53 protein-coding genes, 1 tRNA gene, 1 rRNA gene and 1 pseudogene (1 of these 56 only partly in view) are annotated in these 56604 nt (G+C 60.2%); 38 read left to right on the top strand and 18 right to left on the bottom strand.

Annotation, left to right across the window (positions count from 1 at the left end):
• Both M2401_RS22590 and M2401_RS22585 read left to right on the top strand, forming a co-directional pair.
• A protein-coding gene (locus M2401_RS22590; protein WP_259106068.1) for a DUF3142 domain-containing protein crosses the window boundary here: on the top strand, window positions 1-629 show its 3' portion. The gene continues 580 nt to the left of window position 1, outside the view; the window shows 629 of its 1209 coding nt (coding positions 581-1209); its start codon lies beyond the left edge, outside the window; the stop codon is at window positions 627-629.
• Window positions 616-3084, top strand: coding sequence for a hypothetical protein (locus M2401_RS22585; RefSeq protein WP_259106067.1), 2469 nt, complete (start codon window positions 616-618; stop codon window positions 3082-3084). Before M2401_RS22590 ends, M2401_RS22585 begins: the two co-directional genes overlap by 14 nt.
• A gap of 236 nt (window positions 3085-3320) precedes the next feature.
• Here the strand turns inward: M2401_RS22585 and M2401_RS22580 are convergent.
• A tRNA-Ser gene (locus M2401_RS22580) sits at window positions 3321-3408 on the bottom strand.
• A 122-nt stretch (window positions 3409-3530) separates the two neighbouring features.
• Between M2401_RS22580 and M2401_RS22575 the strand changes: the two genes are divergently transcribed.
• From M2401_RS22575 to M2401_RS22545, 7 genes are all read left to right on the top strand, one after another.
• Entirely contained in the window at window positions 3531-4202 is a 672-nt protein-coding gene (locus M2401_RS22575) for a Bax inhibitor-1/YccA family protein (RefSeq protein WP_259106066.1), read from the top strand.
• 102 nt (window positions 4203-4304) lie between these two features.
• On the top strand, window positions 4305-4697 hold the full coding sequence (gene tusD / locus M2401_RS22570) for a sulfurtransferase complex subunit TusD (RefSeq protein WP_259106065.1): 393 nt from the start codon (window positions 4305-4307) through the stop codon (window positions 4695-4697).
• Between the two features lie 3 nt (window positions 4698-4700).
• Window positions 4701-5063, top strand: a complete 363-nt coding sequence (gene tusC / locus M2401_RS22565; RefSeq protein ID WP_259106064.1) for a sulfurtransferase complex subunit TusC — start codon at window positions 4701-4703, stop codon at window positions 5061-5063.
• A complete protein-coding gene (gene tusB / locus M2401_RS22560; protein WP_259106063.1) occupies window positions 5063-5362 on the top strand; it encodes a sulfurtransferase complex subunit TusB in 300 nt (99 codons plus the stop codon). Before tusC ends, tusB begins: the two co-directional genes overlap by 1 nt.
• A complete protein-coding gene (locus M2401_RS22555; protein WP_259106062.1) occupies window positions 5359-5694 on the top strand; it encodes a TusE/DsrC/DsvC family sulfur relay protein in 336 nt (111 codons plus the stop codon). Before tusB ends, M2401_RS22555 begins: the two co-directional genes overlap by 4 nt.
• Window positions 5691-6692: a glycosyl transferase family protein gene (locus tag M2401_RS22550; protein ID WP_259106061.1), complete on the top strand. Its 1002-nt coding sequence runs from the start codon at window positions 5691-5693 to the stop codon at window positions 6690-6692. The genes M2401_RS22555 and M2401_RS22550 overlap by 4 nt, the downstream gene beginning before the upstream one ends.
• A 94-nt stretch (window positions 6693-6786) precedes the next feature.
• Entirely contained in the window at window positions 6787-7782 is a 996-nt protein-coding gene (locus M2401_RS22545; RefSeq protein ID WP_259106060.1) for a glutathione S-transferase family protein, read from the top strand.
• A 115-nt stretch (window positions 7783-7897) separates the two neighbouring features.
• Here the strand turns inward: M2401_RS22545 and cysG are convergent, their stop codons facing one another.
• From cysG to ftsK, 6 genes are all read right to left on the bottom strand, one after another.
• Window positions 7898-9292, bottom strand: coding sequence for a siroheme synthase CysG (gene cysG / locus M2401_RS22540; protein WP_259106059.1), 1395 nt, complete (start codon window positions 9290-9292; stop codon window positions 7898-7900).
• Entirely contained in the window at window positions 9293-10573 is a 1281-nt protein-coding gene (serS, locus tag M2401_RS22535; protein WP_259106058.1) for a serine--tRNA ligase, read from the bottom strand.
• 16 nt (window positions 10574-10589) lie between these two features.
• Complete coding sequence (gene crcB, locus M2401_RS22530; protein ID WP_259106057.1) at window positions 10590-10964, bottom strand: fluoride efflux transporter CrcB; 375 nt, start codon at window positions 10962-10964, stop codon at window positions 10590-10592.
• Window positions 10965-12287, bottom strand: a complete 1323-nt coding sequence (locus M2401_RS22525; protein WP_259106056.1) for a replication-associated recombination protein A — start codon at window positions 12285-12287, stop codon at window positions 10965-10967.
• 19 nt (window positions 12288-12306) lie between these two features.
• A complete protein-coding gene (lolA, locus tag M2401_RS22520; RefSeq protein ID WP_259106055.1) occupies window positions 12307-12930 on the bottom strand; it encodes an outer membrane lipoprotein chaperone LolA in 624 nt (207 codons plus the stop codon).
• A 75-nt stretch (window positions 12931-13005) separates the two neighbouring features.
• Complete coding sequence (gene ftsK / locus M2401_RS22515) at window positions 13006-15408, bottom strand: DNA translocase FtsK (RefSeq protein WP_259106054.1); 2403 nt, start codon at window positions 15406-15408, stop codon at window positions 13006-13008.
• A 301-nt stretch (window positions 15409-15709) separates the two neighbouring features.
• On the opposite strand from ftsK, the gene aat reads away from it, so the two are divergent.
• From aat to infA, 3 genes are all read left to right on the top strand, one after another.
• On the top strand, window positions 15710-16402 hold the full coding sequence (gene aat, locus M2401_RS22510) for a leucyl/phenylalanyl-tRNA--protein transferase (protein WP_259106053.1): 693 nt from the start codon (window positions 15710-15712) through the stop codon (window positions 16400-16402).
• A 44-nt stretch (window positions 16403-16446) separates the two neighbouring features.
• The gene (locus tag M2401_RS22505) at window positions 16447-17154 is read left to right on the top strand and encodes an arginyltransferase (RefSeq protein ID WP_259106052.1); all 708 of its coding nucleotides are present in this window, start codon (window positions 16447-16449) and stop codon (window positions 17152-17154) included.
• A gap of 100 nt (window positions 17155-17254) precedes the next feature.
• Complete coding sequence (gene infA, locus M2401_RS22500; RefSeq protein WP_002553999.1) at window positions 17255-17473, top strand: translation initiation factor IF-1; 219 nt, start codon at window positions 17255-17257, stop codon at window positions 17471-17473.
• A gap of 197 nt (window positions 17474-17670) precedes the next feature.
• Here the strand turns inward: infA and clpA are convergent, their stop codons facing one another.
• Window positions 17671-19941, bottom strand: a complete 2271-nt coding sequence (clpA, locus tag M2401_RS22495; RefSeq protein WP_259106051.1) for an ATP-dependent Clp protease ATP-binding subunit ClpA — start codon at window positions 19939-19941, stop codon at window positions 17671-17673.
• A 30-nt stretch (window positions 19942-19971) separates the two neighbouring features.
• Window positions 19972-20334, bottom strand: a complete 363-nt coding sequence (gene clpS / locus M2401_RS22490) for an ATP-dependent Clp protease adapter ClpS (RefSeq protein ID WP_259106050.1) — start codon at window positions 20332-20334, stop codon at window positions 19972-19974.
• A gap of 221 nt (window positions 20335-20555) precedes the next feature.
• Here clpS and cspD point away from each other — a divergent pair, with 221 nt between their 5' ends.
• From cspD to nuoN, 23 genes are all read left to right on the top strand, one after another.
• Window positions 20556-20834, top strand: a complete 279-nt coding sequence (cspD, locus tag M2401_RS22485; RefSeq protein WP_259106278.1) for a cold shock domain-containing protein CspD — start codon at window positions 20556-20558, stop codon at window positions 20832-20834.
• A gap of 463 nt (window positions 20835-21297) precedes the next feature.
• Entirely contained in the window at window positions 21298-23526 is a 2229-nt protein-coding gene (locus tag M2401_RS22480; protein ID WP_259106049.1) for an NADP-dependent isocitrate dehydrogenase, read from the top strand.
• Window positions 23527-23736: 210 nt separating this feature from the next.
• Window positions 23737-24183 carry an NUDIX hydrolase gene (locus M2401_RS22475; protein WP_259106048.1) on the top strand — a complete coding sequence of 149 codons (447 nt, stop codon included), beginning with the start codon at window positions 23737-23739 and terminating at the stop codon, window positions 24181-24183.
• A gap of 60 nt (window positions 24184-24243) precedes the next feature.
• A complete protein-coding gene (gene mnmA / locus M2401_RS22470) occupies window positions 24244-25377 on the top strand; it encodes a tRNA 2-thiouridine(34) synthase MnmA (protein WP_259106047.1) in 1134 nt (377 codons plus the stop codon).
• Window positions 25377-25997 carry a high frequency lysogenization protein HflD gene (gene hflD, locus M2401_RS22465; RefSeq protein ID WP_259106046.1) on the top strand — a complete coding sequence of 207 codons (621 nt, stop codon included), beginning with the start codon at window positions 25377-25379 and terminating at the stop codon, window positions 25995-25997. Before mnmA ends, hflD begins: the two co-directional genes overlap by 1 nt.
• A gap of 130 nt (window positions 25998-26127) precedes the next feature.
• On the top strand, window positions 26128-27498 hold the full coding sequence (gene purB, locus M2401_RS22460; RefSeq protein ID WP_259106045.1) for an adenylosuccinate lyase: 1371 nt from the start codon (window positions 26128-26130) through the stop codon (window positions 27496-27498).
• An 84-nt stretch (window positions 27499-27582) separates the two neighbouring features.
• Window positions 27583-28752, top strand: a complete 1170-nt coding sequence (locus M2401_RS22455) for a cupin domain-containing protein (protein WP_259106044.1) — start codon at window positions 27583-27585, stop codon at window positions 28750-28752.
• On the top strand, window positions 28745-29170 hold the full coding sequence (locus M2401_RS22450) for a GNAT family N-acetyltransferase (protein ID WP_259106043.1): 426 nt from the start codon (window positions 28745-28747) through the stop codon (window positions 29168-29170). The genes M2401_RS22455 and M2401_RS22450 overlap by 8 nt, the downstream gene beginning before the upstream one ends.
• 175 nt (window positions 29171-29345) lie before the next feature.
• The gene (locus M2401_RS22445; RefSeq protein ID WP_259106042.1) at window positions 29346-30086 is read left to right on the top strand and encodes a secretin N-terminal domain-containing protein; all 741 of its coding nucleotides are present in this window, start codon (window positions 29346-29348) and stop codon (window positions 30084-30086) included.
• Between the two features lie 533 nt (window positions 30087-30619).
• Window positions 30620-31945: an isocitrate lyase gene (gene aceA / locus M2401_RS22440; protein ID WP_259106041.1), complete on the top strand. Its 1326-nt coding sequence runs from the start codon at window positions 30620-30622 to the stop codon at window positions 31943-31945.
• 448 nt (window positions 31946-32393) lie between these two features.
• The gene (locus M2401_RS22435; RefSeq protein WP_259106040.1) at window positions 32394-32807 is read left to right on the top strand and encodes an NADH-quinone oxidoreductase subunit A; all 414 of its coding nucleotides are present in this window, start codon (window positions 32394-32396) and stop codon (window positions 32805-32807) included.
• A gap of 10 nt (window positions 32808-32817) precedes the next feature.
• Window positions 32818-33492 carry an NADH-quinone oxidoreductase subunit B family protein gene (locus M2401_RS22430; protein WP_259106039.1) on the top strand — a complete coding sequence of 225 codons (675 nt, stop codon included), beginning with the start codon at window positions 32818-32820 and terminating at the stop codon, window positions 33490-33492.
• A 75-nt stretch (window positions 33493-33567) separates the two neighbouring features.
• Complete coding sequence (nuoC, locus tag M2401_RS22425; protein WP_259106038.1) at window positions 33568-35349, top strand: NADH-quinone oxidoreductase subunit C/D; 1782 nt, start codon at window positions 33568-33570, stop codon at window positions 35347-35349.
• Window positions 35350-35351: 2 nt separating this feature from the next.
• Window positions 35352-35849, top strand: coding sequence for an NADH-quinone oxidoreductase subunit NuoE (gene nuoE / locus M2401_RS22420; protein ID WP_259106037.1), 498 nt, complete (start codon window positions 35352-35354; stop codon window positions 35847-35849).
• A complete protein-coding gene (gene nuoF / locus M2401_RS22415; protein WP_259106036.1) occupies window positions 35846-37204 on the top strand; it encodes an NADH-quinone oxidoreductase subunit NuoF in 1359 nt (452 codons plus the stop codon). Before nuoE ends, nuoF begins: the two co-directional genes overlap by 4 nt.
• A 135-nt stretch (window positions 37205-37339) precedes the next feature.
• Window positions 37340-40054, top strand: a complete 2715-nt coding sequence (gene nuoG / locus M2401_RS22410; RefSeq protein ID WP_259106035.1) for an NADH-quinone oxidoreductase subunit NuoG — start codon at window positions 37340-37342, stop codon at window positions 40052-40054.
• On the top strand, window positions 40051-41058 hold the full coding sequence (gene nuoH / locus M2401_RS22405; RefSeq protein WP_259106034.1) for an NADH-quinone oxidoreductase subunit NuoH: 1008 nt from the start codon (window positions 40051-40053) through the stop codon (window positions 41056-41058). The genes nuoG and nuoH overlap by 4 nt, the downstream gene beginning before the upstream one ends.
• 10 nt (window positions 41059-41068) lie before the next feature.
• A complete protein-coding gene (nuoI, locus tag M2401_RS22400) occupies window positions 41069-41617 on the top strand; it encodes an NADH-quinone oxidoreductase subunit NuoI (RefSeq protein WP_259106033.1) in 549 nt (182 codons plus the stop codon).
• Window positions 41618-41626: 9 nt separating this feature from the next.
• Complete coding sequence (gene nuoJ, locus M2401_RS22395; protein WP_259106032.1) at window positions 41627-42127, top strand: NADH-quinone oxidoreductase subunit J; 501 nt, start codon at window positions 41627-41629, stop codon at window positions 42125-42127.
• Between the two features lie 3 nt (window positions 42128-42130).
• The gene (gene nuoK, locus M2401_RS22390) at window positions 42131-42439 is read left to right on the top strand and encodes an NADH-quinone oxidoreductase subunit NuoK (RefSeq protein WP_259106031.1); all 309 of its coding nucleotides are present in this window, start codon (window positions 42131-42133) and stop codon (window positions 42437-42439) included.
• On the top strand, window positions 42436-44289 hold the full coding sequence (gene nuoL, locus M2401_RS22385; protein WP_259106030.1) for an NADH-quinone oxidoreductase subunit L: 1854 nt from the start codon (window positions 42436-42438) through the stop codon (window positions 44287-44289). The genes nuoK and nuoL overlap by 4 nt, the downstream gene beginning before the upstream one ends.
• A gap of 39 nt (window positions 44290-44328) precedes the next feature.
• Window positions 44329-45861 carry an NADH-quinone oxidoreductase subunit M gene (gene nuoM, locus M2401_RS22380; protein ID WP_259106029.1) on the top strand — a complete coding sequence of 511 codons (1533 nt, stop codon included), beginning with the start codon at window positions 44329-44331 and terminating at the stop codon, window positions 45859-45861.
• A gap of 7 nt (window positions 45862-45868) precedes the next feature.
• On the top strand, window positions 45869-47326 hold the full coding sequence (gene nuoN, locus M2401_RS22375) for an NADH-quinone oxidoreductase subunit NuoN (RefSeq protein WP_259106028.1): 1458 nt from the start codon (window positions 45869-45871) through the stop codon (window positions 47324-47326).
• 59 nt (window positions 47327-47385) lie between these two features.
• Here nuoN and M2401_RS22370 read toward each other — a convergent pair whose 3' ends face one another.
• From M2401_RS22370 to M2401_RS22345, 7 genes and pseudogenes are all read right to left on the bottom strand, one after another.
• Window positions 47386-48450, bottom strand: a complete 1065-nt coding sequence (locus M2401_RS22370; RefSeq protein WP_259106027.1) for an AI-2E family transporter — start codon at window positions 48448-48450, stop codon at window positions 47386-47388.
• Window positions 48451-48678: 228 nt separating this feature from the next.
• Window positions 48679-49434, bottom strand: a complete 756-nt coding sequence (locus M2401_RS34690; protein ID WP_409033970.1) for a methyl-accepting chemotaxis protein — start codon at window positions 49432-49434, stop codon at window positions 48679-48681.
• Window positions 49435-49536: 102 nt separating this feature from the next.
• A pseudogene (locus M2401_RS34685) lies at window positions 49537-50319 on the bottom strand (cache domain-containing protein); the annotation flags it as partial.
• A 139-nt stretch (window positions 50320-50458) separates the two neighbouring features.
• Window positions 50459-51784 carry a sensor histidine kinase gene (locus M2401_RS22360; protein ID WP_259106025.1) on the bottom strand — a complete coding sequence of 442 codons (1326 nt, stop codon included), beginning with the start codon at window positions 51782-51784 and terminating at the stop codon, window positions 50459-50461.
• A complete protein-coding gene (locus tag M2401_RS22355; RefSeq protein WP_259106024.1) occupies window positions 51781-52449 on the bottom strand; it encodes a response regulator transcription factor in 669 nt (222 codons plus the stop codon). Before M2401_RS22355 ends, M2401_RS22360 begins: the two co-directional genes overlap by 4 nt.
• Entirely contained in the window at window positions 52449-52763 is a 315-nt protein-coding gene (locus tag M2401_RS22350) for a PepSY domain-containing protein (protein WP_259106023.1), read from the bottom strand. The genes M2401_RS22355 and M2401_RS22350 overlap by 1 nt, the downstream gene beginning before the upstream one ends.
• Complete coding sequence (locus tag M2401_RS22345) at window positions 52763-53071, bottom strand: PepSY domain-containing protein (RefSeq protein ID WP_259106022.1); 309 nt, start codon at window positions 53069-53071, stop codon at window positions 52763-52765. Before M2401_RS22345 ends, M2401_RS22350 begins: the two co-directional genes overlap by 1 nt.
• A 167-nt stretch (window positions 53072-53238) precedes the next feature.
• Here M2401_RS22345 and M2401_RS22340 point away from each other — a divergent pair, with 167 nt between their 5' ends.
• On the top strand, window positions 53239-54321 hold the full coding sequence (locus M2401_RS22340; RefSeq protein ID WP_259106021.1) for a patatin-like phospholipase family protein: 1083 nt from the start codon (window positions 53239-53241) through the stop codon (window positions 54319-54321).
• A 99-nt stretch (window positions 54322-54420) separates the two neighbouring features.
• Window positions 54421-54777, top strand: a complete 357-nt coding sequence (gene queD / locus M2401_RS22335) for a 6-carboxytetrahydropterin synthase QueD (protein ID WP_259106020.1) — start codon at window positions 54421-54423, stop codon at window positions 54775-54777.
• Window positions 54778-54833: 56 nt separating this feature from the next.
• On the opposite strand, the gene M2401_RS22330 is transcribed toward queD, so the two are convergent.
• Window positions 54834-55442, bottom strand: a complete 609-nt coding sequence (locus M2401_RS22330; protein ID WP_259106019.1) for a LysE family translocator — start codon at window positions 55440-55442, stop codon at window positions 54834-54836.
• Between the two features lie 112 nt (window positions 55443-55554).
• On the opposite strand from M2401_RS22330, the gene M2401_RS22325 reads away from it, so the two are divergent.
• Window positions 55555-56412 (top strand): LysR family transcriptional regulator, encoded by an 858-nt coding sequence (locus M2401_RS22325; RefSeq protein ID WP_259106018.1) that lies wholly within the window; start codon window positions 55555-55557, stop codon window positions 56410-56412.
• Window positions 56413-56518: 106 nt separating this feature from the next.
• Here the strand turns inward: M2401_RS22325 and rrf are convergent.
• Window positions 56519-56604, bottom strand: a 5S ribosomal RNA gene (gene rrf / locus M2401_RS22320); the annotation flags it as partial.

The raw sequence follows: 56604 nt of genomic DNA, 5'->3' as shown, positions 1-56604 counted from the left end.
GGGTCGGCTTGTTCGATCCACTGTTGGCCCAGACCTGGCTGGAGCAATTTTCCAGGCGCATGCACAAGCCCTGGCAAGTGGCGTTGCCGGCTTACGGCAGCCGCGTGGCCTGGGGCCGGGACGGGCAAGTGGTGAGCATCGAAAGTGAGCGGGCGACCCTGGTGAACGGCATGGAGTCCCACGAGCTCATGGCTGATCCGCAGGCTCTGCAGGATTTTGCCCGGCGCTTGAGCCGCAATCCGCCTGCCGGGCTGGCCGGCATCGTCTGGTTTCGCTTGCCCACCGCACAGGACGCCCGCGCGTGGAGCCCCGAGACCTGGCGTGCGGTCTTGACCCAGGCGCCTCTTAGCGTGCAGATCAGCGCACAACTGCGCAACACGGCGGACCCGCAGTTGTTCGATCTGGTATTGAGCAATACCGGGGTTGGCGATGGCTCCCCGCCGAGTGCCATCCGGATCATCGGCAACTGCGCGGCGGCGGACGGCATCAATGGCTATTTCATGCAGCGCGACAGCGCGGGTTTGTCGTTCCAGATCCGCCAGCCCGGGCTTCTCAAATCCGGTCGGCAACGCACTATTGGCTGGCTTCGTTGTGAACAAGGAAAGGAATCGCTGCATGTGGAATCGTAAAAAGGTTGCGCGGGTACTGGCTGTGACGTTGTCGACCGGAGCGGTCGCGGTCATGGCCTGCGGGCCGTTCTTTCCCTTGCAACTGCTGGATGATCGCGCAGCGACACTGGCGGCGACCCCGAGCAATTCCTTTGCCTACGAAGCCATGCATCTGCTGGCCGCGAGCGATACGCTCAAGGCCGTCGAGCGCCGGAGCAATGGCTACGATGAGGCACCGGCAGTCAACCCCGATGAGCCTGACAAGGCCTCGCTGCCCGCTGCGCAATGGCAGGCGTTGCAAGCCATGCGTCAGGCGCCATACGACGAACAGGCCTATGCCTTGGGCGCCGGACTGCCGCCAGCGTTGCGGCTATATACCACCGGTGCCGTAGACCTCAAGGCCGCACAAGCCTGTACGGCTGTCGATCAGGCCTGTGAGCGCAGCCCCGAGGCGCTGCAGGCACTGGCCATCGAGCGTTTTCAGGCGGTGTTGGCGCTACCTGCCGATCAAGGCGCACCCCGCGCGGTGTGGGCTGCCTATGCATTGGGCCGTCTGTATACCGAGCGCAGTGCCTCAGCCGATGCCGATCCGCAGGCCCAAGCGGCACGGGCCAGCGCGGTTACGGCTTTCAAGCAGGCGCGCAGCCTGGCGCTGACCGGAGCACCCGATCCATGGGCAATGGCGGTCGGCAGCTATGGCGAGCAGGCCCGCCTGTACCTGACAACGCCCGGACAAGCCTGCGATTATTCCGACTTCATGAACGCCACCGCTTGCGCCAGCGCCATCGCACCGGCCGATCTCAAGCAGGCGCTGGCGCTTTATGCCGAGCAGGCCGCGCGAGGTTCCGACAGCGCGGTGCAATCGCTGCGGATCATTGCGCAATGGCTACTGAGTAATACGGATCAAGCCGCCAGCGTTATCGATGATCCACTCAGCCAACGTTTGCTGGTGGCTTACAGCCTTGCCATGATGGGCGATATCGTCAACGACGATCCCTCCAGCGCCAACGATGTTTTCGCCAACTCCGAGAATACCGGGCGCCTGGGCTATGCCGATGCGGCGCAGAACTATAAGGGCGTGAGCGCCAATCCAGTGCTGCAACGACTGGTCGAGGCGATCAACCAGCATGGCGTGCAACCGGTAGCCGGCACCGATCGCCTGGCCGCATTGGCGTACCGGCTGGGTAATTACCCACTGGCGCAAAGCCTGGTCGACCGACAATCCGGCGCGCTGGCGGGCTGGGTGCGAGCGAAACTGGCGCTGCGCCGCGGCGACAACAACGCCGCTGCCCAGGCCTACGCCGAAGCGGCACGAGGGTTTCCGACGCTCGATGGCAGCGTCGAACACGATGGCGTGCAACGCTTGAGGGCTGAACAGGCCGTGCTGTCGCTGTCTCGCGGCGAATACACGCAGGCCTTGCAGCAGTTCTACGTGTCCGGGTATGCCGAGGACATGTATTACGTGGCCGAGCGAGTCCTGACGGTGGAGGAACTCAAGGCCTACATTGATGAGCACGTCCCGGCCTCCGCGATGCCGCCCAGGCCCGTCGATTTCGCCAGTTTCAATGCCGAGCAACTTCTGGCATGGCGCTCGCGGCAAGCGGAGTCGAGCTTCACCGAGGCCGATCGTCTGCGTTCGCTGCTGGCACGACGCATGATGCGTCAGGGCCAGTTCGAACAAGCGCTGGCGTATTTTCCGGATGACCAGGATCCACGCAATACCGATGTCGACTATGTCTACTCAGCCCAACAGACGTTGACAGTCAGCACACCACGGGCCTGGGCCAAACGTTATGGCGATGCGCGACACGATGCCGCGAACGCCTGGTTCGCGACCAATCGTGCCGAAGCCTGGTTCAGCGCTGCAAGGCTGGCGCGCCAGCATGGCATGGAGATCATGGGATACCAGCAAGGCCCGGACTTCGCCGAGATCGGCGGCATGTATACCTACGGGACCGGGCGAGGGTCATGGCGCTACACTCGGGAAGACAGCCCTGCCCTGCCCCGCGACACGCCGGAACAACGCGCAGCAGCCGATCTGCCCGGGCCACTGGTGACCGCAGACGAACGCCGCCGCTATGCGACCAGCGAAGCCAGCCCTGGGCAAACCTTCCATTACCGCTACGTGGCCGTCGCCCATGCCGAAAAGGCCGCCGACGAACTGCCCCCGCGCTCCCAGGCCTTCGCGGCAGTGTTGTGTCAGGCGACCGGCTTCGTGCAAAACGATCAACCGCGTGCCAGTCAGCTTTACCAGCGCTACGTCAAAGAGGGCGCGGCAGTACCTTTCGCCGAAGACTTCGGCCGCCAGTGCGCGGAACCGGATTTTGCCGCCGCCAAACGGTTCCCGTTCATACAGGCCTGGCGGACCAGCCGCTATTGGCTGCACCAGCACCTATACGTGCCGGTGATTGTTCTGTTGATTGCGGGTGGGCTGATCGTCGCTGTGCGGGTACGTAGCCGGCGGGTTGGATCTTGAATTACGCAAGGCTACGGAAGATTGGCCGGGCTGTTGGGGTACAGCGGACAGCAGGTAATGCAGACGGTTAGCGGCGCTTGGGATAGATTGTGAAACCGACCCGATGAAACATTTTTCACGCATAGTGGCGGAAACGATACATAAGATGCGGAAACGACCCTGATTTCTCGGGGTCTGATTCCTGAATCCCAGATACGACAAAGCCCTGAAAAATCAGGGCTTTGCGCTGTAGAAGATGGCGGAGACATAGAGATTCGAACTCTAGGACCTGTTACAGTCGGCAGTTTTCAAGACTGCTGCCTTAAACCACTCGGCCATATCTCCACTTTTGCTGCGGGCGCCATAATACCCGAATGAAACAAGCTGTCAAACTCTGCCGCTGGCGACTGGCGGCACCTCTGTTATGATCTTTGCAACTCAACATTTCAACCACCAGGAGTTTCGCCATGCGCGAACAGGATTACGCAGTTAATAACGGCGTGCAGGCCGATCAGCTAGAGGTTAGCCGCGTCCTGCGCAACACGTACAGCCTGCTGGCGCTGACCTTAGCGTTCAGCGGCGTCATGGCCTATGTTGCCCAGCAGATGCATGTGGGCTACCCGAACATTTTCGTGGTGCTGATCGGCTTCTACGGTCTGTTCTTCCTCACCAACAAATTGCGCGACTCGGGCTGGGGCCTGGTGTCGGCCTTTGCTCTGACCGGCTTCATGGGTTACCTGCTGGGCCCTATCCTCAATCGTTACCTGGGTATGCAGGGCGGTGCAGAGGTGGTCAGCTCGGCCTTCGCCATGACGGCGCTGGTATTCGGCGGTCTGTCGGCTTATGTGCTTATCAGCCGCAAGGACATGAGCTTCCTCAGCGGTTTCATCACCGTTGGTTTCTTCGTCCTGCTTGGCGCTACCCTGGCCAGCATGTTCTTCAACATCAGCGGCCTGCAACTGGCGATCAGCGCCGGCTTCGTGCTGTTCTCGTCAGCTGCGATCCTGTTCCAGACCAGCGCCATCATCCATGGCGGCGAGCGCAACTACATCATGGCGACCATCAGCCTGTATGTATCGATCTACAACCTGTTCATCAGCCTGTTGCAGATCTTCGGCATCATGAGCCGCGACGACTAAGCCCCGGCTTGGCGTCAACAAAAAGCCCGCATCGCGGGCTTTTTGCTGTCTCAAGGGCGTTAATTCTTTATCATAAGGCACGTTTCACACACAGAGTTGCCCATGAAGTTCGCCATCGCCCTTTTCTCTGCGGCCCATGCACCCTCTTCCCGCCGCGCCCTGCTATTCGCCCAGGCGGCGCTGGCGCAGGGTCACGAGATTGTCCGCCTGTTTTTTTATCAGGACGGCGTCCATAGCGCTTCGGCCAATGTTGTAACCCCGCAGGACGAACAAGATCTGTCTTTGCAGTGGCGTGAGTTCGTCGCGACCCATCACCTGGACGGCGTAGTCTGTATCGCGGCAGCGTTGCGCCGGGGTGTGTTGAATGACGAAGAGGCCCAGCGCTATCAGCGCCCCGCTGCCAATCTGTCGGCGCCCTGGGAGTTATCGGGCCTGGGCCAATTGCATGACGCGGTGCAAAGCGCTGACCGATTGATCTGCTTCGGAGGGCCTTGAGCAATGGCCAAGTCTTTGTTGATTATCAGCCGCCAGTCGCCCTGGTCCGGGCCGAGTGCCCGCGAAGTGCTGGATATCGTTCTGGCTGGCGGCGCCTTCGATTTGCCGATTGGCTTGCTGTTTCTGGACGACGGGGTTTTTCAGCTGTCGCCGGAGCAAAAATCCGCCGCCGTTCAGCAGAAGGATCTGACCGCCAATCTGCAGGCCCTGACAATGTTCGGGGTCGAAGAACTCTACGCCTGCGAGCAGAGCCTGAAAGAGCGCGCAATCGCGACGACCAACCTGGACGGGGAAGGCCTTCAGCGGCAGTCGTCCGGCGAGATTGCTGCGCTCATTGACCGTTACGACCAGGTGATCACAATCTGATGTCGACCTTACATGTTCTCTCCCACTCCCCTTTTAGCGACAGCCGCCTGAACAGTTGCCTGCGCCTGGTCGGGGAACACGACGCCATCCTGCTGTGCGGCGACGCGACTTACTCCCTGACACCTGCCAGCGCCCCCCTGCAAGCCCTGGAAGATCGACTCGGAGGCCTGAAGCTGTTTGCCCTCGAGGAAGATATGCAGGCCCGCAATATTCAGGCGCCCGCCTGGGCCAGCCAGGTTGATTACGCCGGCTTCGTCGATTTGACGATTCGCTTCGACAAGGTCAACAGTTGGCTATGAATGTCCTGACGCTTGATACCCGGCAGATTGCCCTGGACAAGGATGGCTTTCTGCAGGACCTGAACGACTGGTCCATGGACGTGGCGCAGGCCCTGGCCGTCAGGGAAGGTATCGACCTGAGCCCGGCACACATCGAAATACTGGAACTGTTGCGCGGGTTTTACGCCGAGTTCCAGCTATCCCCGGCGACCCGCCCGCTGATCAAGTACGCCGCCTTGAAACTGGGCGTCGAGAAAGGCAACAGCATGCACCTCAATCGCCTGTTCAACGGCACTCCCGCCAAACTCGCCGCCAAGCTGGCGGGCCTGCCCAAGCCGACCAATTGCATATGACCGAATACGCCCCGCTCGTTACCCAAACGCCCGCCGAACATCCTTTTGCGCAGTTCGTACGCATTCTCGGCAAGGGCAAGCAAGGCGCCCGTAATCTCACCCGCGAGGAAGCGCGTGAAGCCATGGGCATGTTGATCGAAGAAAAAGTCGAGGACACCCAACTCGGTGCCTTCCTGATGCTGCTGCGACACAAGGAAGAAAGCGCTGAAGAACTGGCGGGCTTTACCGAAGCCATCCGCGCGCGCCTGCATACCCCAGCCCTTGCAGTTGATATCGACTGGCCGACCTATGCAGGCAAAAAGCGCCATTTGCCCTGGTACTTGCTGGCGGCAAAATGCCTGGCCCAGAACGGTGTGAAGATTTTCATGCACGGCGGCGGCGCTCATACCGCCGGGCGCCTTTACAGCGAGCAACTGCTCGGTCTGCTCGGCATTCCTTTGTGCCGCAACTGGCAATCCGTCGAGTCGTCACTGGCGCAGCATAATCTGGCGTTCATGCCTTTGGGCGACTGGGCGCCGCAACTGCAACGGATGATCGACCTTCGTAACACTCTGGGTCTGCGTTCGCCGATTCACTCTCTGGCGCGCATCATCAATCCGCTGGGCGCACGCTGCGGCCTGCAGAGCATCTTTCACCCCGGCTATCAGGGCGTGCACCGCGATGCCAGCAGCCTGCTGGGCGATAACGCCATCGTGATCAAGGGTGACGGTGGCGAAATCGAGGTCAACCCTGACACCATCAGCCACCTCTATGGAACCAGCGCAGGACAGCCTTGGGATGAGGAGTGGCCTGCACTGTCGGAGCGTCGCCACGTCAAACCCGCCACCCTGGATCCGCAGCAACTGACTGCCCTATGGCGCGGTGACATCGAAGACAGCTACCCGCAACTGGCACTGATTTCGACTATCGCGCTGGCCTTGCGTGGCCTCGGTATGCCCCGTGATCAGGCCTTCGCACAGGCGCAGATTTATTGGGATAAACGCAACCTATCTATTTAATCGATCTTAACGCCGGACAATTTGCGCTATTCGTTCGAACCATTCTAATTAAACTGCTCTCCAATCCTTTATCCCTTATAGATTGGAGTCAGACATGGGCCTTCTCGTCGAAGGACGCTGGCATGACCAGTGGTACGAAAGCAGCAAAGATGGCGCATTCCAGCGGGAAAACGCCCAGCGTCGCAACTGGGTGACCGCTGACGGCAAACCCGGCCCAAGCGGCGAAGGTGGCTTTGTTGCCGAAGCCGGACGCTACCATCTGTATGTCTCGCTGGCGTGCCCATGGGCCCACCGCACCTTGATCATGCGCAAGCTCAAGGGTCTGGAAAGCCTGATCGACGTTTCAGTAGTCAGCTGGCTGATGCTGGAGAACGGCTGGACCTTCGATCAGGACAAAGGCTCGACCGGTGACAAACTCGACGGCCTGGAATTTCTCCACCAGCGCTACACCGCCGATGACGTCCACTACACCGGCCGCGTGACCGTGCCCGTGCTGTGGGACAAGAAGCTCAAGCGCATCGTCAGCAACGAGTCATCGGAAATCATCCGCATGTTCAACTCGGCCTTCAACGCACTGACGGGCAATCACCTGGACTTCTATCCTGCTGCTTTGCGGGTAGAGATCGACGAGTTGAACGATCGCATCTACCCGGCCGTGAATAACGGCGTATATCGCGCAGGCTTTGCTACCGCACAGGGCGCTTATGAGCAGGCCTACGATGGCTTGTTTGCCGAACTGGATGTACTGGAAGAACGCTTGAGCAAGAAACGCTACCTGACGGGCGAACACCTGACTGAAGCCGATATCCGCCTGTTCACCACGATCGTGCGCTTCGACGCGGTGTATTACGGCCACTTCAAGTGCAACCTGCGCCGGATCAGCGACTACCCGAACCTGCAAAGCTGGCTGCGCGAGCTGTACCAGTGGCCGGGCGTTGCGCAGACCGTGGACCTGGAACACATCAAGGGCCATTACTACGCCAGCCATCGCACCATTAACCCGACCGGTATCGTGCCCAAGGGCCCGGCCCTGAGTTTCGATGCGGATCATGATCGTGCGCGCCTGAACGGCAGTGGTGTCTGGGCCTGAAGATGATGTGGCTTTTGTGGGAACGGCTTTAGCCGGGAAGGCGCCCGCAGGGTCGATACCTGTATAGCGCCTGCCCTGCCATCCCCCGGCTAAAGCCGGTACTACATTTGCCGAGTTACATGCTGCCTTGCGCACCTTCGAACCAGGCCAGCTTCTCACGAAGCTGAACCACTTCACCGACAATGACCAAGGTCGGTGCATGCACCTCGTGATCGGCCACCAGTTGCGGCAGATTGGCCAAAGTCCCGGTAAATACCCGCTGATTCTGCGTAGTACCCTGCTGGATCAACGCCGCCGGCGTATCGGCTGCTCGACCATGCTTGATCAGGCCTTCGCAGATCAGCGGCAGGCCGACCAGGCCCATGTAGAACACCAAGGTCTGGGCCGGAGCCACCAGGTCTGCCCAAGGCAAGTCAGTGCTACCGTCCTTGAGATGGCCGGTGACAAAGCGTACCGACTGGGCATAGTCGCGATGGGTCAGGGGAATCCCGGCATAGGCCGCGCAACCGCTGGCTGCGGTGATACCCGGCACCACCTGGAACGGGATGCCATGGGCCGCCAGCTCTTCGATTTCCTCACCGCCACGGCCAAAGATAAACGGATCGCCGCCCTTAAGCCGCACCACCCGCTTGCCTTGCTTGGCCAGTGCCACCAGTTGCTGATTGATCTGCTCCTGAGGCAAGGCATGATCTGCGCGGCGCTTGCCGACATAGATACGCTCGGCATCCCGGCGGCACAGTTCGAGGATGGCGGGAGCCACCAGACGGTCATACAGCACCACATCAGCCTGTTGCATCAGGCGCAGGGCACGGAAGGTCAGCAGATCCGGATCACCGGGCCCCGCACCCACCAAATAGACTTCGCCGTTGCCTGGAGGCGCTTTGCCAGCAATTTTCGCCAGCAATAAACGCTCAGCTTCGGCGCCCTGCCCGGCCAGTTGCCGATCGGCGATCGGGCCCTGGAATACGTCTTCCCAGAATGCGCGGCGCTGCTGCACATCGGGAAACAGCCCCTTGACCTGATTACGAAAGCGCGCAGCCAGACCGGCCAGTTGGCCGTAAGTCGAAGGAATCCAGGTTTCCAGCTTGGCCCGGATCAACCGAGCCAGCACCGGTGCATCACCGCCACTGGAGACGGCAATCACCAACGGCGAGCGGTCGACAATGGCAGGGAAAATCACGCTGCAAAGAGCCGGGGCATCGACCACATTGACCGGCACGCAACGCTGACGGGCATCCTTGGATACCTGAGCGTTGAGCGGTTCGTCGTCAGTGGCGGCGATGACCAGCACGCAACCATCCAGATCACTTTCCAGATAGCCACGCGCCAGCACCTGGCCGCCACCGGTCGTGACCAGTTCAGCCAGTTGTGTTTCAACCTGGGGTGCAACCACCCGCAACAACGCGCCGGCATCGGCCAACAGGCGAGATTTGCGCAAGGCAATCTCGCCGCCGCCGACCACCAACACCCAGCTGCCACGCAGATTGTGGAACAGCGGCAGAAATTCCATTTAGCCGATGACCTCAAGGCCACCCATGTACGGCTTGAGCACTTCAGGGACGCGGATCGAGCCGTCAGCCTGCTGATAGTTTTCCAGTACCGCGACCAGCGTGCGACCAACGGCCAGACCGGAGCCGTTCAAGGTGTGCACCAGCTCTGGCTTGCCGGTTTCCGGGTTGCGCCAGCGGGCCTGCATGCGGCGGGCCTGGAAGTCGCCGCAGTTGGAGCACGACGAAATCTCGCGGTATTTGTCCTGGCTCGGGATCCACACTTCCAGGTCGTAGGTTTTTACGGCGCTGAAACCCATGTCGCCGGTGCACAGGGCCAGTACGCGATAAGGCAGTTCCAGCAGTTGCAGGACGCGCTCGGCGTTGGCGGTCAGGCCTTCGAGGGCTTCCATGGACTTTTCCGGCTCGACGATCTGGACCATCTCGACCTTGTCGAACTGGTGCTGGCGAATCATGCCGCGGGTATCGCGACCCGATGCGCCGGCTTCGCTACGAAAGCACGGCGTGTGGGCAACGAACTTCAATGGCATCTGCTTGGCGTCGACGATTTCACCAGCGACGATATTGGTCAGCGACACTTCGGCGGTCGGGATCAGGTACAGGTCCGCCTCGCCTTCGCGGGAGATCTTGAACAGATCTTCTTCGAATTTCGGCAACTGACCGGTGCCCTGCAGGGCCGGGGCCTGGACCAGATAAGGCGTGTAGGCCTCTTCATAGCCGTGCTCGGTGACGTGCAGGTTGATCATGAACTGCCCCAGGGCGCGATGCATACGGGCAATCGGGCCGCGCAACAGGGCGAAACGCGCGCCGGACAGCTTGGCAGCGGTTTCGAAGTCCAGCCAGCCGAACTTCTCGCCCAGGGCAACGTGGTCCTGTACAGCGAAATCGAAAGCGGCCGGGGTGCCCCAGCGGCGCACTTCGACGTTATCGTCTTCATCGGCACCGACCGGCACGGATTCATGGGGCAGGTTCGGCATGCTCAACAGCATGGCGTCCAGCTCGGCCTGGATAGCGTCCAGTTCGACCTTGCCACTGCTCAATTCGCTGCCCATGCGTTCGACATCCGCCATCAGCGGGGCGATGTCTTCACCGCGCTGCTTGGCCTGGCCGATGGATTTGGAACGGGCATTGCGCTCAGCCTGCAACTGCTCGGTGCGGGTCTGAACGGTTTTGCGCTGGTTTTCCAGCGCTTCAATGCGGGCCACATCCAGGGTGAAACCACGGGAAGTCAGGCGATCCGCTACGTCCTGAAGTTGAGTACGTAACAGTTTGGAATCGAGCATGGTGTTCTCTCGTCTATCAAAGTCTGGTCAAGGTCAGGCCGAGCCAGGTGGCCAGCAGCCCGCCGAATACACTGATGCCCGCATAGCCCAGGGCCAGTGGCACTTGCCCGCTTTCGAGCAGACGCAACGTATCCAGTGAAAAGGATGAAAAGGTCGTCAGACCGCCTACAAAGCCGACAATCAGGCCGGCCCGAATCTCAATGGGCACTTCCGGGCGCAGCAGGAACAAGCCGTACAGCACGCCGATGATCAGGCAACCGACCAGGTTGACCGCCAACGTCGCCCCGTAAAAATGCTTCGGCCAATTCGCCGTCACCCAAGTGCCAGCAGCAAAGCGCAATAATGTACCAGCGATACCGGCCAGGGACACCGCAAGAATGGTCTGAAACACCTACTTTCTCCGCTGACGAGGGCTGGCCCGGTCCAGGGCAGCCAAATGCTTGAGTTTTTCGCCTATTTTCAATTCAAGGCCACGGGGTACCGGCTGATAGTACTGGCGCGGCTCCAACTCTTCGGGGAAGTAGTCCTCACCCGCCGCATAGGCATCGGGCTCGTCGTGGGCATAACGGTATTCTTCGCCATAGCCCAATTGTTTCATCAGCTTGGTCGGGGCATTGCGCAGGTGCAGCGGCACTTCCAGCGAGCCATGCTCCGTGGCTTCGCGCATGGCGGCCTTGAAGCCCATGTAAACGGCATTGCTCTTCGGCGCGCAGGCAAGGTAGACGATGGCCTGAGCCACTGCCAGCTCGCCTTCCGGGCTGCCCAGGCGTTCCTGCACGTCCCAGGCCGACATGCACAGTGGCAGTGCCCGTGGGTCGGCATTGCCGATATCTTCACTGGCCATGCGCACCACGCGGCGCGCCAGATACAGCGGATCGCAGCCGCCATCGATCATCCGGGCGAACCAGTACAGCGCCGCATCGGGATTAGAGCCACGAATGGATTTGTGCAGCGCCGAGATCTGGTCGTAAAACGCCTCCCCGCCTTTATCGAAGCGACGCCGACCATCACCGAGCAGGCCCTGGAGCATCTCGGCGCCAATCACGCTGCCGTCATCGGCCAGGTCGGCGGCGTTTTCCAGCAGATTGAGCATACGACGGCCATCGCCATCAGCGGCGGACATCAACATGGCAAAGCCTTCGTCGTCGAGACTGAGGTTCTGCTTGCCCAGCCCGCGCTCTTCGGTCAATGCGCGCTGCACCAGCTTGCGCAGCGCCGTCTCGTCGAGGCTCTTGAGCACATAGACTCGTGCCCGGGAGAGCAGCGCGTTGTTCAATTCGAAAGAAGGGTTTTCTGTGGTCGCACCGATGAAGATGAGCGTGCCGTCTTCGACATAGGGTAGGAAAGCATCCTGCTGCGACTTGTTGAAACGGTGCACTTCATCAACAAACAGGATGGTCCGGCGCCCGTACTGCCCGGCCTGTTGTTTGGCGACCTCGACGGCCTGGCGGATTTCCTTGACCCCGGCCAGTACCGCCGAGACCGTTTCGAAATGCGCATCGGAGACCTTGGCCAGCAGCCGTGCCAGAGTGGTCTTGCCCACGCCCGGCGGGCCCCAGAAGATCATCGAGTGCAGCGCGCCCTGCTCCAAGGCCTCGCGCAACGGCTTGCCATGGGCGAGCAAGTGCTCCTGACCGACGTACTCGTCCAGATTAGTGGCACGCAGGCGCGCGGCCAGGGGCTGAGCTATCGGGTCGCTACGAAACAAGTCCATGGGCCGCGCTTGAAACCTCTTATTCCTGAATGACGTCAGCGCCCTTCGGGACCTGGAACTGGAATTTGTTCGCCGCTACGGTCTCGTTGGCCTTGACCCCGGTGAACAGGATATTGGTGCGCTGGCCGACACTATCGATCAACTGCATGTCGTTGATCAGGCCATTGCGAAAAGATAGGCGCAGGCTGTCGAACAGGGAGTCCTTGGTCTTGGGCTTGAGCACGAAATCGATTACGCCGCCGGCTTCCTTGGCGGTGATATCAAAACTCTGACCGATCTTCGACACATCACCGGACAGCAGCAGCGCCGGAGTCTGGGTCAAACGCTGATCGAGGTTCTTGATGGTGACCTGTTGCAAGTCCGGGTCCCACAGGGAAACCTTCTTGCCATCGGAGACCATCAGTTGCTCCTGCGGCGCATCGGTGTGCCAGTAGAACTGGCCAGGGCGCTGCAGGATCATGTCACCTGCGGTTTCCTGCAACTGCGTGCCGGAACCGTCCAGGCTCAGTTGCGAGAAACGGGCGCTCAGGGTCTTGGAATTTTCCAGCAACTGAGTCAGACGTGCCACGTCCTTGCTGTCGGCATGGGCCGGGACAACGGAAAAGGTCAGAGCAGTAGCCAGTAACAGGCGGATCAGACGCATGGGAGTCCTCTTGAATGCAGTAGGCTTGCGGCAGCGCGTCGGTACGCGTGCCGGGCAAATGGCGCAGCTGACGGGTCAGTCGCGCATCGGGCCCGGCGCAATCACTTCGCGCGAGCCGTTGGTGTTCATGGACGTCACGACGCCCGCCATTTCCATCGCTTCGATCATCCGCGCCGCACGGTTGTAACCGATCTTGAGCTTGCGCTGCACGGCAGAGATCGAAGCACGGCGGCTTTCCAGGACGAATTTGACGGCCTCGTCATACAGCGCATCACTCTCGCTGTCCTCGGCGCCTTCACCGCTGCCACCGTCGAAACCGCTACCCGGCTCCTCGACGCCAGCGAGAATGTCTTCGTTGTAGTCCGGCACACCCCGCAACTTCCAGGCCTCCACCACGCGATGGACCTCATCGTCGGAAACGAAGGCGCCATGCACACGGATCGGCAGGCTGGTGCCCGGTGGCATGTACAGCATGTCACCATGACCCAGCAGTTGCTCGGCACCGCCCTGATCGATGATGGTCCGGGAATCGATCTTGCTCGATACCTGGAACGCCATGCGCGTCGGGATGTTGGCCTTGATCAGACCCGTGATCACGTCCACGGACGGACGCTGGGTCGCCAGGATCAGGTGGATACCGGCGGCACGGGCCTTCTGGGCGATACGGGCGATCAGCTCTTCGACCTTCTTGCCGACGATCATCATCATGTCGGCGAATTCGTCGACCACTACCACAATGGTCGGCAGGGTCTTGAGCAGTGGCGCTTCGTCATGAATGCTTTCGCGGCGATAGGTCGGGTCGGAGATGGGCGCGCCCTCTTCCTCGGCGTCCTTGACCTTGCGGTTGAAGCCCGCGAGGTTGCGCACGCCCATGGCCGCCATCAGCTTGTAGCGGCGCTCCATCTCGGCGACGCTCCAGCGCAGGGCATTGGCCGCGTCTTTCATATCGGTCACTACCGGGCAGAGCAGATGCGGAATGCCTTCGTAGATCGACAATTCAAGCATTTTCGGGTCGATCATGATCAGGCGGGCGTCTTCCGGGCCCGACTTGAACAGGATCGACAGGATCATGGCGTTGACCCCCACCGACTTACCGGAACCGGTCGTACCGGCTACCAGCAGGTGAGGCATTTTCGCCAGGTCAACGATAATCGGCTTGCCGCCAATATCATGGCCCAGGGCCATGGTGACCGGTGACTTGGCGTCATCGTATTCCGGCGACGACAGCACTTCGGAAAAACGCACGATCTGCCGGTCCTCGTTGGGGATCTCGATACCCACGGTGGTCTTGCCCGGAATCACCTCAACCACCCGCACGCTGGTCACGGCCAGGGAACGTGCCAGGTCCTTGGCGAGGTTGGCGATACGGCTGACTTTCACGCCCGCGGCCGGCTGGATTTCGTAACGGGTAATGACCGGCCCCGGATGAATCGAGTCCACGGTCACTTCGACGCCGAATTCCTTGAGCTTGATTTCCAGCAGATGACCAACGGCCGCAAGGGATTCGGGGGAGTAATTGAGCTTTTTCTTCTCGGCCGGATCGAGGATCGAGATCGGTGGCAGCGTGCCTTCCACGGCGCTGTCGACGAACAACGACACCTGTTTTTCCTTCTGCACACGCTTGCTCGGCTCCGGCGGACGGACCGGTGCCGGGGCGATAACAGGCGGAACGTGCTTCTCGCGCTCAGTCATATGGGTGCTGAGGGACTGTTCACGCTCGATCAGGCGCTCCTTGGCCTTGACCTGCTCACGACGATCCGACGCAACCGGCGCCACCACGTCCTTGACCCGCACATCGACTTCGCGCAGTTGCGCCACCATCTGCTTGCGTTCGGTGCGAGCCATCCACCAGCGATTGGCGGCGCCCTGGAACAGCTCAAGCAGGTCGAGGGTGATCTTGCCGGTCAGATCCATGACCTTGAACCAGGACAAGTCAGTGAATACGGTGAGGCCGAACAGGAACAGGGCGATGAACAGCAAGGTGCTGCCCTGAATATTCAGCGCTTTCTGCGCCAGATCGCCAAGGACTTCGCCCAACACACCGCCAGCCGAACCAGGGAAGCCAGCCGAATAGTGGAAATGGATATGGGCCAGGGCGGCACCTGCCAGTATCAGGAACACCAGGCCGATCAGGCGCCAGGAGAACAACCAGCCGCTCCACTGCCAGGGTTCGTGACGCTGGCGAAACACCTGCCAGGCCTTGACCGCCAGCAACAACGGGAAGATGTAGGCGAAATAGCCCAGCACCATGAACAGAATATCGGCGCTGAAGGCCCCCGCGCGGCCAGCGGCGTTCTGCACTTGCACGGCACTGCTGGTGTGACTCCAGCCCGGATCGTTCGGGTCGTAGCTCAACAAAGCCATCATCAGATAGAGGCACAGCGCCCCGAAGGCAATCAGCGCACCTTCCTTGAGTCGGTAGTGCAACTGTTGCCGCCAGAGTGGAACAGGGCTGGGTGCTAAGGTGGACTTCTTCAAAACGCTTGTTTTCCTGCGCCGGGCGCGAACATCTGTAGTTGAACATTGATTTTGCAAATAGCTAGTCTGGCGTGCGCCGCGTATATCTTCAAGGGCCAGCCATAACGCTCAATTGGACCACGCATTGCCTTGCGTGACAAAGGCTTATGTCGTATTCCTGACCATCGACCCGAGCCAAGAACAGCCCGCAGTACAAAAGTGTAAACGGAGACTTCAAAATGGCGACGAACTGTGACCACACTTGGGCCCTGGAGTTGCACCCTGGGTGCCGCCCTCCCCTCCCCTGCCAAGCCCTGAATCTATGCTGACCTGGTTACAACGCAACACGTTCGACTTCCCGCCCCTGGCCAAGGCCTTGCGCGATCCCGATGGCCTGCTCGCCGCCGGCGGCGATTTATCGCCAGACCGCCTGGTCAGCGCCTATCGCCATGGCTGTTTTCCGTGGTTCATGGAGGGCCAGCCGATCCTCTGGTGGTCACCGGATCCGCGCACGGTGCTGTTTCCTGAAGAAATACACATTTCCCGCAGCCTGGCCAAGGTCATGCGCCAGGGCCGCTTCGAAGTCACATTCGATCGGGATTTCGCGGCTGTAATCCAGGGCTGCGCCGCCCCCAGGGATTACGTTGATGGCACCTGGATCACCGGAGCCATGCAAACGGCTTACCTTGAGCTGCATCGACGCGGTCACGCCCACAGCGTCGAAGTCTGGGAACAGGGTCAATTGGTCGGCGGACTCTACGGCCTGGCAATGGGCCAGTTGTTTTTCGGCGAGTCCATGTTCAGCCGCACCGACAACGCCTCCAAAGTCGGCTTCGCCACGCTGGTAGAGCGCCTGCGTGCCTGGGGCTTCGTGTTGATCGACTGCCAGATGCCCACCGAGCACCTGCATAGCTTCGGCGCCCGCGCGATTCCACGCAGAGACTTTGCCGACTTTTTGCACAAGCATCTGGATCAGGCAAATAACGCCGACTGGCTGCCTAGGCGAGTTGGGTAGGCTGGCTTACACTCTTAATCAGGGTTTTTTCTCAGGGGGCTGATATGACAGAGCTGGCGCGGCTGAAGTTTTATGCCACTCAACCCCATTCCTGCAGCTACCTGCCGGAAGAACAGGCGACCACGCTGTTCCTCGACCCCAGTCAGCCGATGGACGTGCAGGTGTATGCCGATCTTTCCGACATGGGCTTTCGCCGCAGCGGCGATCATCTGTACCGCCCCCATTGCCAGAACTGCAGCGCCTGCGTACCCGCGCGCATTCCGGTGGACATCTTCGTCCCGGACCGCCAGCAAAAACGCATCGTCAAGCGCAATGCCGATATCCAGGTGCACAGCACCAAGCCGCGCTTTACCGAAGAATATTTCGACCTCTACCAACGCTACATCGAACAGCGCCACGCCGACGGCGACATGTTTCCGCCCAGCCGCGATCAGTTTTCCACCTTTCTGGTGCGGGACCTGCCGTTTTCCCGCTTCTACGAGTTCCGCGCCGGCGAGCGCCTGCTAGCTGTAGCCGTCACCGACCTACTGCCCAACGGCCTTTCGGCGGTTTATACCTTCTACGAGCCGGATGAAGAAAAACGCAGCCTGGGCCGCTTCGCGATCCTCTGGCAGATCGCCGAAGCGACCCGCCTGCAGCTGCATGCGGTGTACCTGGGCTACTGGATAAAGAACTGCAAGAAGATGAACTACAAGACCCAATATCGACCAATTGAGCTGCTGACGAATCAGAGGTGGGTGACTCTTTATTGAAGCCCTTGGCTAAAAGCGCATTTTTCGGGCACAATGCACGCCGCTTTTGCCTGGCGCCACTTGCACCGGGCCACTCATCAGATTCCGAGGGCTTTACTGCATGTCGAAAGAAGACAGCTTCGAAATGGAAGGCACTGTCGTCGACACCCTGCCCAACACCATGTTTCGTGTGGAGTTGGAAAACGGGCACGTCGTAACCGCGCACATCTCCGGCAAGATGCGCAAGAACTACATCCGTATTTTGACCGGTGACAAGGTGCGTGTTGAACTGACGCCCTACGACTTGAGCAAAGGGCGCATCACTTACCGCGCACGCTAACTCAAGCTCGAATGAAAACGCCTGGCACCTGCCGGGCGTTTTTGTGTGCCTGAAATTTCGCAGGAACTGCCGAAGGCTGCGAAAGTGGCGCATCAGATGAACCCGTTCGCAGCCTTCGGCAGCCCGGCAGGTGCATATTTCTCCAACAAAAAGCCCCGCACCTCTTGCGAGATGCGGGGCTTTTATCGGCTTGAGACTCAGGCCATTTCAGCAGTGGTTTCGAACTCGAAGGTGATTTCGCCGTCCTTGATGTCGACGTGAACCACGCCGCCATGCTCGGACAGCTCGCCAAAGAGAATTTCCTCGGCCAGCGGACGCTTGATCTTGTCCTGGATCAGGCGAGCCATCGGCCGCGCACCCATCGCTGCATCGTAGCCACCCTGCGCCAGCCAGCTTCTGGCCGCGTCGGAAACTTCCAGCAGGACACGCTTGTCTTCCAGTTGCGCCTGCAGCTCGGTAAGGAACTTGTCCACCACACTCTTGATAACCTCATGGCTGAGGCGACCGAATTGGATGATGGTGTCCAGGCGGTTACGGAATTCCGGCGTGAAACTCTTCTTGATGACTTCCATGGCATCGGACGAGTGGTCCTGATGCGTGAAGCCAATCGAAGCCCGCGCAGCGGTTTCGGCACCGGCGTTGGTGGTCATGATCACGATCACGTTGCGGAAGTCCGCCTTGCGCCCGTTGTTATCGGTCAGGGTACCGTGGTCCATGACCTGCAACAGCAGGTTGAAGACTTCCGGGTGGGCCTTCTCGATTTCATCGAGCAGCAACACGCAATGCGGCTGCTTGGTGATCGCTTCGGTCAACAGACCGCCCTGGTCGAAACCAACGTAACCCGGTGGAGCACCGATCAGGCGCGAGACGGTATGCCGCTCCATGTACTCGGACATGTCAAAGCGCACCAGCTCGATCCCCAGGGCCTTGGCCAACTGGCGAGCAGCTTCGGTCTTGCCGACACCGGTAGGACCGGCGAACAGGAAGGAACCGACCGGTTTGTCAGGCGATTTCAGACCAGCGCGGGACAGTTTGATGGCCGTCGACAGCGAGTCGATGGCCGCATCCTGGCCGAATACCGTGAGCTTGAGATCGCGCTCCAGGTTACGCAGCAGCTCCTTGTCGGAACTGTTGACGTGTTTTGGCGGAATTCGCGCGATTTTGGCGACGATATCCTCGACCTGCGGCACTTCAATGCGTTTGACACGCTTGTCGGCCGGTTGCAGACGCTGATAGGCACCCGCCTCGTCGATGACGTCGATGGCCTTGTCGGGCATATGACGGTCGTTGATGTAGCGCGAAGCCAGTTCAGCAGCGGCACGCAGGGCCTCATCACTGTATTCGATACCGTGATGCTGCTCGAAGCGCCCTTTCAGGCCGCGCAGGATGCCAATGGTGTCATCCACCGAAGGCTCCGACACATCGACTTTCTGGAAACGCCGCGCCAGAGCCCGGTCCTTCTCGAAAATCCCGCGGAATTCCTGGAAGGTGGTCGAACCGATGCAACGGATATCCCCGGACGACAGCAATGGCTTGAGCAGGTTGGAGGCATCCATGACGCCGCCGGACGCTGCACCGGCACCAATGATGGTGTGGATTTCGTCGATGAACAGGATGGCATGGGGACGTTTTTTCAGTTCATTGAGCAGCGCCTTGAAGCGCTTCTCGAAATCACCGCGATACTTGGTCCCGGCCAGCAAGGCACCCAGGTCCAGCGAGTAGACGACGCTGCTGGCGAGCAGATCAGGCACCTGATTGTCGACGATGCGCTTGGCCAGGCCTTCGGCGATGGCGGTTTTACCCACGCCGGCCTCACCCACCAGCAACGGGTTGTTCTTGCGCCGACGCGCCAGGATCTGGGCGACACGCTCGACTTCAACCTCACGGCCGACCAACGGGTCGATACGACCCTGGCGCGCCAATTCGTTCAGGTTGCTGGCATAGGCATCCAGAGGATTGCCTGAGGAAGAAGACTCACCGCCCTCGTCGTCCTGCATATCTTGCTCACCTTCAGAATGATCGCCGTGCCCTGGAACCTTGGAGATGCCATGGGCGATATAGTTGACGACATCGATGCGGGCAACGCTCTGCTGCTTGAGCAGGAACACTGCCTGGCTTTCCTGCTCGCTGAAAATCGCGACCAGCACGTTGGCGCCGGTGACTTCACGCTTGCCGGAGCTTTGAACATGGAAAACCGCGCGCTGCAATACGCGCTGGAAGCCAAGGGTAGGTTGGGTTTCGCGATCCTCGTCATGCACGGGGATCAGGGGGGTGGTGGAGTCGATGAACTCTTGCAGATCATGTTTGAGTTTATCGAGGTTTGCGCCGCAGGCACGCAGAACAGTGGCGGCAGCCTCATTATCCAATAGAGCCAGCAGGAGATGTTCGACGGTCATGAACTCATGACGCTTCGAACGTGCCTCCTTGAAGGCCAGATTGAGGGTGACTTCGAGCTCACGGTTTAACATAGCTTCACCTCATACCCAAGTGGTCGGCGTTTAACCGTCCTTCTCGATCTCACAGAGTAGCGGATGCTGGCTTTCCCTGGCGTATTGGTTGACCTGCGTTGCCTTGGTCTCGGCGATGTCGCGGGTAAACAATCCGCAGACTGCCCGTCCCTCTGTATGGACGGCCAGCATGACCTTGGTCGCCAGCTCACGATTCAGGTTAAAAAACACCTCGAGCACTTCGACGACGAAATCCATCGGGGTGTAATCATCGTTAAATAAAACCACCTTGTACATTGGTGGCGCCTGCAATGCCGGCTTGGCGTCCTGTACCGCGATCCCGGCCGCGTCGTCCTCGTGGGGCTGCTGACCATCCTGATTGAATGTTAGTCGAATCTTGCTGATTGCATGCATGGAAAGAAAGGTTCGTAGGGGGGCGAATTGAATAATTAGTCGCAGTCTGACCGGTTTTCAAATGGACCGCCGCATGACCTTGACTATCGGCTAAACGGTGTTACAAACAATAGAACCCACATTGGGTAAAAAGGGTCCGCGTAGTCAACCAAAATTTTTTCGGTCAGGCGGAGTGAGGTGGATGATACTCCAGACGGAGTCCTTTGCAGAGGGATATGACTATGCTCAGTGGTAAGGTCAAGTGGTTCAATAATGCTAAAGGCTATGGCTTCATCGTCGAGGACGGCAAGGATGACGACCTGTTCGTCCATTACTCCGCCATCCAGATGGAAGGTTACAAAACCCTCAAGGCAGGCCAGCCGGTCAGCTTCGAGATCATTCAGGGGCCCAAGGGCTTGCACGCTGTGGATATAAGGGGCAAGGCTGCCGAAACCTCCGCTACGCCGCATGCAGGACTCTCAGCCACCGCTCAAAAACCCGAGCACGCCACAGCCGATTAGGACAACGGTCCTTAGCAGGATTGCTCAGAAACCGGTCCGTCATGCAGTTGGAACAGGCCGGTTGCGCAGTCTCGCCCTCGTTTCGCCCACTCCCCCTCCCCCCCAACCTTGCCCCAGGGCATCGTCGTGCCTGCGTTGTCGCGCCGCTCGTCTTGCCGACCTCGACCAACGGCGAATATCTCTCATTCGATAGTACGCATAGCATTAATGCTAGAGCGCAATCGTTTGATATACTCCGCGCCGTGACTTATGAGTCATAGGGGCTTAACAGTCTGGAACGAGACTTTCAGCCTTTAAGGTACGTAGCGCCAGACCCGGCGCACGCGCTCGCTCGACTGATGCACCCACCATCACCGCGAATAAAGCTCGACTTTCGGCTCAAAAGGGACTTGTGAGCACGCGCGCATACCCTGCGCAGATCGAGATTTTGTGCATGCTCAGCAAAACAGAGAGTTCATACCAAATGTCTAACCGCTCGAAGATCATCTATACCTTCACCGACGAAGCCCCTGCCCTCGCCACCTATTCGTTGCTGCCTATCATCGAGGCCTACACCGCTTCTTCCGATATCGCCGTCGAAACTCGCGATATCTCCCTGGCAGGCCGTGTTCTCGCAAGCTTCCCAGAGTCGCTTGGTGCCGATCAACAAGTGGCTGACCATCTGGCCGAGCTCGGCGAACTGGCCAACACGCCTGAAGCCAACATCATCAAGCTGCCGAACATCAGCGCCTCCGTTCCACAGCTGGTTGCCACCATCAAAGAACTGCAAGACAAGGGCTTCAAGATCCCGGATTACCCGGAAGCCCCGACCACCGACGCCGAGAAAGACACTCGCGCCCGCTACGACAAGGTCAAAGGCAGTGCCGTGAACCCGGTTCTGCGTGAAGGCAACTCCGATCGTCGCGCTCCGTTGTCGGTCAAGAACTACGCACGCAAGCACCCGCACAAGATGGGCGCCTGGGCCGCCGACTCGAAATCCCACGTTGCCTTCATGAGCAACGGCGACTTCTACGGCAGCGAAAAAGCCGCTCTGATCCCGGCCGCTGACAGCGTCAAGATCGAACTGGTCGCCCAGGACGGCACCACTTCCGTCCTGAAAGAAAAAACCGCCGTCAAGGCTGGCGAAATCATCGACAGCTCGGTGATGAGCGCCAAGGCACTGCGCAGCTTCGTGGCTGGCGAGATCGCCGACGCCAAGGCCAAGGGCGTACTGTTCTCGGTGCACTTGAAAGCCACCATGATGAAGATCTCCGATCCGATCATGTTCGGCCTGATCGTTGCCGAGTTCTACAACGACGCACTGACCAAGCACGCCGACATCCTGAAAGAAATCGGCTTCAACCTGAACAACGGTATCGGCGACCTGTACGACCGCATTGGTGCACTGCCAGCGGACAAGCAAGCCGAAATCAAGGCTGACATCGAAGCGGTCTACGCCGTGCGCCCTTCCCTGGCCATGGTCAACTCCGACAAGGGCATCACCAACCTGCACGTACCGAGCGACGTTATCGTCGACGCCTCGATGCCTGCGATGATCCGTGACTCCGGCAAAATGTGGGGCACCGACGGTCAACTGCACGATGCCAAGGCCGTGATCCCGGATCGCTGCTACGCCACCATCTACCAGGCCGTCATCGAAGACTGCAAGAAACACGGCGCCTTCGATCCAGTGACCATGGGCAGCGTACCGAACGTCGGCCTGATGGCCCAGAAAGCCGAAGAATACGGCTCCCACGACAAGACCTTCCAGATCAAGGCGCCAGGTGTGGTCCGCGTGACCGACGGCCAGGGCAAAGTCCTGATGGAACAGAACGTCGAAGCCGGTGATATCTGGCGCATGTGCCAGGTCAAGGACGCGCCGATCCAGGACTGGGTCAAGCTCGCCGTCAACCGCGCCCGCGCCAGCAACACCCCGGCCGTATTCTGGCTGGACCCGGCACGGGCCCATGACAGCGCCATGATCGCCAAAGTGCAGAAGTACCTGGCCGACCACGACACGTCGGGCCTGGACATCCAGATCATGTCCCCGGTCGACGCGATGAAGTTCACCCTGGACCGCACCCGTGCCGGCAAGGACACCATCTCGGTGACCGGTAACGTTCTGCGTGACTACCTGACCGACCTGTTCCCGATCATGGAACTGGGCACCAGCGCCAAGATGCTGTCCATCGTGCCGCTGATGAACGGCGGTGGCCTGTTCGAAACCGGCGCCGGCGGTTCGGCTCCGAAACACGTGCAGCAGTTCGTTGAAGAGAACTTCCTGCGCTGGGACTCCCTGGGCGAGTTCCTCGCACTGGCAGCCTCCCTGGAGCACCTGGGCAACGCCTACAACAATCCGAAAGCGCTGGTTCTGTCCAAGACCCTCGACCAGGCCACTGGCGAGTTCCTGGACCGCAACAAGTCGCCTTCGCGTAAAGTCGGCAACATCGACAACCGCGGCAGCCACTTCTACCTGGCCCTGTACTGGGCACAGGCACTGGCCGCACAGACTGACGATGCGGCCCTGCAAGCGCAATTCGCACCTCTGGCCAAGACCCTGACCGACAACGAAGCAACCATCGTTGCCGAGCTCAACGCCGTTCAAGGCAAGCCAGTGAATATCGGTGGCTACTACCACCCGAATGCCGAGCAGACCAGCAAGGCCATGCGTCCTAGCCCTACCCTCAACGCTGCAATCGCCGCGCTGAACTAAGCTAGCCCTGCATTTCAACAGCCCCGGCCTTGTGCCGGGGTTGTTGTTTCTGGCGTTATCAAAACCCCTCAATTCATGATCTGGAATGAGGTTTTAATGTAGGAGCTGCCGAAGGCTGCGAAGGCGCTATACCGCACAACGCCATTCGCAGCCTTCGGCAGCTCCTACAGACATCGCGATATATCTGAAAACCCACGGAGCATCCTCTATATGCAATGGCTTGCCCACGTCACCGTCGCCACCATCGTCGAAGATCAGGGCCGCTTCCTCTTCGTCGAAGAACTCAAGGGTGGCCGCGCCGTACTCAACCAGCCCGCCGGGCACCTGGAAGCCAACGAAACCCTGCAACAGGCCGCCATCCGCGAAACCCTGGAAGAAACCGGCTGGGACGTCGAACTGACCAGCCTGGTCGGCATATACCTCTACACCGCCCCCAGTAATGGCGTGACTTACCAGCGCATCTGCTTCGCTGCCAAACCACTGCGCCATCATCCCGAGCTGGCGCTGGACGAAGGCATCATCGGCCCGCTATGGCTGCGCCGCGATGAACTGGCTGGCGAACAACAGCGCTGGCGCAGCGAGCTGGTGATGCGCTGTGTCGAGGACTACCTGGGAGGCGAACGCTTCAGCCTTGCCCTGTTGCGCGACACGGCATGAGACTCAGGGACGCGAGCCTGCTAGAATCGCGTCTTTTTTGAAGCTGCCCGTTGAACTCCTATGTCTGATCCAGCCCTTTCCTCCCCAGAAAAGACGCGCGTCATCGTCGGCATGTCCGGCGGCGTAGACTCTTCCGTATCCGCCGTCCTGCTCATGGAGCAGGGTTATCAGGTGGAAGGCCTGTTCATGAAGAACTGGGAAGAAGACGATGGAACGGAATACTGCACCGCCCGCGAAGACCTCGCCGATGCCCAGGCAGTCTGCGACCGCATCGGCATCAAGCTGCACACCGCAAACTTCGCGGCAGAATACTGGGACAACGTCTTCGAGCACTTCCTCGAAGAGTACAAGGCCGGGCGCACGCCCAACCCGGACATCCTGTGTAACCGCGAAATCAAGTTCAAGGCGTTCCTCGACTACGCCATGAGCCTGGGTGCCGACCTGATCGCCACCGGCCACTACGTGCGCCGCCGTGACATTGACGGCCGCACCGAGCTGCTCAAGGGCCTGGACCCGAACAAGGATCAGAGCTACTTCCTGCATGCCGTCGGCGGCGAACAGATCGCCAAAACCCTGTTCCCGGTCGGTGAGTTGGAAAAGCCGGAAGTACGCGCCATCGCCGAGAAACACGGCCTGGCCACGGCGAAGAAGAAGGATTCCACCGGCATCTGCTTTATCGGCGAGCGCCGCTTCACCGACTTCCTGCGTCAGTACCTGCCGGCCCAGCCGGGCGAGATCAAGACCACCGAAGGCGAAGTCATCGGTCGTCACGCAGGCCTCATGTACCACACCATCGGCCAACGCCAGGGCCTCGGTATCGGCGGTCTCAAGGACGCCGGTGACGAGCCTTGGTACGTGCTGGTCAAGGACCTGGAACACAACGAACTGATCGTCGGCCAGGGCAATGACCATCCGTGGCTGTTCTCCCAGGCCCTGATCGCCTCGCAGATCTACTGGGTCAACCCGGTAGACCTGAGCAGCCCGCGCCGCCTGACCGCCAAGGTCCGCTATCGTCAGGGCGATCAGGCCTGCACGCTCGAACAGACCGCCGACGGCGGCTATCGCGCCGTGTTCGATGAGCCACAGCGCGCCGTGACCCCCGGGCAGTCCGTGGTGTTTTACGACGGTGAGATCTGCCTGGGCGGCGGCGTCATCGAAATTGCAGAGCCCTGGTACAGCAAGGACAAACGTTGATGACCCCGATTCAGGAGCAACTCACCGCCCTGGGGGCCGTGTTTCAAGCCGCCGTGCTGGTCGATCGCATCGCCAAGACAGGCCAGGTCAGCGAAGCTGCGCTCAACTGCATGCTCGGCACCCTGCTGGTCATGGACCCCAAGGACACCCTGGAAGTCTTCGGCGGTGATGACCTGAATCTGCGCGAGGGCTACCGCGCCCTGGCCAGCGCCCTGGAACGCGATCCGCAGACCCTGCAACGCGAGCCGCTGCGCTATGCCCTGTCGATGCTTGGTCTTGAACGTCAGCTGGCCAAGCGCGATGACATGCTGGACACCATCGGCAAGCGCCTGCCGCAGATCAAATCCCAGGTCGAGCACTTCGGTCCGACCCACGAAAATGTGATTGCCGCGACCGGCGCGCTGTACCAGGACACCCTGAGTACCCTGCGCCAGCGCATTCAGGTGCATGGCGACATGCGCAACCTGCAACAACCCAACAACGCCTCGAAGATCCGCGCCCTGCTCCTGGCCGGTATCCGCTGCGCCCGCCTCTGGCGACAAGTTGGCGGTCACCGCTGGCAACTGGTGGTCAGCCGACGCAAGTTGTTGAAAGAACTGTACCCGTTGATGCACGGCTGACTCCGTCTGCCATCGACACACTTGCTCCACTCGCTGGGCGATCTACGTTGGTCAGCCGGAACCGGTAAGACCCGAGATTTCATGTATGATACGCGCCCAATTTCGTTGACCGACTGTCCGAGAACACCCCATGCAGCTCTCTTCGCTCACTGCGGTTTCCCCTGTTGACGGCCGCTACGCCGGCAAAACCCAGGCCCTGCGCCCTATTTTCAGCGAATACGGTCTGATCCGTTTCCGCGTCATGGTTGAAGTGCGCTGGCTCCAGCGCCTGGCCGCACACCCGGCAATCACCGAAGTGCCGGCGTTCTCCGCCGAAGCCAATGCCATTCTCAACACCTTGGCCGAGGACTTTTCCCTGGTCCACGCCGAGCGCGTCAAAGAGATCGAACGCACCACCAACCACGACGTAAAAGCCGTGGAGTACCTGCTCAAGGAACAGGCTGCCAAGCTGCCTGAACTGAACAAGGTCAGTGAGTTCATCCACTTCGCCTGCACCAGCGAGGACATCAACAACCTGTCCCACGCCCTGATGCTGCGCGAAGGCCGTGACAACGTGCTGCTGCCACTGATGCGCGAAATCGCCGGCTCCATCCGCGAACTGGCCATCCGTTTCGCCAACGTGCCGATGCTGTCGCGCACCCACGGTCAGCCGGCATCGCCGACTACCCTGGGCAAGGAACTGGCCAACGTGGTCTATCGTCTTGAGCGCCAGATCGCTCAATTCGCTGCCGTGCCGCTGCTGGGCAAGATCAACGGCGCCGTGGGCAACTACAACGCTCACCTGTCGGCCTACCCGGATGTCAACTGGGAAGAGAACGCACGCGCCTTCATCGAAGACGAGCTGGGCCTGGGCTTCAACCCCTACACCACCCAGATCGAGCCGCATGACTACATCGCCGAGCTGTTCGATGCCATCGCCCGCTTCAACACCATCCTGATCGACTTCGATCGCGATATCTGGGGCTATATCTCCCTGGGCTATTTCAAACAGCGCACCATCGCGGGCGAAATCGGTTCCTCGACCATGCCGCACAAGGTCAACCCGATCGACTTCGAAAATTCCGAAGGCAACCTGGGTATCGCCAACGCGCTGCTCCAGCACCTGGCGAGCAAACTGCCGATCTCCCGCTGGCAGCGCGACCTGACCGACTCCACCGTACTGCGCAACCTGGGCGTGGGCTTTGCCCATAGCGTCATTGCCTACGAAGCCAGCCTCAAGGGCATCGGCAAGCTGGAACTGAACGAGCAGAAAATCGCCGCCGACCTGGACGCCTGCTGGGAAGTCCTGGCCGAGCCGATCCAGACGGTCATGCGCCGCTACAACATCGAGAACCCGTACGAGAAGCTCAAGGAATTGACCCGTGGCAAGGGCATCAGCCCCGAAGCGCTGCAGACTTTCATCGACGGTCTGGACATGCCTGCCGAGGCCCGCGCCGAGCTGAAAAAGCTCACGCCAGCCAACTACATCGGCAATGCCGTGGCCCAGGCCACGCGTATCTGACCGGCAACAAAACGCTCTAAGCGCCCGGCTGAGCCGGGCGTTTTTATTCCAGTCGTAAAAATTCGCTTTTTCAATAGGTTACACATGAATCCTGATATTCCTCTTCAGCTGCTTGGCGGCATCTCGGCGCGCGTCTTCCTGCGTGACTACTGGCAGAAAAAGCCCTTGCTGATCCGTCAGGCGATCCCGGATTTTCAGAGCCCGATCGACCCGGACGAGCTGGCCGGCCTGGCGCTGGAAGAAGAAGTCGAATCGCGTCTGGTGCTCGAGCACGGCGAACGCCCATGGGAAATGCGTCGCGGCCCGTTCGCTGAAGACGCTTTCAGCGAGCTGCCGGAGCGTGACTGGACCCTGCTGGTGCAATCCGTCGACCAGTTCGTCCCGGAAGTCGCCGAGTTGCTGGAAAACTTCCGCTTTCTGCCGAGCTGGCGCATTGATGACATCATGATCAGCTACGCCGCGCCGGGTGGCAGCGTCGGTCCGCACTTCGACAACTACGACGTGTTCCTGCTGCAGGGCCACGGCAAGCGTCACTGGAAGGTCGGCCAGATGTGCGACTCCCAGAGCCAACTGATCGAACACGCGGACCTGCGCATCCTCGCCGAATTCCAGGACAGTGAAGAGTGGACCCTGGAGCCCGGCGACATGCTCTACCTGCCGCCGCGCCTGGCGCACTGGGGCGTTGCCGTGGACGAATGCGTGACCTATTCGGTGGGCTTCCGCGCACCAAGCGCCGCAGAAGTGCTGACCCACTTCACCGACTTCCTCAGCCAGTTCCTGCCAGACGAAGACCGCTACAGCGATGCCGACGCACAGCCCGTCAGCGATCCGCACCAGATCCAGCACGATGCCCTGGACCGCCTCAAGGGCCTGCTGGCCGAGCACATGAGCGACGAGCGTCTGCTGCTGACCTGGTTCGGCCAGTTCATGACCGAGCCACGCTACCCGGAACTGGTCGCAGGTGCAGAGGATCTTCAGGAAGAAGACCTGCTCGGCAGCCTGGAACAGGGCGCAATCCTCATTCGTAACCCAAGCGCGCGCCTGGCCTGGTCTGAAGTGGATGACGATTTGCTACTATTCGCCAGCGGCCAGAGCCGTCTGCTGCCGGGTCACCTGCGTGAACTGCTCAAACTCATCTGCGCCGCCGATGCACTGCACAGTGAAAACCTCGAGCAGTGGCTGATCGACGAAGAAGGACGCAACCTGCTCTGCGAGCTGGTCAAACAAGGAAGCCTGGGATTTGCCGATGAATAGACTCCACGTAAGTGTTGCTGACTGGCACAAGGACAATGCGCCGATCCGCCGCATCCGCGAAGCAGTGTTCATCGCCGAGCAGTCGGTGCCGCCAGAACTGGAATGGGATGCCGAAGACGCCGACGCCATTCACTTCCTCGCCTTCGAGGGTGACTACCCGATCGGCACCGCTCGCCTGCTGCCGGACGGCGAGATCGGTCGGCTGTCGGTGCTCAAGGACTGGCGCGGCCTGAAAGTCGGCGAAGCGCTGCTGCAAGCGGTCATCAGCGAAGCCGAACGCCGCGGCCTGCAACAGCAGAAGCTCAGCGCCCAGGTTCAGGCCACCGGTTTCTACCAGCGCTTTGGCTTTACTGTGGTCAGCGACGAGTTCCTCGAAGCCGGCCTGCCCCATGTCGATATGGTGCGCAGCGGCAACTGATACACCCGCGTGACGCAATCTGAACGCCCTGTCATCTCACTTCAGCCTGACTATGCTGAAGTGCAGATGCCGGGGCGTTTTGCCATGCCCGATTCAATTTGCCTCCCTGCAGGCCGACAAACTGGCAAACTGGCAACAATCAGGCTCTAACGCGCCGTTTGCGGAGAAAAAGCACATGTCTTTACGCACCCTGTTCACCACCCTGCTGCTCACATGTAGCGTCTGCGCCATGGCCGCTACCGAAGTGTTGCCACTGAGCTATCGCACCAGTGATGACCTGCTGCCGGTGGCCAAATCCTTCATCGGCAAGGACGGCACCGTCAGCGCCTACGGCAACCAGCTGATCGTCAATGCCGAGCCCGGCAAGATCGACGAGCTGCGCGGCCTGCTCAAGCAATTGGACACCGCGCCCAAGCGCCTGCTAATCACTGTCGACACCAGTGATACCGCCAACCAGAACATCTCCGGCAACAATCAGGGCCGGGTGATCAGCTACGGCACCGCCAGCCGCGAAGGCGGCAGCCAGCAGGTCCAGGCCAGCGAAGGTACGCCTGCGCTGATCCAGGTCGGCCAGAGCGTGCCCCTGACCACCAGCCAGACCGATAGCTACGGCTACTCGCGCACCGATACTCAGTACCGCAACGTCACTCAGGGCTTCTACGTCACTGCCAGCATCACCGGCGACATCGTACACCTGAACATCAGCACCAACCGCGACCGCATGAGTCAGGAACAGGCTGATGCGATCAAGGTGCAAAGCACTGACAGCCAGGTCAGCGGCCGCCTGGGCGAATGGATCACGCTGGCGGGGGTCAGCAATCAATCCACTGCCGATCAGCAGGGCGTCGCCAAACGCTACGCCACCCAGGGTCGCGACGACATGACTCTACGCGTGAAGGTGGAAACTCTGGATTGAGCCAATGCCCGCCGGAGCGCCCCGGAAAATCGATACTTATCAGCCCTGAACTGACTGATTAGTCGCATTAGACCAAAGATGTAGTGCCTCTAAAAAAACACTACAAAATGTTTGACGGGTGAAAAATGCCGTTGCATGATGACCCCGCTCCCGCTAATCAGAGGCTCTGCAAAGCCTCCGGATCGCCACTCGAAGCACCCCACCGAGTCGATTCGTGTTAGTACGCCCACAAGGCAGTTTGACGAGGTTGCGACTGGAACGAAGTTGTCCCGAGGGACGGAAGCGCAGTACGCAGCCCGGCAAATCCGCAGTGTCAGCAACACGGCATCCACGAGCCAACTTGCCCACTACGGCCACCCCATGTCGCCCGGCCTTCTACCCCTCAGTGTCAACATTCGTAACCGTCGTCTTCCTCGCCCGAACAACGGCCTTGCAGCCAGCGTCTGGTCAGCGAGCATCCATTCCTGCGCCTTGAAGGTGCGGTTTGGCGGAGCAGGGACTTTCAACCAAGATATGCGACGAGGTTTATCTCCATGGCACTGACACGCGAACAACAAATAGCGGCTATCGAAAAAGACTGGGCCGAAAATCCGCGCTGGAAAAACGTGACCCGTACTTATTCCGCTGCTGACGTCGTCCGCCTGCGTGGCTCGGTTCAACCTGAACACACGTTTGCCAAGCTGGGCGCCGAAAAGCTCTGGAACCTGGTCACCCAAGGTGCCAAGCCGTCGTTTCGTCCCGACAAGGACTTCGTCAACTGCATGGGCGCCCTTACCGGTGGCCAGGCGGTACAACAGGTCAAGGCCGGTATCCAGGCCATCTACCTGTCCGGCTGGCAGGTTGCCGCCGACAACAACTCGGCCGAGTCGATGTACCCGGACCAGTCGCTGTACCCGGTGGATTCGGTTCCAACCGTAGTCAAGCGCATCAACAACTCGTTCCGTCGCGCCGACCAGATCCAGTGGAAAGCCGGCAAGAACCCGGGCGATGAAGGCTATATCGACTACTTCGCACCGATCGTGGCTGACGCCGAAGCCGGTTTCGGCGGCGTACTCAACGCCTACGAGCTGATGAAGAACATGATCGAAGCGGGCGCCGCCGGCGTGCACTTCGAAGACCAACTGGCCTCGGTGAAGAAATGCGGCCACATGGGCGGCAAGGTTCTGGTGCCGACCCAGGAAGCCGTACAGAAACTGGTGGCTGCGCGCCTGGCGGCTGACGTTGCCGGTGTACCGACCATTATTCTGGCCCGTACCGACGCCAACGCCGCCGACCTGTTGACCTCCGACTGCGACCCGTACGACCAACCGTTCGTAACCGGCACCCGCACCCCGGAAGGCTTCTACAAGGTACGCGCCGGTCTGGACCAGGCCATCTCCCGCGGCCTGGCCTACGCGCCGTACGCCGATCTGATCTGGTGCGAAACGGCTAAGCCGGACCTGGACGAAGCCCGTCGCTTCGCCGAAGCGATCAAAAAGGAATACCCGGACCAATTGCTGTCCTACAACTGCTCGCCTTCCTTCAACTGGAAAAAGAACCTGGACGACGCGACCATCGCCAAGTTCCAGCGCGAGCTGTCGGCCATGGGCTACAAGCATCAGTTCATCACGCTGGCAGGCATTCACAACATGTGGCACAGCATGTTCAACCTGGCGCACGACTACGCCCGCAACGACATGACCGCCTACGTGAAGCTGCAGGAGCAGGAATTCGCTGACGCCAACAAGGGTTACACCTTCGTGGCGCACCAGCAGGAAGTGGGCACCGGCTACTTCGACGACATGACCACCGTGATCCAGGGTGGCGCGTCTTCGGTGACCGCGCTGACCGGCTCCACCGAGGAAGAACAGTTCCACTGATCCCTCCCTCGCCGTACGCAAACAGGCCGCCCTCGAGGCGGTCTGTTTGTTTGCGCGACAGAAAGAATCGCGTTTTGCGGCGGCCTTCTCACTTCATTGTTAAAACTGTGCGACGGCTAATAAAGCGCGGTAGTCGGACAATATCGCGACTACACTATGGGAAGAACCTCTAAATGATATTAATTATCATTTAGAGTAGCGGTTAAATTTCGTTGCACCCGGCAAGAAACATAATTAACAAAATGCCACGTAATGCCCGCCCCACCTGCCCTGCAGCCCGGACCACCCAACCCTGACGATTAATTCATTCAATAATTTTGATGTAGTAAATTTACTTGCCAACTGTTTAGCCATAAAATCAATGGATTGATTACCTGCGACATATCGTCACTCAGCTATTCTCTTCACCAAGCCCAGAGACCTTTGCTCTCTGTTAAGGACTGCCAGTATGCAAGATTCAACAGGATTGATTGCCCACAACTGGGGCTTCGCCATTTTCCTCTTGGGTGTTGTCGGCCTTTGCGCCTTCATGCTCGGTCTCTCCAGCATCCTGGGCAGCAAAGCCTGGGGTCGCAGCAAAAACGAACCGTTCGAGTCCGGCATGCTGCCAACCGGCAGTGCGCGTCTGCGCCTTTCGGCAAAATTCTATCTGGTCGCGATGCTCTTCGTGATCTTCGACATCGAAGCCCTCTTTCTCTTTGCCTGGTCTGTGTCCGTCCGCGAAAGCGGCTGGACCGGATTCGTCGAAGCACTCGTTTTCATAGCAATTCTGTTGGCAGGTCTTGTCTACCTATGGCGCGTCGGGGCCCTTGACTGGGCTCCCGAAGGTCGTCGTACCCGGCAGGCGAAGCTAAAACAATGAGGCTTTGGCGATGCAATACAATCTCACCAGGATCGACCCGGATGCTCCTAACGATCAGTACCCGATCGGCCAACGGGAAACCGTTTCCGATCCGTTAGAAGATCAAGTCCACAAAAACATCTACATGGGCAAGCTCGAAGACGTGCTGAGTGGTGCTGTCAACTGGGGTCGCAAGAACTCCCTTTGGCCGTACAACTTCGGCCTTTCGTGCTGCTATGTGGAAATGACCACGGCCTTCACGGCGCCCCACGACATCGCCCGCTTCGGCGCGGAAGTCATCCGGGCATCACCGCGTCAGGCCGACTTCATGGTCATTGCAGGTACCTGCTTCATCAAGATGGCGCCGATCATCCAGCGTCTCTACGAGCAAATGCTCGAACCTAAATGGGTCATTTCCATGGGTTCGTGTGCCAACTCCGGTGGCATGTACGACATCTATTCCGTAGTCCAGGGCGTGGACAAGTTCCTCCCCGTGGATGTCTACGTGCCTGGCTGCCCGCCCCGCCCCGAAGCGTTTCTGCAAGGCTTGATGCTGCTGCAGGAATCCATCGGCCAGGAGCGTCGCCCTCTGTCCTGGGTCGTCGGTGAACAAGGCGTATATCGCGCCGAGATGCCGTCGCAAAAGGAACAGCGCCGCGAACAGCGTATTCAGGTCACCAACCTGCGCAGCCCCGACGAAGTCTGATCCAGCTCTCTCTTTTTATAAAAAAGACAAGAAACCGGGTTCATTCTGTACGTTGACCGATAGTGATCGAGACCTATGACTACAGGCACCGCTCTGTATATCCCGCCTTACAAGGCTGACGACCAAGACGTCGTCGTTGAACTGAACAATCGCTTTGGCGCCGAGGCGTTCACCGCCCAGGCCACCCGTACCGGCATGCCGGTGCTGTGGGTCGAGCGTGCCCGACTGTTCGAAGTGCTGTCGTTCCTGCGCCAGCTGCCCAAGCCCTACTCCATGCTTTACGACCTGCATGGTGTCGACGAGCGCCTGCGCACTAACCGTCGCGGCCTGCCTGGAGCCGATTTCACGGTGTTCTACCACCTGCTGTCGGTAGAGCGTAATAGTGACGTAATGATCAAGGTGGCCTTGTCCGAAGGCGACCTCAGCGTGCCTACCGTGACCAGCATCTGGCCCAACGCCAACTGGTACGAGCGCGAAGTGTGGGACATGTTCGGGATCGATTTCCCGGGCCACCCTCACCTGACCCGCATCATGATGCCGCCGACCTGGGAAGGTCACCCGCTGCGCAAGGACTTCCCGGCCCGCGCCACCGAGTTCGACCCGTACAGCCTGACCCTGGCCAAGCAGCAGCTTGAAGAAGAGGCCGCGCGCTTCCGTCCGGAAGACTGGGGCATGAAGCGTTCCGGCACCAACGAGGACTACATGTTCCTCAACCTGGGCCCGAACCACCCTTCGGCTCACGGTGCGTTCCGCATCATCCTGCAACTGGACGGTGAAGAAATCGTCGACTGCGTCCCGGACATCGGTTACCACCACCGTGGTGCCGAGAAAATGGCCGAGCGTCAGTCCTGGCACAGTTTCATCCCCTACACCGACCGTATCGACTACCTCGGCGGGGTGATGAACAACCTGCCGTACGTGCTTTCGGTCGAGAAGCTGGCCGGCATCAAGGTACCGGAGAAGGTCGACACCATCCGCATCATGATGGCCGAGTTCTTCCGTATCACCAGCCACCTGCTGTTCCTGGGTACCTATATCCAGGACGTCGGCGCCATGACCCCGGTGTTCTTCACCTTTACCGACCGTCAGCGCGCCTACACCGTGATCGAAGCCATTACCGGCTTCCGTCTGCACCCGGCCTGGTATCGCATCGGCGGCGTCGCCCACGACCTGCCGCGCGGCTGGGAAAAGCTGGTCAAGGACTTCATCGAGTGGATGCCCAAGCGTCTGGACGAATACCAGAAAGCCGCTTTGGACAACAGCATCCTCAAGGGCCGGACCATCGGTGTCGCCGCCTATAACACCAAGGAAGCGCTGGAATGGGGCGTCACCGGCGCCGGTCTGCGTTCCACCGGCTGCGACTTCGACCTGCGCAAGGCCCGTCCTTACTCGGGTTACGAGAATTTCGAATTCGAAGTACCGCTGGCTGCCAATGGCGACGCCTATGACCGCTGCATCGTCCGCGTGGAAGAGATGCGCCAGAGTCTCAAGATCATCGAGCAGTGCATGCGCAACATGCCGGCCGGTGCGTACAAGGCGGATCACCCGCTGACTACGCCGCCGCCCAAAGAGCGCACCCTGCAACACATCGAGACCCTGATCACGCACTTCCTGCAGGTTTCGTGGGGCCCGGTCATGCCGGCCAACGAATCCTTCCAGATGATTGAAGCGACCAAGGGCATCAACAGTTACTACCTGACGAGCGACGGCGGCACCATGAGCTACCGTACCCGGATCCGCACCCCAAGTTACCCGCACCTGCAACAGATCCCTTCGGTGATCAGAGGCAGTATGGTCGCGGACTTGATCGCGTACCTGGGTAGTATCGACTTCGTTATGGCTGACGTGGACCGCTAAGCATGAACAGCACGCTTATCCAGACAGACCGTTTCGCATTGAGCGAAACCGAGCGCTCGGCCATCGAGCACGAGATGCATCACTACGAAGACCCGCGCGCGGCGTCTATCGAAGCCCTGAAGATCGTTCAGGGTGAGCGCGGGTGGGTGCCGGACGGCGCCATCTACGCCATCAGCGAAGTCCTCGGCATCCCTGCCAGCGACGTGGAAGGGGTGGCGACGTTCTACAGCCAGATCTTCCGTCAGCCGGTGGGTCGCCACATCATTCGCGTCTGCAACAGCATGGTCTGCTACATCGCCGGCCACGAGAACGTGGTCACTGAAATCCAGCGCTCGCTGGGTATCGGCCTGGGCCAGACGACTGCCGACAACCGCTTCACCTTGCTGCCGGTGTGCTGCCTGGGCAACTGCGACAAGGCCCCGGCCGTGATGGTCGATGACGACACCTTCGGCGATGTACAGCCAGGTGGCGTCGCCAAGATGCTGGAGGCTTACCCATGACCATCACTTCTTTCGGTCCGGCCAACACCATCGCCCGTGCTGCGGAGACCCATCCGCTGACCTGGCGCCTGCGTGACGACGGCGAACCACTCTGGCTCGACGAATACCAGCAGAAGAACGGCTATGCCGCTGCGCGCAAGGCCTTCGCCGACATGTCGGCCGACGATATCGTCCAGGCCGTCAAGGACTCCGGGCTCAAGGGTCGTGGCGGTGCGGGCTTCCCCACCGGCGTCAAATGGGGCCTGATGCCCAAAGACGAATCCATGAACATCCGCTACCTGCTGTGCAACGCGGATGAGATGGAGCCCAACACCTGGAAAGACCGCATGCTGATGGAGCAACAGCCCCATCTGCTGATCGAAGGCATGCTGATCAGTGCTCGCGCATTGAAAGCCTACCGCGGCTATATCTTCCTGCGTGGTGAATACACCACCGCTGCGAAGAACCTGCGTCGTGCGGTGAAAGAAGCCGAAGCGGCCGGTCTGCTGGGCAAGAACATCCTGGGCAGCGGCTTCGATTTCGAACTGTTCGTCCACACCGGTGCCGGGCGCTACATCTGCGGTGAAGAAACCGCACTGATCAACTCCCTGGAAGGCCGTCGCGCCAACCCGCGCTCCAAGCCGCCCTTCCCTGCCGCCGTTGGCGTGTGGGGCAAGCCGACTTGCGTGAACAACGTCGAGACCCTGTGCAACGTGCCGGCCATCGTCGCCAACGGCAACGACTGGTACAAGTCCCTGGCCCGTCCGGGCAGCGAAGATATGGGCACCAAGCTCATGGGCTTCTCCGGCAAGGTCAAGAACCCCGGCCTGTGGGAGCTGCCTTTCGGTCTGCCGGCCCGCGAGCTGTTCGAGGACTATGCCGGCGGCATGCGTGACGGCTTCAAGCTCAAGTGCTGGCAGCCAGGCGGTGCCGGCACTGGCTTCCTGCTGCCTGAGCACCTGGATTGCCAGTTCTACGCCGGTGGCGTGGCCAAGGTCGGCACCCGGATGGGTACGGGCCTGGCCATGGCCGTCGACGACAGCGTCAACATGGTTTCCCTGCTGCGCAACATGGAAGAGTTCTTCGCCCAGGAGTCGTGCGGTTTCTGCACACCTTGCCGCGACGGCCTGCCATGGAGCGTGAAGATCCTGCGCGCCCTGGAAAAAGGCCAGGGCCAGCCGGGCGACATCGAGACCCTGCAAGGGCTGGTCGGTTTCCTCGGCCCGGGCCGCACCTTCTGTGCCCACGCACCGGGCGCAGTGGAGCCGCTGGGCGCCGCGATCAAGTACTTCAGGTCGGAGTTCGAAGCCGGTATCGCCCCCGTGAGCGACACCAGCCCGGCGGCCTTCCAACGTCCGATTGTGGTTGGCGCATAACAAGACAGAAAGGATCGGCAGCCAGCAGGCTGCCGATCTCGTACCCGATGACGCCTCACGGCTGTTTGATACGGGTAGCACCGAGATTCCATTAGCCACGCCCGCTGACACCGGGCCAACGAAGAACTTTGAACCATGGCTACTATCCACGTAGACGGCAAAGCGCTCGAAGTCGATGGTGCAGACAACCTGTTACAGGCCTGTCTGTCCCTCGGACTCGACATCCCTTATTTCTGCTGGCACCCCGCTCTTGGTAGCGTCGGCGCCTGTCGCCAGTGCGCGGTCAAGCAGTACAACGACGAGAACGACACCCGTGGTCGTATCGTCATGTCCTGCATGACCCCGGCCACTGACAACACCTGGATCTCCATCGATGACGATGAATCCAAGGCCTTCCGCGCCAGTGTTGTCGAATGGCTGATGACCAACCACCCGCACGACTGCCCGGTGTGCGAGGAAGGCGGCCACTGCCACCTGCAAGACATGACCGTGATGACCGGCCACAACGAGCGCCGTTATCGCTTCACCAAGCGTACTCACCAGAACCAGGAACTTGGCCCGTTCATCGCCCACGAGATGAACCGCTGCATCGCCTGCTATCGCTGCGTACGCTTCTATAAAGACTACGCCGGTGGCACTGACCTGGGCGTGTTCGGCGCTCACGACAACGTGTACTTCGGTCGCGTCGAAAGCGGCACCCTGGAGAGTGAGTTCTCCGGCAACCTCACCGAGGTCTGCCCGACCGGTGTGTTTACCGACAAGACTCACTCCGAGCGCTACAACCGTAAATGGGACATGCAGTTCTCGCCGAGCATCTGCCACGGCTGCTCCAGCGGCTGCAACATCAGCCCCGGTGAGCGCTACGGTGAAATCCGTCGCATCGAGAACCGTTTCAATGGTTCGGTCAACCAGTACTTCCTGTGCGACCGTGGCCGTTTCGGCTATGGCTACGTCAACCGCGAAGACCGCCCGCGCCAGCCGCTGCTGGCCAATGGCGAGAAGCTCAGCCTTGACGGTGCGCTGGACAAGGCCGCCGATCTGCTGCGCGGTCGCAACATCGTCGGTATCGGCTCGCCCCGTGCCAGCCTGGAAAGCAACTACGCCTTGCGTGAGCTGGTCGGTGCCGAGCACTTCTACTCGGGTATCGAAGCCGGTGAGCTGGAGCGTCTGCGCCTGATCCTCAAGGTGTTGAACGACAGCCCGCTGCCGGTCCCGACCCTGCGCGACATCGAAGATCACGACGCCGTTTTCGTCCTCGGCGAAGACCTGACCCAGACTGCCGCGCGCATGGCCCTGGGCCTGCGTCAGTTGGTGAAGAACAAGGCCGAAGACATGGCCGCTGCGATGAAAGTCCAGCCGTGGCTCGACGCTGCAGTGAAGAACATCGGTCAGCACGAGCTGAACCCGCTGTTCATCGCCAGCCTGGCTGAAACCCGTCTCGACGACATCGCCGAAGAGTGCGTACACGCAGCTCCCGACGACCTGGCGCGCATCGGTTTCGCCGTGGCTCACGCCATCGACGCCAGCGCACCGGCTGTCGAAGGCCTGGACAGCGAAGCCCTCGAACTGGCCCAGCGCATTGCCGCTGCCTTGCTCGCGGCCAAGCGTCCGTTGATCATCTCCGGCAGCTCACTGGGTTCGAACGCATTGATCGAAGCTGCGGCCAACATTGCCAAGGCGCTGAAACTGCGCGACAAGCAAGGCTCGCTGAGCCTGATCGTGCCGGAAGCCAACAGCATGGGTCTGGCGATGTTCGGCGGTGAGTCGGTAGACGCCGCCCTGCAAGCCGTGATCTCGGGCAAGGCCGACGCCATCGTCGTGCTGGAAAACGATCTGTACCGTCGTGTTGACGCCGCCACTGTCGATGCCGCCTTCGCCGCCGCGAAAGTGGTGATCGTTGCCGACCATCAGAAGACTCCAACCAGCGATAAGGCGCATCTGGTTCTGCCAGCGGCCAGCTTCGCCGAAGGCGACGGTACTCTGGTCAGCCAGGAAGGCCGCGCCCAGCGCTTCTTCCAGGTGTTCGACCCAACCTACCTGGACGCCAGCATCCTGGTTCACGAAGGCTGGCGCTGGCTGCATGCCCTGCGCGCTACCCTGCTGAACAAACCGGTGGACTGGACCCAGCTCGACCACGTCACCGCCGCCTGCGCCAGCAGCACCGCGCAACTGGCCGGGATCATCGATGCCGCGCCTTCCGCTGCGTTCCGCATCAAGGGTATGAAACTGGCGCGCGAACCGCTGCGTTACAGTGGCCGTACCGCCATGCGCGCCAATATCAGCGTGCATGAGCCGCGCACTTCGCAGGACAAGGACACCGCGTTCGCCTTCTCCATGGAAGGTTATTCGGGCTCCGCCGAACCGCGTCAGCAAGTGCCATTCGCCTGGTCGCCGGGCTGGAACTCGCCGCAAGCGTGGAACAAGTTCCAGGACGAAGTCGGTGGTCACCTGCGTGCCGGTGATCCGGGTACTCGCCTGATCGAAACCAAGGGTGACAATCTGTCCTGGTTCGCCAGCGTACCGGGCGCTTTCGCTCCGGCCCGTGGCACCTGGCAGGTCGTGCCGTTCTATCACCTGTTCGGCAGCGACGAGACTTCGTCCAAGGCCGCACCGGTGCAGGAACGCATTCCAGAAGCCTACGTGGCCCTGGCCAAGTCCGAAGCCGATCGCCTGGGTGTCAACGATGGCGCCCTGCTCAGCCTGAACGTTGCCGGCCAGACCCTGCGTCTGCCACTGCGCATCAACGAAGAGCTGGGTGCGGGCCTTGTGGCTCTGCCGGCCGGTCTGGCCGGTATCCCGCCTGCCGTATTCGGTAAAACCGTCGATGGCTTGCAGGAGGCAGCGCAATGACCTGGTTTACTCCTGTCGTAATCGATTCGATCATTGCGGTACTCAAGGCCATCGTCATCCTGCTCGCCGTGGTGATCTGCGGCGCGCTGCTCAGCTGGGTCGAGCGTCGCCTGCTCGCCCTCTGGCAGGACCGTTACGGCCCTAACCGGGTCGGTCCGTTCGGTGCGTTCCAGATCGCCGCCGACATGCTGAAGATGTTCTTCAAGGAAGACTGGACCCCACCGTTCGCCGACAAGGTGATTTTCACCCTGGCCCCGGTGGTCGCCATGAGCGCCCTGCTGATCGCCTTCAGTATCATCCCGGTCACCGAGACCTGGCTGGTGGCGGACCTAAACATCGGCCTGCTGTTCTTCTTCGCCATGGCCGGTCTGTCGGTTTACGCAGTGCTGTTCGCCGGTTGGTCGAGTAACAACAAGTTCGCCCTGCTCGGCAGCCTGCGGGCTTCGGCCCAGACCGTGTCGTACGAAGTGTTCATGGGCCTGTCGCTGATGGGCGTGGTGGTTCAGGTCGGTTCGTTCAACATGAGCGATATCGTCAAGTACCAGGCTGAACACCTGTGGTTCATCATTCCGCAGATCTTCGGTTTCCTGACCTTCTTCATCGCTGGCGTGGCCGTGACTCACCGTCACCCCTTCGACCAACCGGAAGCGGAACAGGAACTGGCTGACGGCTACCACATCGAATACGCCGGTATGAAATGGGGCATGTTCTTCGTCGGTGAATACATCGGCATCGTGTTGATCTCGGCCCTGCTGGTGACCCTGTTCTTCGGCGGCTGGCATGGCCCGTTCAATATCCTGCCGCAGCTGGCCTTCGTCTGGTTCGCCCTGAAGACCGCGTTCTTCATCATGCTGTTCATCCTGCTGCGCGCTTCCATCCCGCGCCCACGGTATGACCAGGTGATGGATTTCAGCTGGAAATTCTGCCTGCCGCTGACCCTGATCAATCTGCTGGTGACCGCCGCGATCGTGTTGTTGAACACGCCCGCCGGCGTTGCTCAGTGAGGACATAACCATGCTCAAGTACATATTCAATATCGTGCATGGCACCTACACCCAGTTTCGCAGCCTGGTGATGGTGTTCTCGCATGCCTTCCGCAAGCGCGACACCCTGCAGTATCCGGAAGAGCAGGTGTATCTGCCGCCGCGCTACCGTGGTCGTATCGTCCTGACCCGCGATCCTGACGGCGAAGAGCGTTGCGTTGCCTGCAACCTGTGCGCCGTGGCCTGCCCGGTCGGCTGTATCTCGCTGCAGAAAGCCGAGACCGACGACGGTCGCTGGTACCCAGAGTTCTTCCGCATCAACTTCTCGCGCTGCATCTTCTGCGGCCTCTGCGAAGAAGCCTGCCCGACCACCGCGATCCAGCTGACACCGGATTTCGAAATGGCCGAGTTCAAGCGTCAGGATCTGGTCTACGAGAAGGAAGATCTGTTGATCTCCGGCCCCGGCAAGAACCCCGACTACAACTTCTATCGCGTCGCCGGTATGGCCATCGCCGGTAAGCCTAAAGGCTCCGCGCAGAATGAAGCCGAACCGATCAACGTCAAGAGCTTGCTGCCTTAAGGAAGAAAGATGGAATTCGCTTTCTATTTCGCATCCGGTATCGCTGTTGTGTCCACCCTGCGGGTGATCACCAACAAGAACCCGGTGCACGCCCTGCTCTACCTGATCATCTCGCTGATTGCCGTGGCCATGACCTTTTTCAGCCTCGGCGCACCGTTTGCCGGTGTTCTGGAAGTGATCGCTTACGCTGGCGCCATCATGGTGCTGTTCGTGTTCGTGGTGATGATGCTCAACCTGGGTCCGGCTTCGGTCGAACAGGAACGCACCTGGCTCAAGCCGGGGATCTGGCTTGGCCCGATCCTGCTCTGCGGCCTGCTGCTGGCCGAGCTGATCTACGTGCTGTTCACCTACTCGAACGGTGCCGCCATCGGCCACACCACGGTTGACGCCAAGGCTGTCGGTATCAGTCTGTTCGGTCCTTACCTGCTGGTGGTGGAACTGGCCTCGATGCTGCTGCTGGCAGCCGTCGTGACCGCTTTCCACCTCGGCCGCAACGAGGCGAAGGAGTAACTCATGAATGCTATCCCTCTCGAACATGGCCTGGCGGTTGCCGGGATCCTGTTCTGCCTCGGCCTGGCGGGCCTGCTTGCGCGCCGTAACATTCTCTTCGTATTGATGAGCCTGGAAATCATGATGAACTCCGCCGCACTGGCGTTCATCGTGGCGGGCAGCCGTTGGGCGCAGCCGGATGGGCAGATCATGTTCATCCTGGTGATCAGCCTGGCAGCCGCAGAGGCCAGTATCGGCCTGGCGATCCTGCTGCAGTTGTATCGCCGCTTCCACACTCTCGATATCGATGCTGCCAGCGAGATGCGCGGATGAACCTTATCTTTCTGACTTTCGTATTCCCTCTGATCGGTTTCCTGCTGCTGTCGTTCTCGCGCGGGAAAATCTCCGAAAACCTCGCGGCCCTGATCGGCGTCGGCTCCATCGGCCTGTCGGCCATTGTTGCGGCCTGGGTGATCTGGCAGTTCAACGTTGCACCGCCCGAGGGTGGTCACTACACCCTGGTGCTGTGGCGCTGGATTTCGGTCGATGGCTTTGAACCGAACTTCGCCCTGTATCTGGATGGCCTGTCGATCACCATGCTGGGCGTGGTCGTTGGCGTCGGCTTCCTGATCCACCTGTTCGCGTCCTGGTACATGCGCGGTGAAGACGGCTACTCGCGTTTCTTCGCCTACACCAACCTGTTTATCGCCAGCATGCTGTTCCTGGTACTGGGCGATAACCTGTTGTTCCTGTACTTCGGTTGGGAAGGCGTGGGCCTGTGCTCGTACCTGTTGATCGGTTTCTACTTCAGCAACCGCGCCAACGGCAACGCTGCACTCAAGGCTTTCATCGTTACCCGCATCGGTGACGTGTTCATGGCCATCGGCCTGTTCATCCTGTTCCAGCAACTGGGCACGCTGAACGTCCAGGAACTGCTGGTCCGTGCGCCGCAGCACTTCCAGGTCGGTGACCCATGGATCGTGCTGGCGACTCTGATGCTGCTGGGCGGCGCTGTCGGTAAATCCGCGCAACTGCCACTGCAAACCTGGCTGGCGGATGCGATGGCCGGTCCTACCCCGGTTTCGGCACTGATCCACGCAGCAACCATGGTAACCGCCGGTGTCTACCTGATCGCCCGGACCCACGGCCTGTTCACCCTGGCCCCGGACATCCTGCACCTGGTGGGTATCGTCGGTGGCGTGACCCTGGTACTGGCCGGTTTCGCCGCGTTGGTGCAGACCGACATCAAGCGTATCCTTGCCTACTCGACCATGAGCCAGATCGGCTACATGTTCCTGGCCCTGGGCGTGGGTGCATGGGAAGGCGCGATCTTCCACCTGATGACCCACGCCTTCTTCAAGGCCCTGCTGTTCCTTGCTTCCGGTGCGGTGATCGTTGCCTGCCACCACGAGCAGAACATCTTCAAGATGGGCGGCCTGTGGAAGAAACTGCCACTGGCCTACGCCAGCTTCATCGTCGGTGGCGCTGCACTGGCCGCCCTGCCCCTGGTTACGGCCGGCTTCTATTCGAAGGACGAGATCCTCTGGGAAGCCTTCGCCAGCGGTCACAACGGTCTGCTGTATGCCGGTCTGGTCGGTGCGTTCATGACGTCGCTGTACACCTTCCGCCTGATCTTCATCACTTTCCACGGTGAAGCGAAGACCGAAGCCCACGCCGGCCACGGGATTTCCCATTGGTTGCCGCTGAGCGTGCTGATCGTGCTGTCGACTTTCATTGGCGCCCTGATTCACCCGCCACTGGCCGGGGTCCTGCCGGAAAGCGCCGGTCATGCCGGTGGCGAAGCCAAGCACAGTCTGGAAATCGCCTCGGGCGCCATCGCCCTGGCCGGTATCCTGCTGGCAGCCGTGTTGTTCCTGGGCAAGCGCCGCTTCGTCAGCGCCATTGCCAACAGCGGTCCGGGCCGTTTCCTCTCGGCCTGGTGGTTCGCGGCCTGGGGCTTCGATTGGATTTACGACAAGTTGTTCGTGAAGCCTTATCTGGCCATCAGCCACGTACTGCGCAGTGACCCGCTCGACCGCACCATTGGTTTGATCCCGCGTCTGGTCAAGGGTGGCAACTCCCTGATGGCCCGTAGCGAGACTGGCCAGCTGCGTTGGTATGCCGCCTCGATCGCCGCCGGTGCCGTTCTGGTACTGGGTGCCGTCGTTCTGGTTGCGGTCTGACATGAACCTTGCGAATTTGCGAAAGGAATTGAGCCCGTCATGATTCTGCCTTGGCTAATCCTGATCCCTTTTATCGGTGGCCTGCTGTGCTGGCAGGGTGAGCGCTTCGGCCACACCCTGCCGCGCTGGATCGCGCTGCTGACCATGTCCCTCGAACTGGCCCTGGGCCTGTGGCTGTGGGGTACCGGCAACTTCAGCTATGCGCCGACTCCTGGCGCGGATCCGACCTGGGTCGTTGAATTCCAGCATCAGTGGATTCAGCGCTTCGGTATCAGCGTGCACTTGGCGCTGGACGGCCTGTCGCTGCTGATGATCCTGCTGACCGGCCTGCTCGGCGTGCTGTCGGTGCTGTGTTCGTGGAAGGAGATCCAGCGTAACGTTGGTTTCTTCCACCTCAACCTGATGTGGATCCTGGGCGGCGTGGTCGGGGTATTCCTGGCCATCGACCTGTTCATGTTCTTCTTCTTCTGGGAAATGATGCTGGTGCCGATGTATTTCCTCATCGCGCTCTGGGGTCACAGCTCGGCAGACGGCAAGAAGACCCGGATCTACGCAGCAACCAAGTTCTTCATCTTCACCCAGGCCAGCGGCCTGATCATGTTGGTGGCGATCCTTGGCCTGGTGCTGGTCAACTTCAACCAGACCGGCACAATCTCCTTCGATTATGCCCACCTGCTGAAGACCAAGCTGTCCCACGGCACCGAATACATCCTGATGCTGGGCTTCTTCATTGCCTTCGCGGTCAAGCTGCCGGTAGTGCCGTTTCACTCCTGGCTGCCGGACGCTCACGCTCAGGCACCCACAGCGGGGTCGGTCGACCTGGCCGGTATCCTGCTGAAAACCGCTGCCTATGGTCTGTTGCGCTTCGCCCTGCCGATGTTCCCCAACGCATCGGCCGAGTTCGCGCCGATTGCCATGGTGCTCGGCCTGATCGGGATCTTCTACGGTGCCTTCCTGGCGTTCGCCCAGACTGACATCAAGCGCCTGATCGCGTTCTCCAGCGTCTCACACATGGGTTTCGTACTGATCGGCATCTACTCCGGCAGCCAGCAAGCGCTGCAAGGTGTGGTCGGGCAGATGATTGCCCACGGTCTGTCAGCTGCGGCGCTGTTTATCCTCAGCGGCCAGTTGTACGAGCGTCTGCATACCCGTGACATGCGTGAAATGGGTGGCCTGTGGTCGCGCATCGCTTACCTGCCGGCGATCAGCCTGTTCTTTGCAGCCGCCTCTCTGGGTCTGCCGGGCACCGGCAACTTCGTCGGTGAGTTCCTGATCCTGCTCGGCACCTTCGTCAGCTCGCCATGGATCACCTCCATTGCGACTTCCGGTCTGGTGTTCGGCTCCGTCTACTCGTTGATCATGATCCACCGCGCCTACTTCGGCCCGTCCAAGTCGGACGCGGTCCTCAAGGGCATGGATGGTCGTGAATTGATCATGGTGCTCGGCCTTGCCGTGTTGCTGGTCCTGCTCGGGGTTTACCCGCAGCCGGTCCTCGATACCTCGGCGGCTACCATGCATGGCGTGCAGCAATGGCTCGGCACTGCCTTCACTCAACTCGCTTCGGCCCGGTAAGAGCGCTATGGACCTGACGACTCAACACTTTATTGCGCTTGCGCCACTGCTGATTGTCAGCGCCACGATTGTCGTGGTGATGCTGGCAATCGCCTGGCGCCGCAATCACTCGCAAACGTTCCTGCTGACCGTAGCCGGGCTTAATCTGGCCCTGCTATCGGTCTACCCGGCGCTGAAAGTCGCCCCATTGGTAGTCACTCCACTGCTGCACATCGATAACTTCGCCTGCCTGTACATGGCGTTGATCCTGGCTTCGACCCTGGCCTGTGTGACCATGGCCCACGCCTACCTCGGCGACGGCAAGGTCGGCTACCCTGGCAACCGCGAAGAACTGTACCTGTTGATCCTGCTGGCAGCAGCGGGCGCCATGGTACTGGTCAGCGCGCAACACCTGGCAGGCCTGTTCATTGGTCTGGAGCTGTTGTCGGTGCCGGTCTACGGCCTGGTGGCCTACGCCTTCTTCAACAAGCGCTCCCTGGAAGGCGGCATCAAGTACATGGTGCTGTCGGCCGCAGGCTCGGCGTTCCTGTTGTTCGGTATGGCCCTGCTCTACGCCGAAGCCGGCAGCCTGAGCTTCGACGGTATCGGCAAGGCTCTGGCGGCCACTGGCCTGCCCGGCCCGATCTCCCAGGTCGGCCTGGCCATGATGGTCGTCGGCCTGGCGTTCAAACTGTCGTTGGTACCCTTCCACCTTTGGACTCCTGACGTCTACGAAGGCGCTCCGGCTCCAGTTGCAGCGTTCCTGGCGACTGCCAGCAAGGTGGCGGTATTCGCCGTGCTGGTGCGTCTGTTCCAGATCTCCCCGGTGGCCAACAGCGGCGTAATGCATAACGTGCTGGCGGTGATTGCGGTTGCTTCGATTCTGGTCGGTAACCTGCTGGCTCTGGTGCAGACTAACCTCAAGCGTCTGCTGGGTTACTCATCCATCGCCCACTTCGGCTACCTGATGATCGCCCTGGTTGCCAGCAATGGCATGGCCGTGGAAGCGATTGGCGTGTACCTGGTGACCTACGTACTGACCACTCTGGGCAGCTTCGGTGTCGTTACCATGATGTCGTCGCCGTACAGCGGTCGCGACGCTGACGCCATGTTCGAGTACCGCGGCCTGTTCTGGCGCCGTCCGTACCTGACTGCAGTCATGACCCTGATGATGCTGTCCCTGGCGGGTATCCCGCTGACGGCCGGCTTTATCGGCAAGTTCTACATGATCGCCACGGGCGTCGAGTCGCAGCTGTGGTGGCTGATCGGTTCGCTGATCATCGGTAGTGCCATCGGCGTGTTCTACTACCTGCGCGTGATGGTCACCATGTACCTGGTGGACAACAAGCTGCCGCGCCACGATGCCGCTTTCAACTGGGCACAGCGTACCGGTGGCGTGATGCTGCTGGCGATCGCGATCCTGACCTTCGTCATCGGTGTGTACCCACAACCGTTGCTGAATCTGGTCATGCACGCCGGCCTGTAAAGGTCAGCTGGCAAAGAAAAGCCCTGCACAAGCAGGGCTTTTTTTCGTCTGGGGGAAAGTCAGCCCGGCAAGCGCACCGTCTTCTTCGCGCTGCTGAACAGGCCCCAGGTGGACATGAACAACGCTGCCACCATCGGCCCGATGACAAAACCATTGAGACCGAACACAGCCATGCCGCCCAAAGTGGAGATGAGGATCAGGTAATCCGGCATCTGCGTGTCCTTGCCCACCAGAATGGGCCGCAGCACGTTATCCACCAGACCGATCACAAAGATCCCGAACAACGACAGCACCACGCCCTGCCAGATCATCCCGCTGAGCAGGAAGTACAAGGCCACCGGCGCCCAGACGATCCCCGCCCCTACCGCTGGCAACAGCGACAGAAAGCCCATGACCACCGCCCAGAGCAAGGCGCTGGGGATATTCAGGGCCCAGAAGATAAAACCGCCCAGCGCACCCTGAGTCATGGCGACTACGACATTGCCCTTGATGGTGGCGCGTACCACGCGGTTGAACTTGAGTTGCAGGCGGCGCTTCTGCGGCTCGGCCAGGGGGACGGCCAGACGAATCTTGCGCACTAGTTCCTGGCCATCGCGCAGACAGAAGAACAGCAGGTACAACATGATGAAGAAGCTCACCACAAAGTCGAAGGTGACCTGACCGACGCTGAACGCCTGAGTCGCCAGCACCTGGCTGGCCTGCATGGCCCACTTGGCGATCTTGTCGCGCAGGCCGTTGAGATCGCCCATGCCCAGGCGATCAAGCCAGTGCTGCGTATAAGGCGGCAGCAGGCGTTTGAACTCGGCCAGGTAGGCGCCGATATCCAGTTGGCCGCTTTCGACGTTTTTGTACAGAGTGGCGCCTTCCTGGACCAGCAAGGCGCTGATCACAATGACCGGCAGGATCGCCACCACCAGACAGATCATCAGCGTGCACAGCGCCGCCAGGTTGCGTCTCCCGCTAAAGCGCAGCAGCAGGCGGCGTTGCAGGGGAATGAAGACGATACCGAGCATCACCGCCCAGAACATCGCGCCGTAAAACGGCAGCAGAATCCAGATGAAGGCGAGCGTGACCAGTACCAACAGGATCAGAAAGGTTTTGTAGTGCAGCGGATTGTCGTTCATGGCCAGTCCTTGAGCAGGCGTGCCGGGCGCACGACCTATTGCTTAGTCCACAGCGGATTGAACGAGTGCCACACAAATCAGAACGAAGGGTGAACCTGTGGGGAGCAATGATGTGGGAGCGAATTCATTCGCGAAGAGGCCGGTAGATTCATTACATCTTCAGCGCCTTCAATACCGTCTTCGCGAATGAATTCGCTCCCACAACACTCAGAGCCATGACCTATCAGATCAAACCCGGAACTGCCTCACCAGCGCCCCAAGGCGTTGCCCAAGGTCTGACAGGCTGCGTGAGGTCTGGGCGCTGTGGCGGGTCTCCTCGGCCACGCTTTCCACCGCCACGGCGATCTGGTGCACGCTGCGGTTGATTTCCTCGGCCACGGCGGTCTGTTCTTCGGCGGCGCTGGCAATCTGCGCGTTCATCGAGTTGATGGTGCCGATCAACTGGCCGATGGTGTCCAGTGAGCTACCCGCTTCATTGGCGCTCTTGGACGTACCCTCACCCGCTTCACTGGAACGGCGCATGGCCTCCACCGCACTCTGGGTGCCCTTTTGCAGGCGGTCGATCATGCCCTGGATTTCCTGGGTGCTTTGCTGGGTGCGGCTGGCCAGTGCCCGAACTTCATCCGCAACGACGGCAAAGCCACGACCGGCCTCCCCTGCCCGCGCCGCCTCGATGGCGGCATTGAGGGCCAGCAGGTTGGTCTGCTCGGCAATGGAACGGATCACGCCCAGGACGCTGACGATGGAAGAAACGTCCTGCTGCAGACTGTCCAGGGACGTACCGCTGTTGCGGATATCGTCCACCAATGCGTGGATCTGGCGAATACTGCCGTCGACGACGCGCTTGGCCGCCAGACCTTCCTGATCGGTTTGCTGCGCAGCGACCGAAGCGCCCTGGGCACTGTGAGCGACTTCCTGAGCGGCTGCCGACATCTCGTTAATCGCAGTCGCCACTTGATCGGTCTCGGTACGCTGACGCTCCATGGCCTGCTCGGAGCGTTGCGCCTGGCTGGAGACCTCACCGACCAGGGTGGTCAGTTGCGTGGTCATCTCGGCAATCTGCCGCACCAGGCCATGAATCTTGTCGACAAAACGGTTGAAGGAGCCAGCCAGATCGCCCAACTCATCGTTACTGGTGATCGCCAGACGCTTGGTCAGGTCGCCCTCACCGGCGGCAATGTCATCCAGGTTGTCTTTCATCAGGCGCAAAGGCCGCAGCAGGGTGGAGGCCAGAATGACACCGGCAATGGCGATAAGGATCAGTACCACGACGGCAATCCCGATGATGCTCAGCAGCATGTCGCGCAGGCGCTCGTCCACGGCCTGCTGCACGATCGCAACCTGACCTTCGATACCGTCCAGATTGACCGAGGAGCCAACGATCAGATCCCATTTCGGCAAGTACTCGGTGTAACCCAGTTTGGGCAGCAGTTCAGTCTTGCCCGGCATGGTCGATGTGTACTGCGAATAGTGGGTGCCGGCCTTGGCCGAATTAATCAACTCACGGATGTAGTAGACACCGTTGGGATCCTTGGCATCCATGACGTTTTTGCCTACCCCGTCAGGGCTGCTGCCCTTGAACAGGCGCACGCCCTGGGAGTCATAGCCGAAGAAGTAGCCCTCCTTGCCATAGCTCCCGGCGGAGAGCAGCTTGATCACTTTGTCCCTGGCGGACATATCGCCCTGCTCAGAGGCGTCATAAAGCGGTTTCAGCGTGCTCAGGCCGATGGATACATAGCTTTGCAGCGTCGTCTTGGCGTCATTGAGCAGGCGTACTCGCGCTTCATCGACCTCTTGCTGCGCCTGTTTATGCAATATCACAACGGTCACGACACTGATGACCACCGCGAAAATCAGCACCGGCAGCATAGCCAGTGACAGTACCTTGGCTTTCAGGCTCAGACGCATGGGACTTCCTTAAGGAAACGTAGTTATTGTTGTTAAGTCATGATGCTTGAACTGTTAACGGCCACGGCCACTGAAAGTTGAGAAGCCCTTGGCATTTTGCTCAGCCGCGAGCGGCGGGGTCGGGTAAGTCGATGCGTACGCGCAGGCCTCCCAGCGGGCTTACCAGCAGCTGCATCTGACCGCCCCAGGCTTCGACTATATCGCGCACGATGCCAAGCCCCAGGCCATGGCCGGCAACCTGCTCATCGAGACGGGTGCCACGACTGACCACCTCATCATGGCGATTCTCCGGGATACCGGGACCGTCGTCGTCGATCAGCAAAACGAAGTCCCGCTCATCTCTGTAGATGCCCAGACACACCTCACTGTCCGCCCATTTGCAGGCGTTATCCAGCACATTGCCCAGCAGCTCCAGAATGTCCTCGCGATCCCAGGGCAGCGCCAGATCGACAGGGACTTCAGTGCGCAGTGCCAGATGTTCGCCATGAATCAGGCGCAGGGTCGAGAGCAGGCCGGGCAGCTCTGTCGCGCAATCGAACAGCACGCCGGGCAAGGCGTCCCCGGACAGGCGCGCACGATTGAGCTCCCGGCTCAGACGCTGCTGGATCTGTTCGAGTTGTTCGTTAAAGATGCGGCGCACATCCGGATGTGCATCAAGGCGACTGTCAGCGGTCAGACTGATCAGCACGGCAAGGGGCGTTTTCAGGGCGTGACCAAGGTTGCCCAACGCATTGCGCGAGCGCTTGAGGCTGTCTTCGGTATGCGCCAGCAGGTGATTGATCTGCGCGACCAGGGGTTCAAGCTCTTGGGGGACGGCGTCATCCAATTGTGACCGCTGCCCCTGTTGCAGCTGGGAAATCTGCTCGCGCACCCGCTCCAGCGGGCGAAAGGCACGCCTGACCGTCATGCGCTGCAGGATCAGGATCAATAGCAACGCCACGCCGCCCAGGGCCAAGCCAATTTGCTGCACGCGCTGAAAGCTGGCTCTGACCGGCGTGTAGTCCTGAGCCACGGAAATGGAGATCTTCTGGCCGAACTTGCGGTAATCCGCATTCAATACCAACAGCGACTGGCCGGTCTTGCCCAACTCGGAATGGGCATGCAGGCCGGGACCGTCCTGAGCCGGCAGTTCAAGGTCCCAGAGTGAGCGCGAACGCCAATGCCCCTGGGCAAAATCGATACGGAAATAGTGGCCGGAATAAGGCCGCTGATAGGCGGGAGAGACATGCTGCTCGTTCAATTGCAGGCCGTCAGGGCCGCGCACCAAAGCCGTCAGCAGGCCCTCGCTCTCGTTACGCAGGCCGGACTCCAGGTAGCGCTGCAAGCCGACCTCGAACAACCACAGGCTGATCTGGGCCAGTACGACGACCACCACCAGGACAATACTGACCAGCCCCAGACTGAGGCGGCCTTGAATGGACTTCATCCGCCAGTTCCACCGAACAGGTAGCCCTGGCCCCGGCGGGTCTCGATCACACTGCGACCCAGCTTGCGACGCAGATGATTGACGTGCACTTCGATGACATTCGAGTCGCGCTCGGTCTCCCCGTCATACAAATGCTCGGCCAGATGGCCCTTGGACAGGATTTGCCCCGGGTGCAGCATGAAATAGCGCAGCAAGCGAAATTCGGCTGAGGTCAGCTGGATATCATCGCCATCCTGCATGACGCATTGGCGGCCCTCATCCAGATGCAGGCCGGCCGCTTCCAGTCGAGGTTGATTGGCCACGCCATGGGCACGACGCAACAGCGCCTGGATGCGCAGTTGCAGCTCCTCGGGGTGGAACGGTTTGGTCAGGTAGTCGTCGGCCCCGGCCTTAAGGCCTTCGATGCGCTCGGCCCAGGAGTCACGAGCGGTGAGAATCAGTACCGGCGTCGACAGGCCGTCCGCCCGCCATCGCGCCAGAACATCCAGCCCCGGCATGCCGGGAAGGCCAAGATCCAGCACGATCAGATCGTAGGGTTCTACAGCGCCTTGCAACAGGGCATCACGGCCGTCAGCCAGCCAGTCGACTGCATAGCCTTGTCGACCAAGCCCCGCCAGCAACTCGTCGGCCAGCGGGACATGATCCTCAACCAGTAGCAATCGCATCAGTCATCTTCCTTGTCTTGTATCAAACGGCTGTCACGCGCATCGAACTTCAACTCACGAACGACGCCTTCGCGAGTGAGCAATTCAATTTCATACACATAGAGGCCGTGCTTGAGCTCAAGTTCGGCCTCCAGCAGCCTGGATGCGGGATACAGCTTGAGCGCAACATCGATGCATTGGTCCAGTGGTTGTATAACGCCACTCTGGCGCAGCTTGAGCGCCTCGTCCTGATCAAGATCCCGGGCACTGGCCGTCGTGCAGACCAGCGCCAGGATCAAACCGCAGAATAAATAGAGACGCCTGGGCTTTTGCATCAACTGTCCTGATGATTCTTGAGAACCTGTCCGGTGACGGCGTCCATTTCTACATCCCACTCAATGCCCTTGGCATCGCGCAGTTCGACCTGATAGACGTACTTGCCGTATTCCTGTTCAAGCTCGGTATCGGTGATGGTTGCCTGCGGGTGCTGACCCAGGGCGACGGTATTGAGTTTCTCGAAAGACTGGATAGTACCTGCATCACGCAGGCGCAGGGCTTCGTCGGGGCCGATATCGCGGGCCTGGGCAATACCGGCAGTGAGTGTAATGGCGGTGGCAGCGAACAAGGCAGTCAGGGTTTTCATAAGTCATCTCCGTTGGGATAAGCAGGCTTTACGATGCTTAAGATAACCACCCGAACTTAATTCAAGCTTAATAGTTGCGGCCAATCGCCATCAACACAGCTGGCTCTCGTCAGGCGATACAGATGCCTGTGCAGGTATGATAAACAACCCGCCCAACGGAGACGTCCATGAGTGCCATCCATATCAAATCCAGCAACCTGACCCTCAGGGCCGGCAGCCGGGCCATGTCCAGGCTCCGCGAGCAGGGTTTGCGACCACAGGACGTCGGCATCGTGCCGGGTGCCGCCGGCGGGCCCAAGGCGTTGGGGATACAGGGGCTGGATCTGGCACTGTTCGGCGAGTGGCTGCCACGGGCACCACGGGAACGCTCCCTGATCGGTGCCTCGATTGGCTCCTGGCGCTTCGCCAGTGCCTGCCTGCCCAATCCGGCCGACAGCATCCGTCGCCTCGGGCGGCTGTATAACGAACAGAGCTTTGCCAAGGGCGTGACCATGGCCGAGGTCAGCCAGAGTTGCGTACGCATGCTCGACAGCCTGCTGCAAGACCAGGACGCGCAGGTCCTGGATAACCCCCATTACCGTCTCAACATCATGATCGTCAAAAGCCATGGCCGACTGGCCCATGATCAGCGCCGCAGCCTGGGCCTTGGCCTGTCTTCGGTGATTGCCGACAACCTGCTCGGGCGCTCACGCCTGTCACGTCACTTCGAACGCCTGATCATGCATGACCAGCGACTCGCACCGCCACTGCATGCGCTGACTGACTTCCCGTCACGCAGCCTGCACCTGAACACCTCGAACCTGCGCCAGGCGTTGCTCGCCTCCGGGTCGATCCCGATGGTCATGGAAGGCGTGCTGGATATCCCCGGCGCCGGACCGGGAACCTTTCGTGACGGCGGCCTGCTCGACTATCACCTGGACCTGCCCTACTCCGGTGATGATATTGTGCTGTACCCGCATTTCATTGATCGCATCATCCCCGGCTGGTTCGACAAGACACTGCCCTGGCGCAAGGGTGATCCGGGCCGCCTGCAAGACGTGCTGCTGCTTGCACCGTCGAAGGAATATCTGGCACGCCTGCCTTACGGCAAACTGCCAGACAGAAACGACTTCAAGCGCTTCATGGGTGATGACCAGACCCGACAGGCCTATTGGCGCAAGGCCATGGAAGAAAGCCAGCGCATGGGCGACGAGTTTCTTGAACTGGTCGACAGCAATCGCCTGGCAGAGCATCTACAGCCGCTTAGCTAGGCGGCGGCCATGTTTTGCGCATCGGGCAAATCATTACTGTTAAACTTGCTGCCTGCTTTTATCGCTTCGGCGAACGCCACTTACAGAGTTCAAGACGCCTTGGAAATCTTCAAAGAATTTACCTTCGAATCTGCCCACCGCCTGCCTCACGTCCCCGAGGGCCACAAGTGCGGCCGTCTGCACGGGCATTCGTTTCGCGTAGCCATCTACCTGGAAGGCGACGTCGATCCCCATACTGGCTGGATCCGCGACTTCTCCGAGATCAAGGCGATCTTCAAGCCGCTCTATGAGCGTCTTGACCATAACTATCTGAACGATATCCCGGGCCTTGAGAATCCAACCAGCGAGAACATGGCCAAGTGGATCTGGAATGAACTCAAGCCCCTGCTTCCTGAACTGTCGGCCATCCGTATCCATGAGACCTGCACCAGTGGTTGTGTGTATCGCGGGGACTGAATACCTGTTGTTGTAACGAAGAAGGCCGCATGCAGATGCGGCCTTTTTTATTGACGTCAGGTATGGATAGGCAGGGCCAGGCCGAAAAGTACGAAAAATCCACCGCAGACTTTATTGAATCGGCGCCCGGTTCGAGCCAGCCATGGCCTGACCCGGTGTGCAGCGCTGGCCACCGTATATTCAACAATAAACTCCACCACTGCGTAGGTCAGGGCGATAGCGGCCGTCTGCGCAACGATACTGCGCTGCGGATCGAGAAAGGGCGGAATAAAAGCGGTAAAGAGCAGCAGCGCCTTGGGGTTGGAAATGGCCGATACCAGCCCCTGGCGGAACAGCGACCAGCTTCCCGCCCTCGTAGGAATGCCAGTATCAAGGCCGACGGGAGCAGCCCGCCACAGCCCGAAGCCCAGCCAGATCAGATAGAGCCCGCCAACAATCTTCAATACCGTGAACCAGGTAGCCGAGGCCTGGATAAGCGCGCCCAGTCCCAACGCGCAAAACGCCAGCACGATGGCAAAACCAAGCACGCCTCCCGTAATGGTGAACAGGGTTTTCCGGTTGCCGTGAATGGCGCCATGGGTAAGCACCAACAGCGCATTGGGCCCTGGCACTACCGCGATACCGCAGCAGGTCAACAGATAGAGCAACCAGGTATCGAATGGCATGAACATATCCAGTAGGTGTTGATTAGTGTTGGTATCTTGCGCACGAACAATCTCCATGAAAAGCGCATAATTCACACCATAGCCATTCGATTACCGAATAGAGGTGACCTCAATGCCTGCCAGTGATTTGCAGATCGATTGGCTTAAATGCTTCGTGGCCGTGGTGGATGCGGGTTCGCTGTCTGGTGCGGCCCATGAAGTAAACAGATCGCAGTCTGCAGTCAGCATGCAGATGAAGAAACTGGAAACGGCCCTTGGACGGCAGCTGTTGAATCGGGGGCCGAGGCATCTGCAACTCACCGATGATGGCCAGACATTGCTGAGCTATGCCCGGCGCATGCTGGCACTGCATGCTGAGACCCAGGCGGCGTTCCATGGCGAAGAGCTCACCGGACGAATCCGCCTGGGCGTCGCGGAGGACTACGCCGCCAGGTATCTCACACCGGTTCTGAAGCGCTTTTCGCCACGCTATGCAGCCGTGGAAATCGAACTGAACTGTGAACAGTCGACCACACTTATTCCGCGTGTGCGCAGTGGCGATCTTGATCTTGCCCTGGTGTCCAGAGACTCGCCTCAAGGCGGGACCTTTCTCTTTAAAGAACCCATGGTCTGGGTTGGCTCACCCCAGTTCGAGCTCTGGCGGCGAGACCCGATACCTATCGCCGTCTACGAAAGCGCAAGCCTGGCCCGGCATAACGCGGTGAGTTCACTGACCCAGCAGGGACGCCAATTCAAGGTGGTCTATAACAGCTCCAGCCTGGCCGGACAGGTGGCAGCAGTTGAGGGTGGGCTCGCCATTGCCGCGATCACGCAGTGCAGCGTACAGCCATCGTTTCAGGTCTTGAGCGGCGAGCACGGTCTGGGGAACATTGAGCCCATGGAAGTTTCCATACTGCGTAGCCGGGCTTCGCGCGGGTCAAAGGCGGTTAATAGTCTTCACGCGTTTATCATCAGTGCGTTGAGAGCATAAAGGGAGGGTCCTACACCGGTCCTACCGATGATCGCGAGGCCGGCGGCTTTTCTCGGCGCAAAAACAAAACCCCATCTGCTTTCGCAAATGGGGTTTTGGAATTTAATCTTGACGATGACCTACTCTCACATGGGGAAACCCCACACTACCATCGGCGATGCATCGTTTCACTACTGAGTTCGGGATGGGATC

The sequence above is a fragment of the Pseudomonas sp. JUb42 genome (assembly GCF_024807945.1).
Lineage (GTDB): Bacteria > Pseudomonadota > Gammaproteobacteria > Pseudomonadales > Pseudomonadaceae > Aquipseudomonas.
Note: the sequence above shows the minus strand (reverse complement) of the source record. Positions and strands in the feature narration are given on the sequence as shown.

Excerpts from the sequence above, each read along its gene's own strand:
- M2401_RS22585 (WP_259106067.1), top strand. The coding sequence starts at position 616 with ATGTGGAATCGTAAAAAGGTTGCGCGGGTACTGGCTGTGACGTTGTCG.
- M2401_RS22575 (WP_259106066.1), top strand. The coding sequence starts at position 3,531 with ATGCGCGAACAGGATTACGCAGTTAATAACGGCGTGCAGGCCGATCAG.
- tusD (WP_259106065.1), top strand. The coding sequence starts at position 4,305 with ATGAAGTTCGCCATCGCCCTTTTCTCTGCGGCCCATGCACCCTCTTCC.
- tusC (WP_259106064.1), top strand. The coding sequence starts at position 4,701 with ATGGCCAAGTCTTTGTTGATTATCAGCCGCCAGTCGCCCTGGTCCGGG.
- tusB (WP_259106063.1), top strand. The coding sequence starts at position 5,063 with ATGTCGACCTTACATGTTCTCTCCCACTCCCCTTTTAGCGACAGCCGC.
- M2401_RS22555 (WP_259106062.1), top strand. The coding sequence starts at position 5,359 with ATGAATGTCCTGACGCTTGATACCCGGCAGATTGCCCTGGACAAGGAT.
- M2401_RS22550 (WP_259106061.1), top strand. The coding sequence starts at position 5,691 with ATGACCGAATACGCCCCGCTCGTTACCCAAACGCCCGCCGAACATCCT.
- M2401_RS22545 (WP_259106060.1), top strand. The coding sequence starts at position 6,787 with ATGGGCCTTCTCGTCGAAGGACGCTGGCATGACCAGTGGTACGAAAGC.
- cysG (WP_259106059.1), bottom strand. The coding sequence starts at position 9,292 with ATGGAATTTCTGCCGCTGTTCCACAATCTGCGTGGCAGCTGGGTGTTG.
- serS (WP_259106058.1), bottom strand. The coding sequence starts at position 10,573 with ATGCTCGATTCCAAACTGTTACGTACTCAACTTCAGGACGTAGCGGAT.
- M2401_RS22525 (WP_259106056.1), bottom strand. The coding sequence starts at position 12,287 with ATGGACTTGTTTCGTAGCGACCCGATAGCTCAGCCCCTGGCCGCGCGC.
- lolA (WP_259106055.1), bottom strand. The coding sequence starts at position 12,930 with ATGCGTCTGATCCGCCTGTTACTGGCTACTGCTCTGACCTTTTCCGTT.
- aat (WP_259106053.1), top strand. The coding sequence starts at position 15,710 with ATGCTGACCTGGTTACAACGCAACACGTTCGACTTCCCGCCCCTGGCC.
- M2401_RS22505 (WP_259106052.1), top strand. The coding sequence starts at position 16,447 with ATGACAGAGCTGGCGCGGCTGAAGTTTTATGCCACTCAACCCCATTCC.
- infA (WP_002553999.1), top strand. The coding sequence starts at position 17,255 with ATGTCGAAAGAAGACAGCTTCGAAATGGAAGGCACTGTCGTCGACACC.
- clpA (WP_259106051.1), bottom strand. The coding sequence starts at position 19,941 with ATGTTAAACCGTGAGCTCGAAGTCACCCTCAATCTGGCCTTCAAGGAG.
- clpS (WP_259106050.1), bottom strand. The coding sequence starts at position 20,334 with ATGCATGCAATCAGCAAGATTCGACTAACATTCAATCAGGATGGTCAG.
- cspD (WP_259106278.1), top strand. The coding sequence starts at position 20,556 with ATGCTCAGTGGTAAGGTCAAGTGGTTCAATAATGCTAAAGGCTATGGC.
- M2401_RS22480 (WP_259106049.1), top strand. The coding sequence starts at position 21,298 with ATGTCTAACCGCTCGAAGATCATCTATACCTTCACCGACGAAGCCCCT.
- M2401_RS22475 (WP_259106048.1), top strand. The coding sequence starts at position 23,737 with ATGCAATGGCTTGCCCACGTCACCGTCGCCACCATCGTCGAAGATCAG.
- mnmA (WP_259106047.1), top strand. The coding sequence starts at position 24,244 with ATGTCTGATCCAGCCCTTTCCTCCCCAGAAAAGACGCGCGTCATCGTC.
- hflD (WP_259106046.1), top strand. The coding sequence starts at position 25,377 with ATGACCCCGATTCAGGAGCAACTCACCGCCCTGGGGGCCGTGTTTCAA.
- purB (WP_259106045.1), top strand. The coding sequence starts at position 26,128 with ATGCAGCTCTCTTCGCTCACTGCGGTTTCCCCTGTTGACGGCCGCTAC.
- M2401_RS22455 (WP_259106044.1), top strand. The coding sequence starts at position 27,583 with ATGAATCCTGATATTCCTCTTCAGCTGCTTGGCGGCATCTCGGCGCGC.
- M2401_RS22450 (WP_259106043.1), top strand. The coding sequence starts at position 28,745 with ATGAATAGACTCCACGTAAGTGTTGCTGACTGGCACAAGGACAATGCG.
- M2401_RS22445 (WP_259106042.1), top strand. The coding sequence starts at position 29,346 with ATGTCTTTACGCACCCTGTTCACCACCCTGCTGCTCACATGTAGCGTC.
- aceA (WP_259106041.1), top strand. The coding sequence starts at position 30,620 with ATGGCACTGACACGCGAACAACAAATAGCGGCTATCGAAAAAGACTGG.
- M2401_RS22435 (WP_259106040.1), top strand. The coding sequence starts at position 32,394 with ATGCAAGATTCAACAGGATTGATTGCCCACAACTGGGGCTTCGCCATT.
- M2401_RS22430 (WP_259106039.1), top strand. The coding sequence starts at position 32,818 with ATGCAATACAATCTCACCAGGATCGACCCGGATGCTCCTAACGATCAG.
- nuoC (WP_259106038.1), top strand. The coding sequence starts at position 33,568 with ATGACTACAGGCACCGCTCTGTATATCCCGCCTTACAAGGCTGACGAC.
- nuoE (WP_259106037.1), top strand. The coding sequence starts at position 35,352 with ATGAACAGCACGCTTATCCAGACAGACCGTTTCGCATTGAGCGAAACC.
- nuoF (WP_259106036.1), top strand. The coding sequence starts at position 35,846 with ATGACCATCACTTCTTTCGGTCCGGCCAACACCATCGCCCGTGCTGCG.
- nuoG (WP_259106035.1), top strand. The coding sequence starts at position 37,340 with ATGGCTACTATCCACGTAGACGGCAAAGCGCTCGAAGTCGATGGTGCA.
- nuoH (WP_259106034.1), top strand. The coding sequence starts at position 40,051 with ATGACCTGGTTTACTCCTGTCGTAATCGATTCGATCATTGCGGTACTC.
- nuoI (WP_259106033.1), top strand. The coding sequence starts at position 41,069 with ATGCTCAAGTACATATTCAATATCGTGCATGGCACCTACACCCAGTTT.
- nuoJ (WP_259106032.1), top strand. The coding sequence starts at position 41,627 with ATGGAATTCGCTTTCTATTTCGCATCCGGTATCGCTGTTGTGTCCACC.
- nuoK (WP_259106031.1), top strand. The coding sequence starts at position 42,131 with ATGAATGCTATCCCTCTCGAACATGGCCTGGCGGTTGCCGGGATCCTG.
- nuoL (WP_259106030.1), top strand. The coding sequence starts at position 42,436 with ATGAACCTTATCTTTCTGACTTTCGTATTCCCTCTGATCGGTTTCCTG.
- nuoM (WP_259106029.1), top strand. The coding sequence starts at position 44,329 with ATGATTCTGCCTTGGCTAATCCTGATCCCTTTTATCGGTGGCCTGCTG.
- nuoN (WP_259106028.1), top strand. The coding sequence starts at position 45,869 with ATGGACCTGACGACTCAACACTTTATTGCGCTTGCGCCACTGCTGATT.
- M2401_RS22370 (WP_259106027.1), bottom strand. The coding sequence starts at position 48,450 with ATGAACGACAATCCGCTGCACTACAAAACCTTTCTGATCCTGTTGGTA.
- M2401_RS34690 (WP_409033970.1), bottom strand. The coding sequence starts at position 49,434 with ATGGAGCGTCAGCGTACCGAGACCGATCAAGTGGCGACTGCGATTAAC.
- M2401_RS22360 (WP_259106025.1), bottom strand. The coding sequence starts at position 51,784 with ATGAAGTCCATTCAAGGCCGCCTCAGTCTGGGGCTGGTCAGTATTGTC.
- M2401_RS22355 (WP_259106024.1), bottom strand. The coding sequence starts at position 52,449 with ATGCGATTGCTACTGGTTGAGGATCATGTCCCGCTGGCCGACGAGTTG.
- M2401_RS22350 (WP_259106023.1), bottom strand. The coding sequence starts at position 52,763 with ATGCAAAAGCCCAGGCGTCTCTATTTATTCTGCGGTTTGATCCTGGCG.
- M2401_RS22345 (WP_259106022.1), bottom strand. The coding sequence starts at position 53,071 with ATGAAAACCCTGACTGCCTTGTTCGCTGCCACCGCCATTACACTCACT.
- M2401_RS22340 (WP_259106021.1), top strand. The coding sequence starts at position 53,239 with ATGAGTGCCATCCATATCAAATCCAGCAACCTGACCCTCAGGGCCGGC.
- M2401_RS22330 (WP_259106019.1), bottom strand. The coding sequence starts at position 55,442 with ATGCCATTCGATACCTGGTTGCTCTATCTGTTGACCTGCTGCGGTATC.
- M2401_RS22325 (WP_259106018.1), top strand. The coding sequence starts at position 55,555 with ATGCCTGCCAGTGATTTGCAGATCGATTGGCTTAAATGCTTCGTGGCC.